General features: G+C 70.9%; 38 protein-coding genes and 1 tRNA gene. 22 read left to right on the top strand and 17 right to left on the bottom strand.

Features of this window, described 5'->3' with window-relative positions:
• Nucleotides 1-297 precede the first annotated feature (297 nt).
• Nucleotides 298-370 (top strand) — tRNA-Thr (locus ABZZ04_RS34670).
• A gap of 92 nt (nt 371-462) precedes the next feature.
• Here ABZZ04_RS34670 and ABZZ04_RS34675 read toward each other — a convergent pair.
• A complete protein-coding gene (locus tag ABZZ04_RS34675) occupies nt 463-3,108 on the bottom strand; it encodes a SpoIIE family protein phosphatase (protein WP_356936203.1) in 2,646 nt (881 codons plus the stop codon).
• 401 nt (nt 3,109-3,509) lie between these two features.
• On the opposite strand from ABZZ04_RS34675, the gene ABZZ04_RS34680 reads away from it, so the two are divergent.
• The 9 genes from ABZZ04_RS34680 to ABZZ04_RS34720 all read left to right on the top strand — a co-directional run bounded on the left by ABZZ04_RS34680 (nt 3,510) and on the right by ABZZ04_RS34720 (nt 17,891).
• Nucleotides 3,510-8,930, top strand: coding sequence for a HAMP domain-containing protein (locus ABZZ04_RS34680; protein ID WP_356936204.1), 5,421 nt, complete (start codon nt 3,510-3,512; stop codon nt 8,928-8,930).
• A 244-nt stretch (nt 8,931-9,174) separates the two neighbouring features.
• Nucleotides 9,175-9,846: a response regulator gene (locus ABZZ04_RS34685; RefSeq protein ID WP_356936205.1), complete on the top strand. Its 672-nt coding sequence runs from the start codon at nt 9,175-9,177 to the stop codon at nt 9,844-9,846.
• Between the two features lie 359 nt (nt 9,847-10,205).
• Entirely contained in the window at nt 10,206-12,992 is a 2,787-nt protein-coding gene (locus ABZZ04_RS34690; RefSeq protein ID WP_356936206.1) for a DNA translocase FtsK, read from the top strand.
• Between the two features lie 207 nt (nt 12,993-13,199).
• Nucleotides 13,200-14,000 carry a RodZ domain-containing protein gene (locus tag ABZZ04_RS34695; RefSeq protein ID WP_356936207.1) on the top strand — a complete coding sequence of 267 codons (801 nt, stop codon included), beginning with the start codon at nt 13,200-13,202 and terminating at the stop codon, nt 13,998-14,000.
• Between the two features lie 143 nt (nt 14,001-14,143).
• Nucleotides 14,144-15,613, top strand: coding sequence for a 30S ribosomal protein S12 methylthiotransferase RimO (gene rimO, locus ABZZ04_RS34700; RefSeq protein WP_356936208.1), 1,470 nt, complete (start codon nt 14,144-14,146; stop codon nt 15,611-15,613).
• Nucleotides 15,610-16,317: a CDP-diacylglycerol--glycerol-3-phosphate 3-phosphatidyltransferase gene (gene pgsA / locus ABZZ04_RS34705; RefSeq protein WP_356936209.1), complete on the top strand. Its 708-nt coding sequence runs from the start codon at nt 15,610-15,612 to the stop codon at nt 16,315-16,317. The genes rimO and pgsA overlap by 4 nt, the downstream gene beginning before the upstream one ends.
• Entirely contained in the window at nt 16,314-16,823 is a 510-nt protein-coding gene (locus ABZZ04_RS34710; protein ID WP_356936210.1) for a CinA family protein, read from the top strand. Before pgsA ends, ABZZ04_RS34710 begins: the two co-directional genes overlap by 4 nt.
• Before the next feature lie 109 nt (nt 16,824-16,932).
• On the top strand, nt 16,933-17,316 hold the full coding sequence (locus ABZZ04_RS34715; protein WP_335933337.1) for a helix-turn-helix transcriptional regulator: 384 nt from the start codon (nt 16,933-16,935) through the stop codon (nt 17,314-17,316).
• Nucleotides 17,317-17,699: 383 nt separating this feature from the next.
• Nucleotides 17,700-17,891: a CsbD family protein gene (locus tag ABZZ04_RS34720; protein WP_356936211.1), complete on the top strand. Its 192-nt coding sequence runs from the start codon at nt 17,700-17,702 to the stop codon at nt 17,889-17,891.
• A gap of 773 nt (nt 17,892-18,664) precedes the next feature.
• On the opposite strand, the gene ABZZ04_RS34725 is transcribed toward ABZZ04_RS34720, so the two are convergent.
• The 3 genes from ABZZ04_RS34725 to ABZZ04_RS34735 form a co-directional block, all read right to left on the bottom strand.
• Nucleotides 18,665-19,429, bottom strand: a complete 765-nt coding sequence (locus ABZZ04_RS34725; protein ID WP_356936212.1) for an SDR family NAD(P)-dependent oxidoreductase — start codon at nt 19,427-19,429, stop codon at nt 18,665-18,667.
• A gap of 64 nt (nt 19,430-19,493) precedes the next feature.
• Nucleotides 19,494-20,300, bottom strand: coding sequence for a DNA-formamidopyrimidine glycosylase family protein (locus ABZZ04_RS34730; RefSeq protein WP_356936213.1), 807 nt, complete (start codon nt 20,298-20,300; stop codon nt 19,494-19,496).
• Nucleotides 20,301-20,384: 84 nt separating this feature from the next.
• The gene (locus ABZZ04_RS34735; RefSeq protein ID WP_356936214.1) at nt 20,385-25,040 is read right to left on the bottom strand and encodes a DEAD/DEAH box helicase; all 4,656 of its coding nucleotides are present in this window, start codon (nt 25,038-25,040) and stop codon (nt 20,385-20,387) included.
• 91 nt (nt 25,041-25,131) lie between these two features.
• On the opposite strand from ABZZ04_RS34735, the gene ABZZ04_RS34740 reads away from it, so the two are divergent.
• From ABZZ04_RS34740 to ABZZ04_RS34750, 3 genes are read left to right on the top strand one after another with little or no spacing between them, the layout of a single operon-like run.
• Entirely contained in the window at nt 25,132-26,001 is an 870-nt protein-coding gene (locus ABZZ04_RS34740; RefSeq protein ID WP_356936215.1) for an AraC family transcriptional regulator, read from the top strand.
• Between the two features lie 10 nt (nt 26,002-26,011).
• Nucleotides 26,012-26,875 (top strand): AzlC family ABC transporter permease, encoded by an 864-nt coding sequence (locus ABZZ04_RS34745; RefSeq protein WP_356936216.1) that lies wholly within the window; start codon nt 26,012-26,014, stop codon nt 26,873-26,875.
• Nucleotides 26,872-27,183 (top strand): AzlD domain-containing protein, encoded by a 312-nt coding sequence (locus tag ABZZ04_RS34750; RefSeq protein ID WP_356936217.1) that lies wholly within the window; start codon nt 26,872-26,874, stop codon nt 27,181-27,183. The genes ABZZ04_RS34745 and ABZZ04_RS34750 overlap by 4 nt, the downstream gene beginning before the upstream one ends.
• A 135-nt stretch (nt 27,184-27,318) precedes the next feature.
• Here the strand turns inward: ABZZ04_RS34750 and ABZZ04_RS34755 are convergent, their stop codons facing one another.
• On the bottom strand, nt 27,319-28,233 hold the full coding sequence (locus ABZZ04_RS34755) for a hypothetical protein (RefSeq protein ID WP_356936218.1): 915 nt from the start codon (nt 28,231-28,233) through the stop codon (nt 27,319-27,321).
• Nucleotides 28,234-28,312: 79 nt separating this feature from the next.
• On the opposite strand from ABZZ04_RS34755, the gene ABZZ04_RS34760 reads away from it, so the two are divergent.
• Together ABZZ04_RS34760 and ABZZ04_RS34765 are read left to right on the top strand one after the other, a co-directional pair.
• Nucleotides 28,313-28,507: a DUF3046 domain-containing protein gene (locus ABZZ04_RS34760; protein WP_356936219.1), complete on the top strand. Its 195-nt coding sequence runs from the start codon at nt 28,313-28,315 to the stop codon at nt 28,505-28,507.
• Nucleotides 28,508-28,763: 256 nt separating this feature from the next.
• The gene (locus ABZZ04_RS34765; RefSeq protein WP_356936220.1) at nt 28,764-29,939 is read left to right on the top strand and encodes an AI-2E family transporter; all 1,176 of its coding nucleotides are present in this window, start codon (nt 28,764-28,766) and stop codon (nt 29,937-29,939) included.
• Nucleotides 29,940-29,980: 41 nt separating this feature from the next.
• Here the strand turns inward: ABZZ04_RS34765 and ABZZ04_RS34770 are convergent, their stop codons facing one another.
• Nucleotides 29,981-30,937, bottom strand: a complete 957-nt coding sequence (locus ABZZ04_RS34770) for an ankyrin repeat domain-containing protein (RefSeq protein ID WP_356936221.1) — start codon at nt 30,935-30,937, stop codon at nt 29,981-29,983.
• Between the two features lie 355 nt (nt 30,938-31,292).
• Here ABZZ04_RS34770 and recA point away from each other — a divergent pair, with 355 nt between their 5' ends.
• Nucleotides 31,293-32,414 (top strand): recombinase RecA, encoded by a 1,122-nt coding sequence (gene recA, locus ABZZ04_RS34775; protein ID WP_356936222.1) that lies wholly within the window; start codon nt 31,293-31,295, stop codon nt 32,412-32,414.
• A 3-nt stretch (nt 32,415-32,417) separates the two neighbouring features.
• The gene (gene recX, locus ABZZ04_RS34780; protein WP_356936223.1) at nt 32,418-33,149 is read left to right on the top strand and encodes a recombination regulator RecX; all 732 of its coding nucleotides are present in this window, start codon (nt 32,418-32,420) and stop codon (nt 33,147-33,149) included.
• A gap of 128 nt (nt 33,150-33,277) precedes the next feature.
• Here recX and ABZZ04_RS34785 read toward each other — a convergent pair whose 3' ends face one another.
• The 9 genes from ABZZ04_RS34785 to ABZZ04_RS34825 all read right to left on the bottom strand — a co-directional run bounded on the left by ABZZ04_RS34785 (nt 33,278) and on the right by ABZZ04_RS34825 (nt 40,754).
• Nucleotides 33,278-33,922, bottom strand: coding sequence for a hypothetical protein (locus ABZZ04_RS34785; RefSeq protein WP_356936224.1), 645 nt, complete (start codon nt 33,920-33,922; stop codon nt 33,278-33,280).
• A gap of 427 nt (nt 33,923-34,349) precedes the next feature.
• Nucleotides 34,350-34,757 (bottom strand): rhodanese-like domain-containing protein, encoded by a 408-nt coding sequence (locus ABZZ04_RS34790; RefSeq protein ID WP_356936225.1) that lies wholly within the window; start codon nt 34,755-34,757, stop codon nt 34,350-34,352.
• On the bottom strand, nt 34,754-35,329 hold the full coding sequence (locus ABZZ04_RS34795; RefSeq protein ID WP_356936226.1) for a cysteine dioxygenase: 576 nt from the start codon (nt 35,327-35,329) through the stop codon (nt 34,754-34,756). The genes ABZZ04_RS34790 and ABZZ04_RS34795 overlap by 4 nt, the downstream gene beginning before the upstream one ends.
• Nucleotides 35,330-35,405: 76 nt before the next feature.
• On the bottom strand, nt 35,406-35,492 hold the full coding sequence (locus ABZZ04_RS34800; RefSeq protein WP_356936238.1) for a putative leader peptide: 87 nt from the start codon (nt 35,490-35,492) through the stop codon (nt 35,406-35,408).
• Between the two features lie 32 nt (nt 35,493-35,524).
• Nucleotides 35,525-37,144: an FAD-dependent monooxygenase gene (locus ABZZ04_RS34805; protein WP_356936227.1), complete on the bottom strand. Its 1,620-nt coding sequence runs from the start codon at nt 37,142-37,144 to the stop codon at nt 35,525-35,527.
• A gap of 253 nt (nt 37,145-37,397) precedes the next feature.
• On the bottom strand, nt 37,398-38,297 hold the full coding sequence (locus tag ABZZ04_RS34810; RefSeq protein WP_356936228.1) for an amino acid ABC transporter permease: 900 nt from the start codon (nt 38,295-38,297) through the stop codon (nt 37,398-37,400).
• On the bottom strand, nt 38,294-38,959 hold the full coding sequence (locus ABZZ04_RS34815; RefSeq protein WP_356936229.1) for an amino acid ABC transporter permease: 666 nt from the start codon (nt 38,957-38,959) through the stop codon (nt 38,294-38,296). The genes ABZZ04_RS34810 and ABZZ04_RS34815 overlap by 4 nt, the downstream gene beginning before the upstream one ends.
• A 75-nt stretch (nt 38,960-39,034) precedes the next feature.
• The gene (locus ABZZ04_RS34820; protein ID WP_356936230.1) at nt 39,035-39,871 is read right to left on the bottom strand and encodes a glutamate ABC transporter substrate-binding protein; all 837 of its coding nucleotides are present in this window, start codon (nt 39,869-39,871) and stop codon (nt 39,035-39,037) included.
• A 97-nt stretch (nt 39,872-39,968) separates the two neighbouring features.
• Entirely contained in the window at nt 39,969-40,754 is a 786-nt protein-coding gene (locus tag ABZZ04_RS34825; protein WP_148839770.1) for an amino acid ABC transporter ATP-binding protein, read from the bottom strand.
• 378 nt (nt 40,755-41,132) lie between these two features.
• On the opposite strand from ABZZ04_RS34825, the gene ABZZ04_RS34830 reads away from it, so the two are divergent.
• Both ABZZ04_RS34830 and ABZZ04_RS34835 read left to right on the top strand, forming a co-directional pair.
• A complete protein-coding gene (locus tag ABZZ04_RS34830; RefSeq protein ID WP_356936231.1) occupies nt 41,133-41,825 on the top strand; it encodes a response regulator transcription factor in 693 nt (230 codons plus the stop codon).
• A gap of 15 nt (nt 41,826-41,840) precedes the next feature.
• Nucleotides 41,841-43,235: a HAMP domain-containing sensor histidine kinase gene (locus ABZZ04_RS34835; protein ID WP_356936232.1), complete on the top strand. Its 1,395-nt coding sequence runs from the start codon at nt 41,841-41,843 to the stop codon at nt 43,233-43,235.
• 116 nt (nt 43,236-43,351) lie between these two features.
• On the opposite strand, the gene ABZZ04_RS34840 is transcribed toward ABZZ04_RS34835, so the two are convergent.
• A complete protein-coding gene (locus ABZZ04_RS34840) occupies nt 43,352-44,350 on the bottom strand; it encodes a TAXI family TRAP transporter solute-binding subunit (RefSeq protein WP_356936233.1) in 999 nt (332 codons plus the stop codon).
• Between the two features lie 101 nt (nt 44,351-44,451).
• Nucleotides 44,452-45,060 (bottom strand): TetR/AcrR family transcriptional regulator, encoded by a 609-nt coding sequence (locus ABZZ04_RS34845; RefSeq protein ID WP_356936234.1) that lies wholly within the window; start codon nt 45,058-45,060, stop codon nt 44,452-44,454.
• Between the two features lie 106 nt (nt 45,061-45,166).
• Between ABZZ04_RS34845 and ABZZ04_RS34850 the strand changes: the two genes are divergently transcribed.
• The 3 genes from ABZZ04_RS34850 to miaB all read left to right on the top strand — a co-directional run.
• The gene (locus ABZZ04_RS34850) at nt 45,167-45,601 is read left to right on the top strand and encodes a DUF4345 domain-containing protein (protein WP_356936235.1); all 435 of its coding nucleotides are present in this window, start codon (nt 45,167-45,169) and stop codon (nt 45,599-45,601) included.
• A gap of 153 nt (nt 45,602-45,754) precedes the next feature.
• A complete protein-coding gene (locus ABZZ04_RS34855; protein ID WP_356936236.1) occupies nt 45,755-46,108 on the top strand; it encodes a hypothetical protein in 354 nt (117 codons plus the stop codon).
• Nucleotides 46,109-46,229: 121 nt separating this feature from the next.
• Nucleotides 46,230-47,810: tRNA (N6-isopentenyl adenosine(37)-C2)-methylthiotransferase MiaB (miaB, locus tag ABZZ04_RS34860; RefSeq protein ID WP_356936237.1), on the top strand; the 1,581-nt coding region annotated here is incomplete at its 3' end.

A 47,810-nucleotide genomic window follows, 5' to 3' on the forward strand; every position in this document is an offset into this window, starting at 1 on the left:
CCTGTGGGAGAGTAGGACGCCGCCGAACAATTTTTCCGGGAAAGCCCCGTACCGCAAGGTACGGGGCTTTCCTGCGTTCACCACCCACCTCGTGAGTTCACCTTGTGCCATTTCCCGTTCGGCTGGGGCCGGTTCGGGGCCGGCCGCTGTGCTGCCCGGCCTGCGGATCGTGTCGTACGGGGGGTGGTGCGGGGGTGTGCCGACGCCCGGTGAGAGCCCGTCAGAGGCGACTGCGATCAGTGGTTTTGAGCATCCCCGAGTTCAGGGTATGCTTTATCTCGTTGCACAGCGCAGCAGGCCCCAATAGCTCAGTCGGTAGAGCGTCTCCATGGTAAGGAGAAGGTCTGCGGTTCGATTCCGCATTGGGGCTCTGGAAAACGAAAGGCCCCCGCCTGATGGCGGGGGCCTTTCGCATTGAACGGCTCATTGCCGGAGGCCACGGGGGCCTTCCGATGAGCGGGGTCAGGCGGTGGGCGGCTCGGGGACGCGCATGGCGAGGATGGCCATGTCGTCCGAGGCCGGCTCGGCGGCGAAGCGCTCGACGGCCCGCAGGATGCGTGCCGCCACCGCACCCGCCGTCAGACCGGTGCACGTGGCCAGGACGTCCGCCAGGCCGTCGTCGCCCAGCATGCGGGAGCCCTCGCGGCGTTCCGTGACGCCGTCCGTCACACACAGCAGGACATCGCCAGGGGCGAGGGTGACCGTCTGCTCGTACAGTTCGAGATCCTCGATGACACCCAGCAGGGGCTGCGGCTCGGCGGCCGACTCGACCGAGCCGTCCTGGCGCAGGCGCAGCGGCAACGGGTGCCCCGCGCAGACCACCTTCAGAAGGGCGCTGCCGTCCTCCTGGGGCCACAACTCGCCGTACAGAAGGGTGAGGAAGCGGCTGCGGGAACCCTCGTCCAGGATGGCGGCGTTCAGCCGTTCCAGGACGGCGGGGCCGCCGAAGCCCTCACGGGCGAGGAGGCGCAGGGCATGGCGGGCGAGACCCGTAACGGCCGCGGCCTCCGGACCCGTGCCGCAGACGTCGCCGATGGCGAAGCCGTAGGCGCCGTCACGGATCGGGAAGACGTCGTAGAAGTCGCCGCCGACCTCGTTGCCCTCGCCCGCCGCGCGGTAGATGACCTCGATCTCGACATTGGGGACCTCGGGCAGCCCCGGCGGCAGCAGGCTGCGTTGCAGGGACTGGCTGATCGCCATGCGCTCCGAGTACAGGCGGGCGTTGTCGAGGGCGAGGGCGGCCCGCCGGGACAGGTCCTCGGCCAGCTCCAGGATCTCCTGGCGGAAATGGTCGTCGGAGGGCTTCCCGAGCGTGAGCATGCCGATGACGCGGTTGCGGGCGACGAGCGGCAGGACCACCGTCTCGCCGCCCACCGCGGCCGCGGTGGCGAGCGTCATGCGGATGCCGGAGCCGAGGCTGCCCGGCTCGCCCAGCCTGCCGGTCTCGCCGAGCCCCAGCGTGCGCATCGAAGTACGCATGGCGGCCTGGTGGGCGGCCTCGGAGGGGGCCGTCCAGACGCGGGCGCCGGGAGTCGGCACGGGGTCCGGGGGAGCGATCCTGGAGAGCAGGGCCTTGAGACCGTCGATGCGTTCCTCGTCCTCGTGCAGCACATAGGAGAGGTAGGGCTCCGAGGCCTGGTCGGCGATCGTGTAGACGGCACACCAGGTGGCCAGAGTGGGGACCGTCATCTGGGCCATCAGCGCCAGGGTCTGGTCCCGGTCGAGGGTGCCGGCGAGCAGGTCGGACGCCTCGACCAGGAAGGACAGGGAACCGCGGCGGAGGCGTTCCAACTCGCCCAGGCGGGCCGACTCGACGGCCAGCGCGATGCGGTCGGCGGCGAACTGGAGGCGCAGCGCCTCCTCGTTCGAGTAGCGTCCGGCGGCCTCGGCGGCGACTCCCAGGGAGCCCGTGAGCCGGCCCTCGACCTTCAGCGGCACGGTGACGACGGAACGCATTCCGGTGCCGTTGAGCAGGGGGACCGCGCCCGGGACGTTGTCGAGGTCCTCGTGGACGGCGGGCATCCGGGCGGAGCCGTACCGGCCCGTTCCGGCCTCCACCGGCACCCGGGCGAAACGCTGGCGGGCCGAGGGCAGACCCGTGGTGGCCCGTACCTCCAGCTCCGTCTCGTCGTCCGTGGCCAGCAGCAGGAAGGCCGAATCGGCGTCCAGCATGTCGCGAGCCCGCTCGACCGTGCGCTGGAGCAGGCCGTCGAGGTCGTCCGGGGCGGGGGAGCCGATGAAGATCTCGAACGGGTCGGTCTTGCCGCTCTCGACGTTCACGTCGGACACCGGCGTGCGGGCCGGGGACTGGAGCACGGCGCGCTCGTAGTCGCGGACGAGCAGACAGACGGTGGAGGGCTCGCCGTGGGTGTCCCGGACCCGCAGGTGCGAGGCGTATACGGGGACGACGCGTCCGTCGGCGCCCCGGATCCCGTAACTGCCCTCCCAGCGCGAGAGCTGGAGGGCGTCGACGATGCCCGTGTTGGTGCCGGGCGTCTGGGGCCAGGCCGTGAAGTCGGTGAGCTGCTTCCCGGTGACCTGGTCCGGGGCGTGGCCGAAGAGGAACGTGGCGTCCTCGTTCCACGCCGCGATGGAGCCGGAGCGGTCGATCTGGACGACGGCGACCCGGACGCGCTCGTCGGCGACCGGGAGCAGGCCCACGGGGAGCAGGGGACCGGCGGAGCGGATGCCCACCGGGCGTTCGGGAAGGTCGAGCTGGAACCAGACGTGCTTGCGGGCGGGCGAGTACTCCACGCCCCACCGGGTGGCGAGCGCCGCGCAGAGCAGCAGACCGCGGCCGTTCTCCCGGTCCGGGCCGGCGTAGTCGGGCCCCGTGCTCTGGAGCGGGATCTCGCGTTCCGGATAGTGGTCGGAGACCTCGATCCGGACGCCGTCCTCGGTACGCAGGCACAGCACGTCCGCGGCGGTGCCCGCGTGGATCACGGCGTTGGTCACCAGCTCGCTGGTGAGGACGACCGCGTCGTCGACGACATCCGCGTAGCCCCACCCCTGGAGGGTGTCCCGGACGAAGGCACGGGCGGTCGCGACGGAGCGCCCGACCGGGTCGAAGGTGGCGGCCGCACGCGCGGTGATCACAGCACTCCCCATATGGTGTCTCGTCGCTTCCCCGAGTCCTGTGCCCGTTTCTCGCCGCTTCGATTCGCCTGCCAGGCTAGACGCTCGGCCTCGGTGCCGGGTACACGAGGGCCGACTTCGGGCAGGACCGGGCAGGAACGGACAGATGACCGAACAAGTGTGGGCTTTTGGCCAGAGGGACGGGGGACAGCCTCCGGAGGTTGCCCCCCACCCGTATCGCGCCTGGTACGTTTCAACGATTTGACGTCCGCATGGTCACCCGTCGACGGTGGGCAGTGGCGATGAGCCGAAGAAGAACTGGGCAAGTTCCCAGACAGGACCCGAGCTATACGGTCAACCCCTGCGGGAGGGACACGGTGGAGTCTGGCGTGGCGGCGCGGGGAACGAGTACGCGCACAAAAGGCGGACAGTCCGTGAAGAAGCAGCGCAATGGAACCATCGACGTCGACGCGGCGGCGCTCAACAGGCTGCTGGCGGGCCTGGTGGCGATGCGCGACGGCAATTTCCGCAGGCGTCTGACCGTCTCGGGCGACGGCCCGATGGCGGAGATCGCGGCGGTCTTCAACGAGGTCGCCGACCGCAATCTCCACCTCACCAACGAGCTGGCCCGGGTGCGGCGGGTGGTGGGGCGTGAGGGGAAGCTCACCGAACGGCTGGAGACCGGTGCCTGCGAGGGCTCCTGGGCCGCCGCGATCGACGCCTCCAACGCACTGGTCGACGATCTGGCCCGCCCGGTCTCGGAGGTCGGGCGGGTGCTGTCGGCGGTGGCCGACGGTGATCTCGAACAGCGGATGGAACTGCGGTCGCACACGGCCGACGAGACGGTGCGGCCGCTGCGGGGCGAGTTCCTCAAGGTCGCCCGTACGGTCAACAGCCTGGTCGACCAGCTGTCGGCGTTCACCGAGCAGGTGACGCGGGTCGCGGTCGAGGTCGGCACCGAGGGCAAGCTGGGCGGGCAGGCCCAGGTGCGCGGGATGTCCGGGTCGTGGAAGGACCTCACGGACTCCGTGAACACCATGGCGTACCGGCTGACCGCGCAGGTGCGGGACATCGCTCTCGTGACGACGGCGGTCGCCAAGGGCGATCTGTCGCGGAAGGTCACCGTCCATGTGGCCGGCGAGATGCTTCAGCTGAAGAACACCGTCAACACGATGGTCGACCAGCTGTCCTCGTTCTCCTCCGAGGTGACGCGGGTCGCCCGTGAGGTGGGCACGGAGGGCGAACTGGGCGGCCAGGCGACCGTGCCCGGGGTGGCCGGGGTGTGGAAGGACCTCACCGACTCCGTCAACACGATGGCCGGGAACCTCACCTCCCAGGTGCGCGGGATCGCCGAGGTCACCACGGCCGTGGCCAACGGCGACCTGACCCAGAAGGTCACGGTGAGCGCCCGCGGCGAGGTCGCGCAGCTGGCCGAGACCATCAACCAGATGACCGACACGCTGCGGATCTTCGCCGACGAGGTGACCCGGGTGGCCAGCGAGGTCGGCGGCGAGGGCCTGCTCGGGGGCCAGGCCAAGGTGCCGGGCGCGGCGGGCACCTGGAAGGACCTCACCGACTCGGTGAACACGGTCTTCCGGAACCTGACGACCCAGGTCCGCGACATCGCGCAGGTGACCACGGCGGTGGCCAACGGTGACCTGTCGCGGAAGGTCACCGTCGACGTGGCCGGCGAGATGCTCCGGCTGAAGAACACCGTCAACACGATGGTCGACCAGCTCCAGGCCTTCGGTTCGGAAGTGACCCGGGTGGCCCGTGAGGTCGGCATCGAGGGGCGGCTCGGCGGCCAGGCGGAGGTGCCGGGCGCGGCGGGCACCTGGAAGGACCTCACCGACTCGGTGAACGCGGCGTTCCGCAACCTCACCGGGCAGGTCCGCGACATCGCGCAGGTGACGACCGCGGTGGCCAACGGTGACCTGTCGCGGAAGGTCACCGTCGACGTCGCGGGCGAGATGCTGGAGCTGAAGAACACCGTCAACACGATGGTGGCGCAGCTCTCCTCGTTCGCCGACCAGGTGACGCGGATGGCGCGCGACGTGGGCACGGAGGGGCGGCTCGGCGGCCAGGCCGAGGTGGACGGCGTGTCCGGCACGTGGAAGGACCTCACCGACTCCGTCAACTTCATGGCGGGGAACCTGACCTCCCAGGTGCGCCAGATCGCCCAGGTGACCACGGCGGTGGCGCAGGGCGACCTGTCGCAGAAGATCGACGTGGACGCGCGCGGTGAGATCCTGGAACTGAAGAACACCATCAACACGATGGTCGACCAGCTGTCCGCCTTCGCCGAGCAGGTGACTCGGGTGGCCCGTGACGTGGGCACGGAGGGACGGCTCGGCGGCCAGGCGCAGGTGCCCGGCGTGGCCGGGGTGTGGCGCGATCTGACCGACTCCGTGAACGGCATGGCCGGCAATCTCACCGCCCAGGTCCGCAACATCGCGCAGGTCGCCACGGCGGTGGCGCGGGGCGACCTGTCGCAGAAGATCGACGTGGACGCCCGGGGCGAGATCCTGGAGCTGAAGAACGTCCTCAACACGATGGTGGACCAGCTCTCGAACTTCGCCGAGCAGGTGACCCGGGTGGCCCGCGAGGTGGGCACGGAGGGCATCCTCGGCGGCCAGGCCGAGGTGCAGGGCGTGTCCGGTACGTGGAAGGACCTCACCCAGTCCGTCAACGGCATGGCGAACAACCTGACCCTTCAGGTCCGCAACATCGCCGAGGTCACCACCGCGGTCGCCAACGGGGACCTCTCCAAGAAGATCACCGTCGACGCCAAGGGCGAGATCCTCGAACTGGTCACGACCGTCAACACGATGGTCGACCAGCTGCTCAACTTCGCCGACGAGGTGACCAGGGTGGCCCGCGAGGTGGGTACCGAGGGCATCCTCGGAGGGCAGGCCCGGGTGCGCGGCGCGACCGGCATCTGGAAGGACCTCAGCGACAACGTCAACCTGATGGCCAACAATCTGACCAGCCAGGTGCGCAACATCTCCCGGGTCTCGTCCGCCGTCGCCAACGGAGACCTGACGAAGAAGGTCACCGTCGAGGCGCGCGGCGAGGTCGCCGAACTGGCCGAGACCGTCAACACGATGGTGAAGACGCTGTCCTCGTTCGCCGACGAGGTGACGCGGGTCGCCCGCGAGGTGGGCACGGAGGGCGAACTGGGTGGCCAGGCGCAGGTGTCGGGCGTCTTCGGCACGTGGAAGGACCTCACCGAGTCGGTGAACTCGATGGCGTCCAACCTGACCGGTCAGGTGCGCCAGATCGCCGCGGTCACCACGGCGATCGCCAAGGGCGACCTCACCAAGAAGATCGACATCGACGCGCGCGGCGAGATCCTGGAGCTGAAGAACACCATCAACACGATGGTGGACCAGCTGTCCTCGTTCGCCGAGCAGGTGACCCGGGTGGCCCGTGAGGTGGGCACGGAGGGGCAGTTGGGCGGCCAGGCCCGGGTCCGGGACGTCGACGGCACCTGGCGCGACCTGACCGAGTCGGTGAACGAGATGGCCGGCAACCTCACCCGTCAGGTGCGGGCCATCGCGGCCGTCGCCACGGCGGTGACCCGGGGCGATCTCAACCTGAAGATCGACGTGGACTCGGCGGGCGAGATCCAGGCCCTGCAGGACAACATCAACACGATGATCGCCAACCTGCGTGACACCACGGCGACCAACAAGGAACAGGACTGGCTCAAGGGCAACCTGGCCCGGATCTCCGGCCTGATGCAGGGGCGCCGCGACCTCGACGACGTGGCCTCGCTGATCATGAGCGAGCTGACCCCGGTCGTCTCCGCGCAGCACGGCGCGTTCTTCCTGGCGATGCCCACCGGCGACACCGAAGCGGTGGGCGTCGACAGCGACGAGGACAACGCGTACGAGCTCCGGATGAGGGGCAGTTACGGGTATTCGGCGGGCTCGATGCCGACGTCGTTCCGGCCCGGCGAGACGCTCATCGGCACGGCCGCGGAGGAGAAGCGGACCATCCAGGTGGACAACGTCCCGCCGGGGTACCTGAAGATCTCCTCCGGCCTCGGCGAGGCGCCGCCCGCGCACGTGATCGTGCTTCCGGTGCTCTTCGAGGGGAAGGTCCTCGGCGTGATCGAGCTGGCGTCGTTCCAGCCGTTCACCCACATCCAGCGGGACTTCCTCAATCAGCTCGCCGAGATGATCGCGACGAGCGTCAACACCATCAGCGTCAACACGAAGACCGAGAAGCTTCTCGAACAGTCGCAGAAGCTGGCCGAGCAGCTCCGGGACCGGTCGAAGGAGCTGGAGAACCGGCAGAAGGCGCTCCAGGAGTCCAACGCCGAGCTGGAGGAGAAGGCCGAGCTGCTGGCCCGGCAGAACCGCGACATCGAGGTCAAGAACACCGAGATCGAAGAGGCCCGGCAGGTCCTGGAGGAGCGCGCCGAGCAGCTCGCCGTCTCGATGCGCTACAAGTCCGAGTTCCTGGCGAACATGTCGCACGAACTGCGCACGCCGCTCAACTCGCTGCTCATCCTGGCCAAGCTGCTCGCGGACAACGCGGAGGGGAACCTCTCCCCGAAGCAGGTGGAGTTCGCCGAGACGATCCACGGGGCCGGTTCCGACCTGCTCCAGCTGATCAACGACATCCTCGACCTGACGAAGGTCGAGGCGGGCAAGATGGACGTCAGCCCGACCCGGATCGCACTGGTCCAGCTGGTCGACTACGTGGAGGCGACCTTCCGGCCGCTCACCGCGGAGAAGGGGCTCGACTTCTCCGTACGGGTCTCGCCGGAGCTCCCCGCGACTCTGAACACGGACGAGCAGCGGCTGTTGCAGGTGCTGCGCAACCTGCTGTCCAACGCGGTGAAGTTCACCGACAGCGGGGCGGTCGAGCTGGTGATCCGGCGCGCCGACAAGGACGTTCCGAACGCGATCCGGGAACAGCTCCTGGAAGCCGGCTCGCTGACCGAGGCAGACGCCGGGCTGATCGCCTTCTCGGTCACCGACACGGGCATCGGGATCGCCTCCAGCAAGATGCTGGTGATCTTCGAGGCGTTCAAGCAGGCGGACGGCACGACCAGCCGCAAGTACGGCGGTACGGGGCTCGGGCTGTCCATCAGCCGGGAGATCGCCCGGCTGCTGGGCGGTGAGATCCACGCGGCGAGCGAGCCGGGCCGCGGTTCGACGTTCACGCTCTACCTGCCGCTGCACCCGGGCGAGCTGCCGCCGCAGGGGTACCCGCAGATCGGCCCCGGAGACGCCGGCGCCGAGGCCGTGGAGGGCGGGCTCCCGGAGATCGGTTCCGGACCGGACCGGACGACCGCGGCGCCGGAGCCGTCCGGCGCGGCCGGGGTGGCGCCGTACCGCCGCAGGAGCGCGGGCGCCGTGGAGCGCCGCCCCGCACTGCCGCCGAGGACCGCCGCGCCGACGGCCGAGCCGGAGCCGTGGGCGCTCGCCGGGCAGGAGGAGCCGGAGGTCCGCAGGACGTTCCGGTTCCGCGGCGAGAAGGTGCTGATCGTCGACGACGACATCCGCAACGTCTTCGCGCTCACCAGCGTGCTGGAGCAGCACGGCCTCACGGTGCTCTACGCGGAGAACGGCCGGGTGGGCATCGAAGTCCTGGAGCAGCACGACGATGTGACGGTCGTACTGATGGACATCATGATGCCGGAGATGGACGGGTACGCCACGACGACGGCGATCCGCCGGATGCCGCAGTTCGCCGGGCTGCCGATCGTCGCGCTGACCGCGAAGGCGATGAAGGGGGACCGGGAGAAGGCGATCGAATCCGGTGCTTCCGACTACGTCACCAAGCCCGTCGATCCCGATCACCTTCTCTCCGTCATGGAGCAGTGGATGCGGGGAGAGTGATCGTTAGTGGAGAGAAATGTGATGAGTTGCTGATCGGTTGTGCTCGTAGAGGTGTGAGGACGCGGCGTGCGGGGAACCTTCTGGTCTCCCGCCGCGTTTCTTCTGCGTGCACAGTGACATCGCGGTGACAGGGTGTGGCGACGGTCGGGGTGCGGCTACCATGACCGGCACAAGGACGGACGGCGCAAGGGAGTCGTCCCCTGGGGCGGCGCCCGGTGCGATTCCGGGGCGAGGAGGACGGGCCATGGTGCAGAAGGCCAAGATCCTCCTGGTCGATGACCGGCCGGAGAATCTGCTGGCGCTGGAGGCCATCCTCTCTGCGCTCGATCAGACACTGGTACGGGCATCGTCAGGGGAGGAAGCGCTCAAAGCGCTGCTCACGGACGACTTCGCGGTCATTCTGCTGGACGTCCAGATGCCGGGCATGGACGGTTTCGAGACCGCCGCGCACATCAAGCGGCGGGAGCGGACCCGGGACATCCCGATCATCTTTCTCACTGCGATCAACCACGGTCCGCACCACACCTTCCGGGGTTACGCGGCGGGCGCGGTGGACTACATCTCGAAGCCGTTCGACCCGTGGGTGCTGCGGGCCAAGGTCTCGGTCTTCGTCGAGCTGTACACGAAGAACTGCAAGCTGCGCGAACAGGCGGCGCTGCTGCGGCTCCAGCTGGAGGGCGACACCGGCACGGACGACCAGGGCCGGGAGCCCGCCGGGCTGCTGGCCGAACTCTCGGCGCGGCTCGCGGCCGTCGAGGAGCAGGCCGAGGCGCTCTCCAAGCAGCTGGACGACGAGTCCGCGGACGCCGCGGCGGTGGCCACCGCCGCTCATCTGGAGCGCAAGCTGACCGGGCTGCGCCGGGCGCTCGACGCCCTAGAGCCCGGTACGGGAAGCGGCAGTCCCCTTCCCTCCTGACGCCGTACGCGCGCGGCCGCGGCCGTGATCGTCGGTGAGCGGGCCGAGCGCGTCGTGCGACGCCGTACGGCCGGGGCGTGGGCGGTCACCGGTCGTCGGCGGTTCGGTCGCCGACGGTTCGAGAACGTGACGCCGCGGCCGTGCGACACGACTTCCGGCCGGGGAAGGGCGGTTGCCGGGACTCCGGCCCAACTCTCCTTCCCACTCGGCCGTTCCCGTCGGTCCCTCGTGCGGAAAGTGCGGAATCCTGGCCTCCGGCAGTGAGGCCGCGTCAGTTCGCGTCCTCCGTACAGCGACACGGACGGGTGAAGCGGCAGGCACACGTGTTCACGGCTGTCGACACAGGTAACCTCGGCACCATGGCCTCACGTACGTCCGGCAAGGGTTCCCAGGGCACGGCGGGCACCGCGAAGCGCGCCGGCCGTACCCCGGGGCCGGCCAAGAAAGCCGCTCCGGTGAAGAAAGCCGCGCCCGCGAAGAAACCCGCCGCGAAGAAGACCGCGCCCGCGAAGAAGGCACCCGCCAAGAAGGCGGTGGCCAAGAAAGCCGCCGCGCCCAAACCCGCGCCGTCGCCCACCGCCGGTGTGTACCGGGTGGCGCGCGCCGTCTGGCTCGGTGCGGCCCATGCCGTCGGAGCGATGCTCCGCGGCATAGGCCGCGGCGCCAAGGGGCTCGACCCCGCACACCGCAAGGACGGCGTCGCGCTGCTGCTGCTCGGCCTCGCCCTCGTCGTCGCCGCGGGCACCTGGTCGAACCTGCGCGGTCCCGTCGGCGACCTCGTGGAGATGCTCGTCACCGGCGCCTTCGGCAGGCTCGACCTGCTCGTGCCGATACTGCTCGGCGCCATCGCCGTACGGCTGATCCTCTACCCGCAGAAGCCCGAGGCCAACGGCCGCATCGTCATCGGACTGTCCGCCCTGGTCGTCGGGGTGCTCGGACAGGTGCACATCGCGTGCGGTGCGCCCGGCCGGGACGACGGCACCACCGCGATGCAGGACGCCGGCGGGCTCATCGGCTGGGCGGCCTCCAAACCGCTGATCCACACGATGGGCGAGGTCCTCGCCGTCCCCCTGCTGCTCCTGCTCACCGTCTTCGGGCTGCTGGTCGTCACCGCCACCCCGGTGAACGCCATCCCGCAGCGCCTCCGGCTGCTCGGCACCAGGCTGGGTCTCATCCAGCCCGCGCACGACCCCGAGGAGGACGAGGAGAACGACGACGAGCGCTACGACGAGCAGTGGCGCGAGGCACTGCCCGCACGCTCCCGCCGTTCCACGGCCCGCCGCTCCGAGGCACCCGCCGAGTACGACCCCGACCAGGCCGAGGCCGAGGCGCTCTCCAGGCGCCGCAAGCCGCGCAAGGCCGTCGCGCAGCCCGCGACGAACCGCACCATGGACGCGGTGGACGTGGCCGCCGCCGCGGCCGCCGCGCTCGACGGGGCCGTGCTCAACGGAATGCCGCCCTCGCCGCTCGTCGCCGATCTCACGCAGGGCGTCTCCGTCGAGCGCGAGCGTCCGGGCACACCGGTGCCCGGCGCCAGGGAGGGCGAACCCTCCTTCGGAGGGGGGAAGCAGGCGACGCCTCCGGGCGGCGTGCCCGACCTGACGAAGTCCGTCCCCGACTCGCAGTCCCAGCCGCTGCCGGCCCGCGCCGAGCAGCTCCAGCTCTCCGGCGACATCACCTACTCGCTGCCCTCGCTCGACCTGCTGGAGCGCGGCGGACCCGGCAAGACCCGCAGCGCCGCCAACGACGCGATCGTCGCCGCGCTGACGAACGTCTTCACCGAGTTCAAGGTCGACGCCGCCGTCACCGGCTTCACCCGCGGCCCGACGGTCACGCGGTACGAGGTGGAGCTCGGCCCCGCGGTGAAGGTCGAGCGGATCACCGCGCTCGCCAAGAACATCGCGTACGCCGTCGCCAGCCCCGACGTCCGGATCATCTCCCCGATCCCGGGCAAGTCCGCGGTCGGCATCGAGATCCCCAACACCGACCGGGAGATGGTCAACCTCGGTGACGTGCTGCGCCTGGCGGACGCCGCCGAGGACGACCACCCGATGCTCGTCGCGCTCGGCAAGGACGTCGAGGGCGGCTACGTGATGGCCAACCTGGCGAAGATGCCGCACGTGCTGGTGGCCGGTGCGACCGGTTCCGGCAAGTCGTCCTGCATCAACTGCCTGATCACCTCGATCATGGTGCGGGCGACCCCGGACGACGTCCGCATGGTCCTGGTCGACCCCAAGCGCGTCGAGCTGACCGCGTACGAGGGCATCCCGCACCTGATCACGCCGATCATCACCAACCCGAAGCGCGCCGCCGAGGCCCTCCAATGGGTCGTGCGGGAGATGGACCTGCGGTACGACGACCTCGCCGCGTTCGGGTACCGGCACATCGACGACTTCAACCAGGCCGTCCGCAACGGCAAGGTCAAGCCGCCGGAGGGCAGCGAGCGCGAGCTCTCGCCCTACCCGTACCTGCTGGTGATCGTCGACGAGCTCGCGGATCTGATGATGGTCGCCCCGCGCGACGTGGAGGACGCCATCGTCCGCATCACCCAGCTGGCCCGCGCCGCCGGCATCCACCTGGTGCTGGCGACCCAGCGGCCGTCGGTCGACGTCGTCACCGGTCTGATCAAGGCGAACGTGCCCTCCCGGCTCGCCTTCGCCACCTCCTCGCTGGCCGACAGCCGGGTCATCCTGGACCAGCCCGGCGCGGAGAAGCTCATCGGCAAGGGCGACGGCCTGTTCCTGCCCATGGGGGCCAACAAGCCCACCCGTATGCAGGGCGCCTTCGTCACCGAGGACGAGGTCGCGGCCATCGTCCAGCACTGCAAGGACCAGATGGCCCCGGTCTTCCGCGACGACGTCGTGGTGGGCACGAAGCAGAAGAAGGAGATCGACGAGGACATCGGCGACGACCTCGACCTGCTCTGCCAGGCCGCCGAACTGGTCGTCTCCACCCAGTTCGGCTCCACCTCGATGCTCCAGCGCAAGCTGCGGGTCGGCTTCGCCAAGGCCGGCCGGCTGATGGACCTGATGGAGTCGCGGAACATCGTCGGACCGAGCGAGGGTTCCAAGGCGCGCGACGTCATGGTGAAACCGGACGAGCTGGACGGGGTGTTGGCACTGATCCGCGGGGAATCCGCCCAGTAGTGGAAGTACGGGCAACCGTTTCGTCGGGTCGTACGTCAACTTGAGGGGAAGGACGGCAGAATTGTCCTTCCCCAGGGTGGTCCGGCAGATTCGGGGCGATGTTCGATTCCGATGGAGGACAAAGTCCTTCCTCCCGGTTGCCCCACCCTTTCGTACCCCCCCTAGACTGAACACCCAGCAGGTGGCTCACGCTCGAAAGGCGCCCCCGTGTCCATCGGCAACTCCCCCGAAGACGACCGGCCTTCGATCGGTCGAGTGCTTCAGCAGGCTCGCATCGCCGCAGGTCTCACGGTCGAAGAGATCAGTTCGTCCACCCGGGTGCGCATCCCCATCGTGCACGCGATCGAAGCGGACGACTTCTCCCGCTGCGGCGGCGACGTGTACGCCCGCGGCCATATCCGTACGTTGGCGCGTGCCGTCCGACTCGATCCGGAACCGCTGGTTTCGCAGTACGACGCCGAGCACGGCGGCCGTCCCGCGCCCACGCCCGCGGCACCGCTGTTCGAAGCCGAACGCATCCGTTCCGAACCCCGTCGGCCCAATTGGACGGCGGCCATGGTCGCGGCGATCGTCGCCGTCGTCGGTTTCGTCGGCTTCACCGCCTTCAAGGGCGGCGACGACGACACCGCGGCCACCCAGGTCGCCGAGGGCTCGACGCCCGACAAGAAGACCCCCGCCCCGAAGACCGGCAAGCCCGTCGATCCCAAGCCGGAACCGTCCGACAGCGCTATCGCCGCGGCCCCCAGGGACAAGGTGACCGTGCGGCTCAGCGCCAACCAGGGCAAGAGCTGGATCTCGGCCAAGGACCACAACGGCCGGCTCCTCTTCGACGGTCTGCTGCTCCAGGGCCAGTCCAAGACCTTCCAGGACCAGGAGCGGGTCGACCTCGTTCTCGGGAACGCCGGCTCGATCGAGCTCTTCGTGAACGGCAAGAAGGTCGAGGACGAGTTCCAGCCCGGCCAGGTCGAACGGCTTTCGTACACGAAGGGTGACCCCGCGGTCGGCTGACGCGTACACGACCGTATTTCGGGCGCCGTCCGTACCAGGCGGGCACCCGGCCGATGGCCGGGTGCCCGCCGCTTTCGTCACCCGGAGCGACGGCGCAACCCTGCGCGGCAGGGCCAGTGCCGGGACAAAGTAGTCTTGAGTCCATGCCCGAACGCCGTACCGTCGCCCTTGTCACCCTTGGCTGCGCCCGTAACGAGGTGGACTCGGAGGAGCTTGCAGGCCGCTTGGCAGCGGACGGCTGGGAGCTCGTCCAGGATGCCTCCGACGCCGATGTCGCCGTCGTCAACACGTGTGGATTCGTCGAAGCCGCCAAGAAGGACTCCGTCGACGCCCTGCTCGAAGCGAACGATCTGAAGGACCACGGCAGAACCCAGGCCGTGGTCGCCGTCGGCTGCATGGCCGAGCGCTACGGCAAGGACCTCGCCGAGGCCCTGCCCGAAGCGGACGGAGTGCTCGGCTTCGACGACTACGCCGACATCTCGGACCGCCTCCAGACCATCCTCAACGGCGGCATCCACGCCTCGCACACCCCGCGCGACCGCCGCAAGCTGCTGCCGATCAGCCCGGCCGAGCGGCAGGACGCCGCCGTGGCGCTGCCGGGGCACGCCCAGGAGGCGGCCCCGGCCCCCGAGGACCTCCCCGAGGGCGTGGCCCCGGTCTCCGGCCCCCGGGCGCCCCTGCGCCGACGGCTGGGCACCAGCCCCGTCGCCTCCGTGAAGCTCGCGTCCGGCTGCGACCGCCGCTGCTCCTTCTGCGCGATTCCGTCCTTCCGCGGGTCCTTCATCTCGCGGCGCCCCTCGGACGTGCTCCAGGAGACCCGCTGGCTGGCCGAGCAGGGCGTCAAGGAGGTGATGCTGGTCTCCGAGAACAACACCTCCTACGGCAAGGACCTCGGCGACATCCGGCTGCTGGAGACGCTGCTGCCGGAGCTCGCCGACGTCGAGGGCATCGAGCGGATCCGGGTCAGCTACCTGCAGCCGGCCGAGATGCGGCCCGGCCTCATCGACGTACTGACCTCGACGCCCAAGGTCGCGCCCTACTTCGACCTGTCGTTCCAGCACTCGGCGCCCGGCGTGCTGCGGGCGATGCGGCGCTTCGGGGACACCGACCGGTTCCTGGAGCTCCTGGACACCATCCGGAGCAAGGCCCCGCAGGCCGGTGCCCGCTCCAACTTCATCGTGGGCTTCCCCGGCGAGACCGAGGCCGACCTCGCGGAGCTGGAACGCTTCCTCACCGGCGCCAGGCTCGACGCCATCGGCGTCTTCGGCTACTCCGACGAGGAGGGCACCGAGGCGGTCGGCTACGACAACAAGCTGGACGCCGACGTCATCGCGGAGCGGCTCGCGCACATCTCGCAGCTGGCCGAGGAGCTGACCTCGCAGCGCGCCGAGGAGCGCCTCGGGGAGTCCCTCCAGGTGCTGGTCGAGTCCGTGGACGACGAGGACGGGGCGGTGGGGCGCGCGGCGCACCAGGCTCCCGAGACGGACGGGCAGGTGCTCTTCACCACACGCGAGGGCCTCGTTCCCGGCCTTATGGTCGAGGCAAAGGTTGTGGGCACCGAAGGAGTGGACCTGGTGGCCGAGTGTTCCGAACTCGTGGAGGCGGCCAGATGACGGGAGCCCCGGCATCCGCGGCAGGTGGATCCGGCACGAAGCCGGTCCGCGGCGGCAAGCTGGGCGCGGCGGCCGTGAATCAGGCCAGCCTGTGGAACATCGCCAATCTGCTCACCATGCTGCGGCTGGTCCTGGTGCCCGGCTTCGTCATGTTGCTGCTGCACAACGGCGGGTACGACCCGGTATGGCGGTCCTTCGCCTGGGCGGCCTTCGCCATCGCGATGATCACCGACCTGTTCGACGGCCACCTGGCACGCACGTACAACCTGGTCACCGACTTCGGGAAGATCGCCGACCCGATCGCGGACAAGGCGATCATGGGCGCGGCGCTGATCTGCCTGTCGTACCTCGGGGACCTGCCCTGGTGGGTCACGGGCGTCATCCTCTTCCGCGAGCTCGGCATCACGCTGATGCGTTTCTGGGTGATACGGCATGCGGTGATTCCGGCCAGTCGCGGCGGGAAGATGAAAACCCTGGCGCAGGGAACGGCCGTCGGGATGTATGTTCTGGCGCTGACCGGTCCGCTCGCCACCCTGCGCTTCTGGGTGATGGCGGTGGCCGTCGTGCTGACGGTCGTCACCGGACTCGACTACGTGCGTCAGGCCGTCGTGCTGCGCCGTCGGGGACTCGCTGCCGAGCGGGCGGAAGCCGCGCGGGCCGCCGGGGCCCGGGACGACCGTGACTCGGCGGAGGCCGAGCGGTGACTGCCGCGGCCAGGGTGCTGGAGCTGCTCACGGGGCGGGGCGAGACACTCGCCGTCGCCGAGTCGCTGACCGGCGGTCTGGTGGCGGCGGAGCTGACGTCCGTGCCCGGTGCCTCGCGTTCCTTCCGAGGGTCCGTGACGGCGTACGCGACGCCCCTGAAGCGGGACGTGCTGGGCGTCGACGGCACCCTGCTGGCGGAGCGCGGGGCGGTCGACCCGGAGGTGGCACGGCAGATGGCGATCGGTGTACGCCGTGTGCTGGGGGCGGACTGGGGGATGGCGACCACCGGGGTCGCGGGTCCCGATCCGCAGGACGGCAAGCCCGTCGGCACGGTCTATGTTGCGGTGGCCGGGCCGGGCGGCGCGGAGAAAATGGCCGCGCTGCGATTGAACGGCGGGCGGGCGGACATCCGTAAAGAGAGCGTGCGCAGCGTGCTCGCATTGCTGTCCGCCGAACTCGGCAAGAACGCAAGGGCACAGGATACGGAACAGAACGGGGGGAATTGATGTTTGCAGCCCTGAGTGAACACGACATCGCTCCCCGCACGGCCGCGGCGCAAGGCGGTACGGTGGGGCGTGAAGGATGCGGCTACGCGGTCCGAGGAGGGAGCCACCGATGATTCTGCTCCGTCGCCTGCTTGGTGACGTGCTGCGTCGGCAGCGCCAGCGCCAAGGCCGTACTCTGCGCGAAGTCTCCTCGTCCGCCCGAGTCTCGCTCGGCTATCTCTCCGAGGTGGAGCGGGGGCAGAAGGAGGCATCCTCCGAACTGCTCTCCGCCATTTGCGACGCGCTTGATGTACGGATGTCCGAGCTCATGCGTGAAGTGAGCGATGAGCTGTCGCTGGCCGAACTGGCCGAGTCGGCAGCAGCCAGTGATCCGGTCCCCGTACCGGTGCGGCCAATGCTCAATTCCGTCTCCGTGACGTCGGTGGCAGGTGTGCCGACGGGCCGGGTGACCATCAAGGCGCCCACGGAAGCGGTGGATGTCGTCGCCGCCTGATCCACCCGGTCGGGCCTGGCGTCGAAGCCCCGGTCGTCCCCTGGAGGGACGGCCGGGGCTTCTGCATGTTCCCTGCGCCTGCCCGGCCTTTCCCGTGTGCCCGCCGGGGTGTGGGCGGTGGGACGGGTTCTTTCCGGCGGGTTCTTCCCGGGGCGTGGCGGGGTGATTCCCCGGTGACCGATTTGTGGCACTCGTTCCCCCGTGGGTGAATGTTCGGGACGAGAGAGCCCGCTGAGCCCGGGACGGCTCGCGCCGTCCGCTCGCGTGCAGGAATCTGCACCGGCTCCACCCCGTCCGGGTGCAGGATCCTGCACCTGTCCAGCCGCGCCCCGCTCCGTCAGGAACGGCGCGGAGCGCTGCCGCTACCTCCCGAAGGAGTCGCAATGGTCGACGAAGGCGCCAAGGACAAGATCAAGGGCAAGGCCAAGGAAGCCATGGGCAAGATGACCGGCGACCAGCGCAAGCAGGCCGAGGGCAAGATGGACCAGGCCAAGGGTCAGGCCAAGAGCGCCATGAGCGACGCCGAGAAGCGGGCGAAGGACATGAAGGGCTCACTTCGCGACGACGAGCGCTGACCTCGCTCGCGCCGAGCCCCCACCCGATGCGGTGGGGGCTCGGTGATGTCGGGGCGGGGGCTCCCGCACGGTCCCGGTGCGGGCGGCCGGGCTGTTCCGCGCGGGGTCCGGGGCTGTTCCGCGCGGGGTCCGGGAGGGAGTGGTGCGGTTCGTTCCGCTCCGGAGCGGATGCGGTGCGGGCGGTGTCGGGTGAGACTGCGGAGAACGGGACGGTGGCAGGTCGTACGGGCCCGGCCGGACCCGGGCCGCGAGGGTGGGCGGCGTGTTTCGGGATTCTCGGGCTCTGCGGGGCTCCAAGGAGCTCTGCGGGGCTTTCAGGGGCTTCACGAGGGCTTCGGGGGCTTCGGGGCGAGAGCGCGCAACGGTCCGCAGCTGCGAACGGGGCGCCGGTGGCGCACCCCGATGCGCCCTCCCGCCGATGAACGCGCCGCACTAGGTTCGGCCGGAGGAGGCAGCCATGGTACGGCGATGGGTGCCGGCGCTCGTTCTCGGCGGGGTGTGGTGGTGGGCCGTGCTGCGGCTCGTGCTGGAACCGGCCCATACGGGGCTCGTCGAGGGTGCGGTGGCGGCGGGCGGATGGGGACTGAGCCTGCTGCCCGTGCATGTGGCCGCCCGGTCGGCGGGGATGCGCAGGGCCGGCAGGCGCATGGTCCCGAACGTCCCCGGTGTCGAGGGCACGGGCGGGGGCATGGGGCGGTGGCCGGTCGCTGCGGTGGGGTGGGCGCGGCACTGGCATTCCGTGGGCGTGCGGTACGCGGTGCGCGGTCGGCGCATCACCAGGGCATGGCTACGCCGCCGTTCGGGCGGAGGATCTGGCCGGTCATGAAGGCCGACGCGTCGGAGGCGAGATGAAGCACGGTGTGGGCGACGTCCTCGGGTTCGCCGACCCTTCCGAGCGGTGAGATCCGCGCCATCGCGGCCTCCGTCCGGTGCTGCTGCTCCGCGTCGTGGCGGGCTGTCATGGGCGTACGGATCCAGCCCGGGGCGACGGCGTTGACCCGGATGCCGTGCGGCCCCAGCTCGGTCGCGAGGGTCCTGGTCAGCTGGACGACCGCCGCCTTGGCCGCGCTGTAGCAGAGCAGTCCCGGAGCGGCGGCGTCGACCGCCCCCGAGGCCATGGTGACCAGGGAACCCGGTGCGCCGCGCGCGATCATGCCGCGCGCCACTTCCCGGCAGACGTACAGAACGCCCTTGAAGTTGACCGCGAGCACACGATCGAGGTCCTCGTCCGCGGTGTCGAGGACGCTGCTCGTGTGCATGACCCCGGCGACGGCGACCAGGACGTCCAGGTCGCCCGCGGCGGCCACCGCCGCGCGGACCCGGTCGCTGTCGGTGACGTCGAGGACGTGGGTGCGGGACGTGCCGCCCGCCGCGGTGATCAGGTCCCGGGTCTCCACCAGGCCCTTCTCGTCACGGTCGGCGCAGTGCACGGTGGCGCCCGCGGCCGCGATCAGAAGGGCGCAGGCGCGGCCGATGCCGCTCGCCGCGCCGGTGACGAACGCGGTGCGGTCCGTGAGGTCGTACGCGATGCGGGGCATGCCCGGACGGTACGACTGAATCTGACGGCCCGTCAACTGGTGGTGCGGGGCTTTCGGGCGGGCCTCAGCCCGTGGGGCCCGACTGGCAGCGCGGACACCAGTAGGTGGGGCGGGTGCCCTGATCCGCGACGCGGACGGGGGTGCCGCAACGCAGACAGGGACGGTCGGCCCTGCCGTGGACCCAGAGCCGATCCCTCGGGCCCTGTCCGCGTGGCGCGGTCCGTGCGGTCGTGGTGGTGCGCACGGGGCGGTCGCGGTTGGCTTCGAGGAGCTGTTTGGCCGTTGTGACCAGGCGGGTGGCGACGGGGGCGGGCAGTTCTCCGACCGGGAGCCAAGGGGTGACGCGGGCCATGAAACAGAGCTCGGCCTTGTAGATGTTGCCGATTCCGGCCAGGTTGCGCTGGTCCAGCAGGGCTTCCCCGAGGGGACGGTCGGGGTCGGCGAGCAGATTGCGCAGGGCCCTCCCGGAGTCCCAGTCGGGCCCCAGCAGATCGGGACCGAGATGGCCGACGGCCTTCTCCTCGTCCCGGGTGCGGAGCAGTTCGAGCACGGGCAGCCGGTAACCGACCGCGGTGTGCCGCGCGTTGGCGAGGACGGCGCGGATCTGATGGGCGGGGCCGCCGCGCCAACGCTCACCCGCGGCGTGGACGTGCCAGGCCCCGTCCATCCGGAGGTGGCTGTGCAGGGTGAGGTCGCCCTCGAACCGGACGAGGATGTGCTTGCCGCGCGGAACGGCGCCCAGCACCGTCCGGCCGGTGAGGTCGGCGGTGGCGAACCGGGGCACTCGCAGGTCGAAACGGGTCAGGGTTCGGCCGGCCAGCGCGGCGCGCAGACGCTCGGCGGTCTGCAGGACGGTGTCTCCTTCGGGCATGCCTCCATGATGCGGGGCGTGCCTCCGCGGCCGACCGGGCGCGTCCCCGCAGTCGGCCGGGCATGGGGCTCGGCCGTCGGGGGTTCAGGCGCGCAGACGGAGTCCTCTGGGGGTCGCGAGGAAGCCGGCCGCCTCCAGCGTGCGGCCCAGGGGAGAGGTCAGGGCCGAGGCGCCGTTGGTGCGCTCCACCATGACCGTGCCGAGGGCCCCCGCACGGGCCGCCGCCGCCAGCGCCCCGGCCGCCGCGAGGAGGGCGGGGTCGTCCGGATCGGTGGGCCAGGCCAGCAGCGTCTTGCCGCCGCGCTCCATGTACAGCGTCAGCTCGCCGCCGACCAGGACCACCAGGGCACCGGCCTTACGGCCTGGTTTGTGCCCGGCACCGTCCGGCGGCTCGGGCCAGGGCAGTGCCGCACCGTAGGCATTGGCCGGATCCGCCGCCGCGAGGACCAGGGCGCGCGGCACGGCACCGGGCTCCGCACGGTCGAGGGCGGTGGACGTGGCGCGCAGCCGGTCGACCGCGCCGTCCATCGCGAACTGGGCCGCCCCCAGTCCCTCGACGACGTAGCCGCGCCGGGCCTGCCCGTTGTCCTCGAAGGCGGAGAGGACGCGGTACGCCGCGGAGAAGCCGCCCTCGACCCCTTCGGCCTGGACCGCGCCGCGGGTGACCACCCCGTGGCGGTCCAGGAGCGTACGGGCCAGGGCGTGCGCGCGGTGCGTGGGGTCGGGCTCGGCGGTGGGCAGCAGGGACCAGCGGCCCGAGACGGTCGGCGGGCCCGTCCGCGAGGCGGGCCGGGGGGCGGTGGTGAGCGATCCGTAGCGTCCGCGCGGGACGTTCCGTCTGGCGCGGTGGGCCGTCGACCCGGCGGTGCGGCCGGAACCCAGGAGCGAACGCAGCGGCGCCAGTGTGTCGTTGGTGAGCCGGCCCGACCAGGCCAGGTCCCAGATGGCGTCGGCCAGTTGCGGATCGGTGCAGTCCGGGTGCGTGGTGGCGCGGACCTGGTCGGCGATCTGCCGGAAGAACAGTCCGTATCCGCCGGTCAGGGCGGTCAGGACGGATTCGTGCAACGCGCCGAGTTCGAGCGGGTGCGGGGGCGGGAGCAGCAACGGCGCGCTGTCGGCGGGGTAGAGGGACAGCCAGCCGTCCTTGCCCGGCAGGGCGCCGGCACCGGCCCAGACGATCTCGCCGGTGGTGGTCAGCTCGTCGAGCAGCGCCGGGGTGTAGCCCGTCACCCGGCCCGGCAGGATCAGCTTCTCCAGCGCCGACGCCGGGACGGGCGCCCCCTGCAACTGCTCGACGGCGCGGGCCAGCCCGTCGATTCCGCGCAGGCTGTTGCTGCCCAGGTGCTGCCACTGCGGAAGGAAGCCTGCGAGGGCGGCGGACGGGACCGGTTCCAGCTCGTGCCGGAGGGCGGCGAGCGAACGGCGGCGCAGTCGGCGCAGCACGGTGGCGTCGCACCACTCCTGGCCGATGCCGGCCGGATGGAACTCGCCCTGGACGATCCTGCCGGACGCCGAGAGCCGTTGCAGCGCCCCGTCCGTGACGGCCGTGCCCAGACCGAACCGGGCGGCGGCCCCGGCGGAGGTGAACGGGCCGTGCGTACGGGCGTACCGGGAGAGGAGGTCGCCCAGGGGGTCCTTCACCGGTTCGGTGAACGCCTCGGGGACGCCGACCGGGAGGGCGGTGCCCAGCGCGTCCCGCAGGCGTCCCGCGTCCTCGATCGCGGCCCAGTGGTCCACTCCGGCGATCCGGACCCGGACGGCCCGGCGGGCGGCGGCCAGCTCCGGCGCCCAGTCCGGATGGGCGCCGCGCCCGGCCAGCTCCGCGTCGGTGAGCGGGCCGAGGACCCGGAGAACATCGGCGACGCCCTCGGCGTCCTTGACCCTGCGGTCCTCCGTCAGCCACTGGAGCTCCCGCTCCAGCTCGGTCAGGACGTCCGCGTCGAGCAGTTCGCGCAGCTCCGCCCGGCCGAGGAGCTCCGCCAGCAGATGGGAGTCGAGGGAGAGGGCGGCGGCCCGCCGCTCGGCCAGGGGCGAGTCGCCCTCGTACAGGAACTGGGCGACGTAGCCGAACAGGAGGGAGCGGGCGAAGGGCGAGGGCTCCGGGGTGGTCACCTCGACCAGCCGGACACGGCGTGCCTCGATGTCGCCCATGAGTTCCGTGAGCCCGGGGACGTCGAAGACGTCCTGGAGGCATTCGCGGACCGCTTCCAGGACGATCGGGAAGGAGCCGAACTCGGAGGCGACCTGGAGGAGTTGCGCGGCGCGCTGACGCTGCTGCCAGAGCGGGGTCCGTTTGCCGGGGCTGCGGCGCGGCAGCAGCAGGGCGCGGGCCGCGCACTCGCGGAACCGGGAGGCGAACAACGCCGAACCGCCGACCTGGTCGGTGACGATCTGTCCGATCTCGCCCCGGTCGAACGTCACGTCCGCCGCACCGACGGGCGGCTGCTCGCTGTCGTACGAGAGGCCGGGGGGCGGTACCGGGTCCTGGGCGGGGTCCTGCGCGGGATCGAAGTCCAGCAGGTCCAGGCCCATCAGATCGGCGTCGGGCAGCCGCAGCACGATGCCGTCGTCGGCGTGCATCACCTGGGCGTCCATGCCGTACCGCTCGGCGAGACGGGCGCTGAGCGCCAGCGCCCACGGGGCGTGCACCTGCGCGCCGAACGGGGAGTGGACGACCACCCGCCAGTCGCCCAGCTCGTCACGGAACCGCTCCACGAGGACGGTCCGGTCGTCCGGGACGTGGCCGCAGGAGCGGCGCTGCTCGTCGAGGTACGACAGGGTGTTGTCGGCGGCCCAGGCGTCGAGACCGGCCGCCAGCAGCCGTGCGCGGGCGTCCTCCGGTGAGAGCCCGCCGATCTCGCGGAGGAACGCCCCCAGCGCGCGCCCCAGCTCCAGCGGACGGCCCAGTTGGTCGCCCTTCCAGAACGGCAGCCGGCCGGGAACGCCCGGGGCGGGCGACACCAGGACCCGGTCACGGGTGATGTCCTCGATCCGCCAGGACGTGGTGCCCAGCGTGAAGACGTCGCCGACCCGCGACTCGTACACCATCTCCTCGTCGAGCTCACCGACCCGGCCGCCGCCCTTCTTGGGGTCGGCGCCCGCGAGGAAGACCCCGAAGAGCCCGCGGTCGGGAATGGTCCCGCCGGAGGTGACGGCGAGCCGCTGGGCACCGGGGCGGCCCGTGACCGTCCCCGCCACCCGGTCCCAGACCACGCGCGGACGCAGCTCGGCGAAGGCGTCGGACGGGTAGCGGCCGGCGAGCATGTCCAGCACGGCGGTGAACGCCGACTCGGGCAGGGCGGCGAAGGGGGCGGCGCGGCGGAACACGGCCAGCAGGTCGTCCACCTGCCAGCTGTCCAGGGCGACCATGGCGACCAGCTGCTGGGCCAGCACGTCCAGCGGGTTGGCCGGGATCCGGAGCGCCTCGATGGCGCCCTCGCGCATCCGCTCGGTGACCACGGCAGCCTGCACCAGATCGCCCCGGTACTTCGGGAAGACCACACCGGTGGAGACCGCACCCACCTGGTGCCCGGCCCGGCCGACCCGCTGCAGGCCGGAGGCGACCGAGGGCGGCGACTCCACCTGGATCACGAGGTCGACCGCCCCCATGTCGATGCCCAGCTCGAGGCTGGAGGTGGCGACCACGGCGGGCAGCCGGCCCGCCTTGAGGTCCTCCTCGACCTGGGCCCGCTGCTCCTTGGACACCGAGCCGTGGTGGGCGCGGGCGAGCAGCGCGGGGGCGCCCTTCGCCGCACCGGACTCGGCCATGATCTCGGCGGGGGAGTGGGACTCGGAGATCGTCTCGCCGGTGAGCCGCTCGTACGCGATCTCGTTGAGCCGGTTGCACAGCCGCTCCGCGAGGCGCCGGGAATTGGCGAAGACGATGGTGGAGCGGTGCTGCTGGACGAGGTCGACGATCCGTTCCTCGACGTGGGGCCAGATCGACGGCCTGTCCGCCCGGTCGGGCCCGTCGGCGTCGGCGGCGGGGGAACCGCCGAGCTCCCCGAGGTCCTCGACCGGCACGACCACCGACAGGTCGAACCGCTTGGTGGACGGCGGCTGGACGATCTCCACCTTGCGCCGGGGCGACAGGTAGCGCGCCACCTCGTCGACGGGACGGACCGTCGCCGACAGGCCGATCCGCCGCGCGGGCCGCGCCAGCAGCTCGTCCAGCCGCTCCAGCGACACCGCGAGATGGGCGCCCCGCTTCGTACCCGCCACGGCGTGCACCTCGTCGAGGATCACCGTCTCGACGCCGGACAGCGCCTCCCGGGCGGACGAGGTCAGCATCAGGAAAAGCGATTCGGGCGTGGTGATCAGGATGTCCGGCGGCCGGGTCGCCATCGAACGGCGCTCGGCGGCCGGGGTGTCGCCGGAGCGGATGCCCACCCGCACCTCGGGCTCCGGCAGCCCGAGCCGCACAGACTCCTGGCGGATCCCGGTCAGCGGCGAGCGGAGATTGCGCTCGACGTCGACCGCGAGCGCCTTGAGCGGCGACACGTACAGCACCCGGCAGCGCTTCTTCGTCTCCGCGGGCGGCGGGACGGACGCCAGCCCGTCCAGCGCGGCGAGGAACGCGGCGAGGGTCTTGCCGGAGCCGGTCGGGGCGACGACCAGCACGTCCGAACCCTCGCCGATCGCGCGCCAGGCACCTTCCTGCGCCGCCGTGGGCGCGCTGAAGGCGCCCGAGAACCAGCCGCGGGTCGCGGGGGAGAACGAGTCGAGCACGGAGCCGGCCATGCCCCCCATCGTGCACCCCGGCACTGACAACGGCCGGGGCGTCCTGCCCGCCGATCCGGGGCCCAGGCCCGGGACCTGCGAGAATTTCCCCATGGCGATCGCACCGGAGCCCGGATCGGGGGAGTGGGCGAGGTACTGGCAGTACGCGGAACTGCCCGACCTCGACCTGTTGCGTGCCCGGTACGTGCGCCACACCTTCCCGCGCCACAGCCACGAGGGCTACGTCTTCGGCACCATCACCCACGGCGTCGAGGACGTCGGGCTGCCGGACGGCACCGTCCACGCCGGCCCCGGCACCGTGGTCATGATCAACCCGGAGGTTCCGCACACCGCCCGCGCGGGCATCCCCGAGGGCTGGGTGTACGCCACGCTCTACCCGTCGGCGCAGGTGGTCAACGACATCGCCGCCGACACGACGAACCTGCGCGGCACGGTCGGCTTCACCGAGACCAGTGTCGTGGACCCGTACGCGGCCCGGCTGATCGGCGCGGTCCACCGGGCTGCCGAGGAGGGCAACGCGCTGGCCGCCGACACCGTGCTGCGGGTCATGGTCACCAGGCTGCTCGGCCGGCACGGCAGCACGCTGCCGGTCCGCACACCCCGCTCGGCGGGCGCGCGCGACGCCGCCCGGGCCCGCGCGGTGCTGGAGGGCCGGATGGCGGAGCCGCCCGGCCTCGACGCGCTGGCCGCGGAGCTGGGGACCAGCCCCTTCGCACTGCTGAGGGCCTTCAAGAAGGAATACGGGATGCCGCCGCACGCCTGGCTCACCGACGCCCGGGTGCGCGCCGCGCGCCGGATGCTCGACGCGGGCACGGCACCCGCGGAGGCGGCCGTCCTGGTCGGTTTCACCGACCAGCCGCATCTCAACCGTCATTTCACCCGGATCGTGGGTGTGCCACCCGGCGCGTACCAGCGCGAACGCGCAAGAACGTACAAGACCGGTCCCGAACGACCCACGTAGCGTTCCGGTCGTGGCAGAACAGACAACACTTCCCGAGGGCGTCGGCGACCCGACGGACACGCCCGACGGCGGCACGACCGGCCCCGGCCCGCAGCCGGAGACGCCCGGCAAGCGGTCGGAGACGCCCGGCGCGAAGCCGGACTCGGCCGTCGTGCGCGACGCGCTCGGCGTCGGCATAGCCGTCGGCCTCTCCGGCTTCGCCTTCGGCGTGACCTCGGCCGGATCGGGGCTGAGCCTCCTGCAGACCTGCGTGCTCAGCCTCGCCGTCTTCACCGGCGCCTCGCAGTTCGCCCTCGTCGGCGCCCTCGCCGCGGGCGGCAACCCGTACACCGCGGCCGCCGGGGCCTTCTTCCTCGGCGTGCGCAACTCGTTCTACGGACTGCGGCTGTCGCAGCTGCTGGCGCTTCCGCGGCTGCTCCGCCCCTTCGCCGCCCAGTGGGTCATCGACGAGACGACCGCGGTGACCCTGCCGCAGCCGACCCGGCGGGCGGCCCGCATCGGCTTCGCCGTCACCGGGCTCACCCTCTACGTGCTGTGGAACCTGACCACGCTGCTGGGCGCACTCGGGGCGGAGGCGCTCGGCGACACCGAGGCCTGGGGGCTGGACGCGGCATCGCCCGCGGTCTTCCTCGCCCTGCTGGCACCGATGCTGAGGACCACCACCGAACGCGTCACCGCCGCCGTCGCGGTCCTGCTCGCGCTCGGCCTGCTGCCGGTACTGCCCGCGGGCGTCCCCGTCCTGCTCTCCGCGCTCGCCGCACCCGCCGTCCTCTTCCTGAACGGGCGCCGCAACGGCACGGCGCGCGCGGCGGCCACGGCGGAGAAGCACCGGGAGCCGGGCCGGTCCGCGGCCGGCACGGAGGAGAACCGATGAACGTCTGGATCGCCATCGCGCTGACCGCGGTCGGCTGCTACCTCGCCAAACTGCTGGGGCTGCTGGTGCCCGCGGGAGTGCTGGAACGCCCGCTCACCCAGCGCCTGGCGGCGCTGCTGCCCGTGGCGCTGCTGGCGGCACTCACCGCGCAGCAGACGTTCGGCGACGGCCGGAACCTGACCCTGGACGCCAGGGGCGTGGGTCTCGCCGCGGCGGCGCTCGCCCTGGCCCTGCGCGCGCCCTTCCTCGTGGTCGTGGGCTCCGCCGTGGCCGTCACGGCAGGGGTGCGCGCCCTCGGCTGGGCCTGATCCGGGCCCGCAGCCGGGGCCGACCGGGCGGAGGGCCGCGATCACCGGCGATCACCCGGCAGCGATCGGGCGGAGGACCCCGATCGGGTGGCAGCGGCCGGGCGTGCCGCCCGGCGCCCTCCCCGGCCACCGGCCTCAGCCGAGGCTGCGCCCATGGGCACGCAGCGTCAGAAGCGCCTTGAGGGTCACGATGGGCCGCCCCTCCAGGGCGGTGCCCGGGGCCCACTGCCGCCAGTTGACCGGCCAGCCGCCGTCCGCCTGCTGCTCGGCCGCGAGATGGTCCAGCGAGCGGGACAGCTCCTCGTCGGTGAACCAGCGACGGGCGAGCGACCCGGGCGTACGGGCGTAGTCGTACGGGAAGTGCTGCTCACCCGGTGCGTACCCGGCCGCCACGGGGTACTCGTCGCGCCGCTCCGGGTCGAGCACGGCGAGCCGCTGGTCGCGCACCAGCCGTCCCAGCCGGTCGGCGGCCGCCTCCGCCCTGGCCCGGTCCGGGGCGCCGTCCAGAAAGGCGAGCGCCGCCTCGATCTCGTACGGATGCGACCGGTCCAGCGCCTCGACCGCCGCCCAGCAGAAGTCGGTCGCCCGGAAGAGCCAGGCGTGCCACACCGCGTTGCGGTGCAGGAGACCGACGACGGGGCCGGTCGTCAGCAGTTCCGGGGGCGGGTCGTCGATGATCGGGATGAACGGCGCGACGGGATAGCCGCGCTGAGTCGGCAGGAGGGCGGGCAGCGCGCCCTCCCTGGTCGACACCTCGGTGAGGAAACGGCAGATCCGCTCCACCCGGGGGCCGTCGCAGCGGTCGATGGAATCGAGCACGTTGAGCGCGTGCGCGGTGTGCAGCGGCTGACTCACGGGGCCGCGCAGATCGGGTTCGAGCGCGTGCCCGTAGCCGCCGTCCTCGTTCAGATAGGCGGCGAGCGCGGTCTCCACGGCGTCCGCACTTCCTTTCAGGAAGTGATGGGCGAACCGCCGCTGTTCCAGGACGCGGGCCGTGAGCCAGATGAACTGCTCGGCACGCTTGAGGGGACTTGTTCCGGTTCCAGCCATGGACCGACCGTAGGGCGGTAAGCGCTCTCGGCAAGACGTAGCGGCCGGGCTGCACTCTCAGGAGCGGGATACTGGGTTCATGCGGTTGACGATTTTCTGGGAACGGATGGCGGACCACTTCGGCGCGGTGTACGCCGACTCCTTCGCACGCGATCATGTGATGGCCGAGCTCGGCGGGCAGACGGTGCACCAGGCGCTGGCCTCGGGCTGGGAGACGAAGGACGTCTGGCGCGGCGTCTGCGCGGCGGTCGGCATCCCCGACGACAAGCGCTGACCCCCGGTCCGCCGCACACCGGCCGGTTCCCGATCAGCCTCCGGCGGGCAGCGGCTTCCGGCCATGATCGACAAGAGGTCTTTCCCGGCCCGTCGGCAGCCGGACCAGCCCTGGTGCCCGGGGCGGACGGCGTCTCGTCACCGTCGTAGGCGAAACTGGAGCCGTGGCACCGACAGACGAGACAGCACAGAACCAGCCGCTTTCCACCCCGCCCGTCCCTCCACGGACACCGCCCTCCGGCACCGGATCGGCCCGCATGCCCTCGTGGCTGCCGCGTGCCATGGTGCTCGCCCTGGCGCTCTACGCCTGTTTCCGGCTCGGCAGTTGGGCGTTCGACCAGCTCATCGGGCTGCTGATCAATGTGCTGATCGCGTTCTTCCTGGCGCTCGCCATCGAACCGGCGGTGAGCAGGATGTCGGCGCGCGGCATACGCCGGGGCTTCGCCACCTTCCTGGTCTTCCTCGCCGTGCTGATCGCCGGAGTGGGCTTCGTCGTCCTGCTCGGCTCCATGCTCGCGGGCCAGATCGCCGACATGGTCGAGGAGTTCCCGAAGTACCTGGACTCGGTGATCAACTGGGTCAACCAGACCTTCCACACCGACCTCTCCAGGGTCGAGATCCAGGACAGCGTGCTCCATTCCGACTGGCTGCAGAAGTACGTGCAGAACAGCGCGACCGGAGTGCTCGACATATCCACCACCGTCCTCGGCGGGCTGTTCCGGCTCCTGACGATCTTCCTGTTCTCGTTCTACTTCGCGGCCGACGGGCCCAGGCTGCGGCGCGCACTGTGCTCCGTGCTGCCGCCCGCCAGGCAGGCCGAGGTCCTGCGGGCCTGGGAGATCGCGGTGGACAAGACCGGCGGCTACCTCTACTCGCGCGGTCTGATGGCACTCATCTCCGGGATCGCGCACTACGTCCTGCTGGTGATCCTCGGGGTTCCGTACGCGCCCGCGCTCGCCGTCTGGGTCGGGCTGGTCTCCCAGTTCATCCCCACGATCGGCACGTACCTGGCGGGCGCGCTGCCGATGCTGATCGCGTTCACCGTCGACCCGTGGTACGCGGTGTGGGTACTCGGCTTCGTCGTGATCTACCAGCAGTTCGAGAACTACGCGCTCCAGCCCAAGCTCACCTCCAAGACCGTCGACATCCACCCGGCGGTCGCCTTCGGGTCGGTCATCGCGGGCACGGCGCTGATGGGCGCCGTGGGCGCGCTGATCGCGATCCCGGCCGTGGCCACGCTCCAGGCGTTCCTCGGCGCGTACGTGAAGCGGTACGACGTGACGGACGACCCGCGGGTGCACGGGCAGAGCCGACGACGGGGCGAGCCGTTGCTCGCCCGGCTGCGCCGGGCCTGGCGCGCGCCCGAGGGGGACGGGGCCGGGAACGGCCGGGGCGCCGACGCCGGGGACCGGGAGGACCCGGAGCAGGCCTGACCGCCCCGCGGTGAGGACACGGTGCGGTCGTTCTGCCCGGGTCAGTCACTCCAGTGGTCGCGGTCCGGCAGTTCGACCCACAGATCGGGAGGCCCGACCACGGCACGGGGGCCGGTCGGACGCAGTCCCGCGAAGGCGCAGCAGTAGGCCACGGCGCTGTGCTGGTAGAGATAGGCGCTCAGGACTTCCCCGGAGGTGCCGTCCTCGTACGGGCCGCCACCCGGGTGCAGGTCCCAGCCCTCGACGACACCGCGGCGGGCGATGCTGCCCTGGTTGCCGCTCTTGGGGTTGGCGTACAGGCCGTAACAGAAGGTTCCGGCGGACAACCGGGTCAGCACGCCCGGCATCTGCGGTGCGTATCCCCACGGCTGTGTCACGACGCAGCCGCCCGGTACGGACGTCACGCCGATGATCCGCAGGTTCTCGTCCATGTCGTACTCGTACGGGTCGTCGGGCATCTCGTCGGTGACCTCGTCCCGCACCGGCGTCGCCTCCAGCCGGCGGACCGCTTCGGCCGCGTCGATCCCGGCCACGCAGGCGAGTCCGAAACCGTCGTGGTGGAACTCGCCCAGTGCCGCGAGGAGCCGACGGGCCTCCCGCGCCGCCGCGCGCTCCGTGCCGGTCAGCCGTACTCCGGCCGGTGCCGGGAACAGGTCCGGCGTCGGCCCCGCGAGGCTCAGCCGCCCCGGTGACCAGCCGCCGAGCGACGGCCGCCAGGGATCGGCCCCGGCGGCGGCGAGGGCCCGCGCGTTCTCCGGCTTCCCGGACACGACGGCCTCCCACAGCGCCGTCACCCCGTTCTCCCGCGCGTCCACGTCCGTGACCCGTCCGGCCAGCTCGGCGACGACCTCCGGGGAGCCGAGCATCGCCGCACGATGCAGCGGCCGGCCCCCGTTCCACTCCTCCGGATCGGCGCCTTCGTCGAGACACCGACGAACGCGGTCGTGGTCCGTCCAGTCCCAGTCCATGCCGGCCCAGCCACTGCTCCCTGCCGTCATCGATCCCCCTCCGACGCCGATCCGTACGGCTTCTCCACTCCCAAAAGTTCGCACACGGGTCTGACATCCGGCCGCCGTTCGATCCTCCGTGGCGCGGGCGCGGGCGCGGGCGTGGGTGCGGGCGTCGGGCGGGCGTCGGGCGGGCGTCGGGAGGCCGGTCCGGGCGCGGACGGGTGCGGCGTGGTGCGCTTGACACTAAAATCGAACATCCATTCTCATGGAGTTCCGGCCGGGTTTTCCCGGGCCCGACCGTGGAGTTGTCCACAGGCCGGGAGGACGTCGAGGCCCATTGTCAGTGGCAGGGGTTAGCGTCTTTGACGTGAAGCGATCGACTCAAGCAAATCGGGTGGAACCCATGGCAGGAACCGACCGCGAGAAGGCGCTGGACGCCGCACTCGCACAGATTGAACGGCAATTCGGCAAGGGCGCGGTGATGCGCCTCGGTGAGCGGCCGAACGAGCCCGTGGAAGTGATCCCCACCGGGTCGACCGCCCTCGACGTGGCCCTCGGGGTCGGCGGTCTGCCGCGCGGTCGTGTGGTGGAGGTGTACGGACCGGAGTCCTCCGGCAAGACGACGCTGACGCTGCACGCGGTGGCGAACGCACAGAAGCTCGGCGGCTCGGTCGCCTTCATCGACGCGGAGCACGCCCTCGACCCCGAGTACGCGAAGAAGCTCGGCGTCGACATCGACAGCCTCATCCTGTCCCAGCCGGACAACGGCGAGCAGGCCCTCGAGATCGTGGACATGCTGGTCCGCTCCGGCGCGCTCGACCTGATCGTCATCGACTCCGTCGCGGCGCTCGTGCCGAAGGCCGAGATCGAGGGCGAGATGGGCGACTCGCACGTGGGTCTGCAGGCCCGTCTGATGAGCCAGGCGCTCCGCAAGATCACCAGTGCGCTCAACCAGTCCAAGACCACCGCGATCTTCATCAACCAGCTCCGCGAGAAGATCGGCGTGATGTTCGGTTCGCCGGAGACCACGACGGGTGGCCGGGCGCTCAAGTTCTACGCCTCGGTGCGCCTCGACATCCGCCGGATCGAGACGCTGAAGGACGGCACCGACGCGGTCGGCAACCGCACCCGCGTCAAGGTCGTCAAGAACAAGGTCGCGCCGCCCTTCAAGCAGGCCGAGTTCGACATCCTCTACGGCCAGGGCATCAGCCGTGAGGGCGGCCTGATCGACATGGGCGTGGAGCACGGCTTCGTCCGCAAGGCGGGAGCCTGGTACACCTACGAGGGCGACCAGCTCGGCCAGGGCAAGGAGAACGCCCGCAACTTCCTCAAGGACAACCCCGATCTCGCCAACGAGATCGAGAAGAAGATCCTCACGAAGCTGGGTGTCGGGGTCAAGCCGGAGGACAACGCGGCCGGTGCGGACGCGGCGGGCGGCGCCGCGGCTCCGGCCGAGAGCGCGAAGGCGGTGCCGGCTCCGGCGAGCAAGGCCAAGTCGGCCAAGACCGCGGCGGCCAAGAGCTAGACCGTGACGCGTCGTACGGAGTGGCCGGTCAGCGCCACTGACCATGGCGTCGACCCCGGCCACGAATTCGCCGCGGGGCACACGGCCGGATCCGGGGGCACGTACGGGCCGGAGACCGATCACGGTCACGGTACCGATCCGGGCCCCGGATCCGGTGAGGGGGCGGGTCGCCGTACCCGCTCCCGCACCAGGAGCAGCGGCTCCCCCTCCTCGTCGAGGGCCGAGAAGGGGGAGTCGCGAGACCCGGTCGAGCAGGCGCGCAACATCTGTCTGCGACTGCTCACCGGGACCCCGCGCACGCGGAAGCAGCTCGCCGACGCCCTGCGCAAACGGGAGATCCCGGATGAGGCGGCCGAGGAAGTGCTCTCGCGCTTCGAGGACGTCGGGCTGATCGACGATGCCGCGTTCGCGGATGCCTGGGTGGAGTCCCGGCATCACGGACGGGGGCTGGCCCGGCGCGCTCTCGTCCGGGAGCTGCGGACCAAGGGTGTTTCCTCCGACGTGATCGACGAGGCCATCGGGCAGCTCGACTCCGAGCAGGAGGAGGCCACCGCCCGGGAGCTGGTCGCGCGCAAACTGCGCTCGACCCGTGGCCTCGACCGGGACAAGAGGCTGCGCCGCCTTGCGGGCATGCTCGCCCGCAAGGGCTACGGGGAGGGCATGGCGCTGCGCGTGGTGCGGCAGGCGCTGGAGGCAGAGGGAGAGGACACCGAGGGGCTGGACGAGCCGTTCTGACCGGACCGGGCCGGACACCAGATCGGACCGGGCCAGGCCGGACAGGCACCGTGCAGTGGCATGCGGGGGAACCTGCGAGGCGTCGGGGGGCGACTCGTGGTGGTGACATGCCGGTGCACGGGGAGGCATCACTGTCCGGCGCGGGCGGCTCGGGCGATGGTGGCGTCGATCAGGGCGAGCGCGTCCGCGGCGGTGCGGCCGGGACAACGGTTCCAGGGACCGATCAGACCGGTCCAGCCCTGGGAGCGGAGCTCGGTGACGAGCCAGGCACCGGCACGGTCCACGGTGTCGAGGGAGCCGTAGCCCAGACGGTGCGCGGTGAGGAGGGCGCCGCAGATGCACCGTGCGCCACGGACGTTGCGAAGCCGGTAAGGGGTGTTCTGCCAGCCCCATTCGGTCAGGATCAGTCTCGCGTGGGCGAGATGGACGGAGGGCCGTACATCGGCCCGGCCGATGCGCCGCCAGGCGTGCAGCCGGTCGGGGAGGATCGCGCCCAGCCGACCGGGCAGGGGACGTTCGTGGGGAGGGGGCGTCGGCAGGGAACGTACGGAGTCGGCGATGAGCTGGTCGACCGGTACGGACAGCAGATCACGCCAATCGGCCGGTTCTCGGTCCGCCGGTTGTTCTGCGAGGCCAGCGCCGGAAGGCCGTACGGGGTCGGTGGCGGTGAGGTCCCAGCCGGCGACGATCCGCCGCCATGCCTCGGTGTCGTGGAGGCGGGCGGCCTGGGCATCGAACTGGTCCGGGGTGAGGGCGGGGGCGGGGGTCGGCATGTGCGCGAAGTCTCCGTCACGTCGGTCCTTGAGGTTGAGGTGAATGTCGGCCGTGTACGGGGATCGCTCCACCGGAGCGTGGCGTTCGGGTGTGTCGGCGCGGATTCGGGGGAACCGCCGGGCAGATCGCGAGGGCCGGGGTCCGCGTGGCAGGAGTGCCGCAGGGGGAGAGGCCGCAAAGGCAGGGAGGGGAGGACGAGGAGAGGCAGAGAGGGCCGGCGCGGTGTCGTGGCCGTGATGGTGAGCCGCTGCGGAGGGGGTACGGCTGCCGGAGGTTGGCGCGACGCCCTTTTCGCGCCGTGCCCCGCCTCGATGCCTTGCCTCTCCGCCTTTCCCGGCTCCCGTCTCCCTCCGCCTCTCGTCTCTTCCGCCTCCCGGCTCCTGCCCGTCGACCTGTTCGTCCGTCGTGTCTTTCCTGCCGAACCCGTTACCGTTCGACCGGGAGACCTGCGGCGCGCCATGCCTGGAAGCCGCCGATCAGGTCCGTCGCCCGGTGCAGTCCCAACTGCCGCAGGGACGCGACGGCGAGGCTCGACGCGTAGCCCTCGTTGCAGACGATCACGAGCCGCAGGTCATGACTCACGGCCTGCGGGGCCCGGTGGCTTCCCAGCGGGTCGAGCCGCCACTCCAGTTCGTTGCGCTCGACGACCAGCGCTCCCGGGATCAGCCCGTCCCGTTCCCGCAGCTCCGCGTAGCGGATGTCCACGAGCAGCGCGCCGTCCGAGGCGGCGGCTGCCGCCTCCTGCGGACCGACCCTGACGAACCCTGCCCTGACCCGTTCCAGCAGCTCGTCGATACCGACCGGTTCCGCACCGTTCCGATGGCCGTCGCTCACTGCCAGTCCTCCGGTCGCTCGACCTGTTCCAGCCGGAGCAGGTCCCCGGTGCGGCTGTAACGCCGGATCCTCGGCAGCGGCGGATAGTACGCGTGGACGGAGACGGCGTGCTCCGTCGCGGAATCGTTCAGCACCTCGTGGACGTGATGGCGGCCGAAGGCCCTGCCCTGACCGGTGGCCAACTCCCTGGAACGGTCGATCCCCTCGGTGAGTTCGAGGGTCTTCCAGCCGTCGGTGGGCAGCCGGGCGGCGAGCGACAGCTCCTTGAGGGTGCCGGCGGCGGTGGTGAAGGCGCCGATCGAGTCGGCGTGGTCGTGCCAGCCGGTACCGGTGCCCGGCGGCCAGCCGATCAGCCACGCCTCGCTGCCGCCGGGGCCGTCGAGCCGGCTCCAGGTGCGGCCCTCGGGATCGAGGGGGAGCGAGGCCACGACCTCGGCATCGGCGGCCGTGCGACGGACGAAGTCGAGCAGTTCCGCAGCCGTCGGGCCGGAGCCGGTGGGCGCGGGAGCGGTGGGTACGGACGCAGGAGTGGGTGCGGACGTGCGTACAGAGGGTGAGGAGGAGGCAGACACGGGGACCGTCCTGATGAGGGTTCGCGCGAGAGCCCGTCCGTACGACGGGGCGCACGGCGGGGCAGGGAAGGGCGAGTCAGCAGGACGGTCGACACACGCAGCCCGCGTAGCGGACGAGGTCCATATGGACCCTCCGCCACAGGCACACATCGGTGTCGGTCATGTTCCGGAGTACACCATGGACGTCCGCAGTGGTCAATTGACGTCCGCGGTCCGGTCGGAGCGTGCGGCGTCATGCGCCGCGCCGCCCCGTACCGCGTCCGCCGCCGCGAAGAGTTCCCCGGGCCGGACCCCGCCGAACGACGCCACGAGATGACCGTCCGGCCTGATCAGCAGCACGGTGTGGGCCGACGCCCCCGGGTAACTCTCGGTCACCAGCAGTTCGCCCTTCATCGGCAGGGCGGCGACGGCCGCGGCGAGGCGCGGCATGACGCCCGCGGTCATCCAGTGGCGCCGGTCCCACACACCGGTGCCGGGCGCCACCAGGACCACCAGCAGATGCCCCTGCCCCAGTCGTTCGCGCAGCCGCACGGTCGTGCCGTCGGGCGCGGTCACCCGCACATCGGCCACCGGCGCACCGGGGGGCGTACCCACGGAGGTGTGCGCCTCGGCATGCGCGGGCGCAAGGGGCGAATGCGAGTACGAGGGAGGTGCGCCGAGTGGGCCGCATCCCAGATGCCCGTCGGTGAGCAGTGAGTCGTGCCCCCGCACGCTCCCCGGCACCAGGGCCCGCAGTCCTCCGCCGCCGCGCAGTATCGGCAGCGACTGGTCCGCGGCGCGCAGCCGCGAGGCGACCGCGGCCCGGCGCTCGGCCTGGTAGCTGTCGAGCAGCACGTCGGAGGCGCCGTGATGCCAGGCCTGGGCCAGCTTCCAGGCCAGGTTCTCGACGTCCCGCAGCCCCTCGTCGAGCCCCTGGGTGCCCAGCGCGCCCAGCAGATGCGCGGCGTCCCCCGCCAGGAAGGCCCGGTCGACCCGCCAGCGCAGGGCGAGCCGGTGATGCAGCGTGTACACGCCGGTGTCCAGCAGTTCGTACGGCGGTGTCTCGCCGCACCAGCCCGCCAGGGTGTCCCGGACCCGGGTGATCAGCGCGTCCGGAGTGACGAGTTCGCCCCGCGGCGGCAGCAGCCAGTCCAGCCGCCAGGCACCGTCCGGCAGCGGGCGCGCGGTCACCTCGGCGCCACCCGTGCGCCACGGCGGCAGCCGGTGCAGCACGGCCTGCCCCGGCCAGGGCAGTTCGGTGCGCAGCGCGGCGACGGCGTGCCGCTCCACCGCCGTACGCCCCGGGAACCGGATGTCGAGGAGCTTGCGCACGGTGGACCGGGCGCCGTCGCAGCCCACCACGTAACTCCCGCGCCACCAGGTCGCGTTGGGCTCCCTGGTGTGTACCGTGACGCCCTTCGGATCCTGCTCCAGGGTGTCGATCCGGCTGTGCGCGGCGACCTGAACCAGCTCCTGCCCGGCCACCGCCTCGCGCAGTGCACGCGTCAGTGCGTGCTGCGGCAGATGGATGGGCGAGGCCGGAGGGCCGTCCTCGTGGGAGCCCTCGCCGAGCCCGAGCGGCAGTTCGCGCACCAGCTGCTTGCGCCGCACGGACCGCCAGCCGGACCATCGGACGCCCTCGTGCCGCAGCGCCTTGCAGCCGAGGCGTTCGACCAGGGCCAGGGTGTCCTCGCGCAGCACCACGGTACGGGCGGGGCGCGTCTCGTCCTTGTCCGGATCCTCGTCGAGCAGGACGGTGGGCACGTCCTGCGCCGCGAGGGCGAGCGACAGCGCCAGGCCGACGGGCCCGGCACCGACGACGATCACCGGGTCCACGGGACAGCTCCTCGGATCCGTGCGGACGACACCGGCACCACGGCCGGGAAAGACGCCGGTGACATGGGCGAAGGTGCCCCACGGCCCGGCAGACAGGCGGACGACGGAAGGGGTGTGGCGGCGGCGGGTGCTGGGGGCGCGATCACAGAACGTATGCAACCTACTGCCCGTGCTTGCGTCAAGCGACACCGGACGGCGCTGAGGGGCGGTGGCAGGTCTGCCACCGCCCCTCAGGACGTATTTCGACGAGCCGTCAGACGGCGCGTCCGTCATCGACGATGAGCGACGGCTCACCGATCGTCTTCTGTACGCCCCCCGAAGTAGTGCCCTTGCTCTTCTTCGTGCGCCGGAGCCATCGCTCCAGCCAGCTCGCGAAGGAGGTGAGCGCGAAGTTCAGCAGCACGAAGATCACAGCGATGATCGTGAAACACGCGATGGTGTTGGCACCGTAGTTCGCGCTCATCGGGCGGACCGAGGCCAGTAGCTCGGTGAAGGTCATCATGGCACCGCCGAGCGCGGTGTCCTTCATGATGACGACGAGCTGGCTGACGATTGCCGGCAGCATGGCTGTCACCGCCTGCGGCAGCAGCACGAACACCATGACCTGGCTCTTGCGCATGCCGAGCGCCTTGGCAGCCTCCGCCTGGCCCTTCGGCAGGGTCTCGATGCCCGCCCGCACGATCTCGGCGAGGACCGAGAAGTTGTACAGCACCAAACCGGTCACCACGGCGTACAACGGACGCACATCGGTGTCGATGGTGGTGTACTCCGCGTACACCGCGTTCGCGACGATCATCAGGATGAGTACCGGGATGGCGCGGAAGAGCTCCACGACAATTCCGGCCGGAACCCGCACCCAGCGGTGGTCCGAGAGTCTGCCGATTCCGAACAGGGCGCCCAGCGGCAACGCGATGATCAGGGCGAAGAACGCCGCCTTGAGGGTGTTCTGGAGGCCCGGCCAGATGTAGGTCTCCCACGGCTGGATGCTGGTGAAGAAGGGCTTCCACTTGACCCAGTCGAGCTGGTGCTTCTCGTCCAGGCTGGTGTAGACCCACCACAGCACGCCTGCGGCGGCCAACACGAACAACACCGTGTAGAGAATGTTGCGCTGTTTGGCGCGCGGTCCCTGGGCGTCGTAGAGGACGGAACTCATCGCTTCACCGCCACCTTCTTGCTCACCCAGCCGAGGATCAGGCCGGTCGGGAGGGTCAGGACGACGAAGCCGAACGCGAAGACCAGCGCGATCAGGACCAGCTGGGCCTCGTTCTCGATCATGCCCTTCATCAGGTACGAGGCCTCGGCGACACCGATCGCGGAGGCGACCGTGGTGTTCTTCGTCAGCGCGATCAGTACGTTGGACAGGGGATTGACCACCGCACGGAACGCCTGGGGAAGAATGATCAGCCGCAGTACCTGGATGAAGCTCAACCCGAGCGCGCGGGCCGCCTCGGCCTGGCCGACCGGCACCGTGTTGATGCCGGAGCGCAGTGCCTCGCAGACGAAGGCGGCCGTGTAGGCGACCAGGGCGAGCACGGCCAGCCGGAAGTTGATGGTGTCGGTGTCGTCACCGCCGAGCGCGACGCCCAGCGTCTGGTACAGACCGAGCGACGAGAACACGATGATCACGGTCAGCGGAATGTTCCGGACCACATTCACGTACGCGGTGGCGAAGCCGCGCATCAGGGGGACCGGGCTGACCTTCATTCCGGCCAGTAGCGTTCCCCATATCAGGGAGCCGAGGGCGGAGAGGACGGTGAGCTGCACCGTCACCCAGAAGGCCCCCAGCAGGTCATAACCTTCAAGAAAGTCGAACACGATCTCCCGCGCTTCCGCGTGTCGGAGGGCACGGCGCGCCGTCACTCAAGGACGGCGCGCCAGGTCAGCCCTGCATCACTTGACGATGTTGCCGATCTTCGGGGCGGGCTCGTTCTTGTAGTTCGCCGGGCCGAAGTTGTCCTTCACGGCCTTGTCCCAGGAACCGTCCGAGACCATCTTGGTGAGAGCGTCGTTGATCTTCTTCTTGAGGTCGGCGTCGCCCTTCTTCAGGCCGATGCCGTAGTTCTCGTTGGTCATCTTGAAGCCGGCCAGCTTGAACTTGCCCTGGAAGTCCTTCTGCGAGGCGTAGCCAGCCAGGATGCTGTCATCGGTCGTCAGCGCGTCGATGACCTCGTTCTCCAGGCCGGTCAGGCACTCCGAGTAGCCGCCGTACGTCTGGAGGTCGGCCTTCGGGGCCAGCTTCTCCTTGACGTTCTGGGCCGAGGTCGAGCCGGCGACCGAACACAGCTTCTTGTTGTTCAGGTCCTCCGGCGACTTGATCGTTTTGTCGTCGGCGCGGATCAGGATGTCCTGGTGGGCCAGCAGGTACGGGCCCGCGAAGTCGACCTTCTGCAGACGCTCGTCGTTGATCGAGTAGGAGGCGGCGATGAACTTCACGTCGCCCCGGTCGATCGCGGTCTCGCGGTCGGCGCTCTTGGTCTCCTTGAAGACGATGTCCTCGGCCTTGTAGCCGAGCTCCTTGGCGACGTACGTGGCGACGTCGACGTCGAAGCCGACGTACTTGCCGTCGGGGGTCTTCAGGCCGATGCCGGGCTGGTCGATCTTGATGCCGATCGTGATCTTCTTGCCGTCGCCCGAGCCACCGTCCTCCTTGTCGGAGCCGCAGGCGGTGGCGGTGAGGGCGAGGGCGAGCACGGCGGCCGAGGCGGCGGTGACCTTACGAAGCTGCATGGTGATTTTCCCTAGAGTTGACGCGATACGAGCGATCGGCCGGCCCGGGAACCGGCGGTGCGGATCGATCAGGGGCGAAGCCGGTGGTGCGGATCGATCAGTGGTGAAGGATCTTCGAGAGGAAGTCCTTGGCCCGGTCACTGCGCGGGTTGCTGAAGAACTGGTCGGGCGTGGCCTCTTCGACGATCTTTCCGTCCGCCATGAAGACGACCCGGTTCGCGGCCGAGCGCGCGAAGCCCATCTCGTGCGTGACGACGACCATCGTCATGCCGTCCCGGGCGAGCTGCTGCATGACCTCCAGCACCTCGTTGATCATCTCCGGGTCGAGCGCGGAGGTCGGCTCGTCGAAGAGGATCACCTTGGGGTCCATCGCCAACGCCCGCGCGATGGCCACGCGCTGCTGCTGACCCCCGGAGAGCTGGGCGGGGTACTTGTCGGCCTGCGTCGCCACGCCCACCCGGTCCAGCAGCGAACGGGCCTTGTCCTCGGCGGCCTTCTTGTCCGTCTTGCGGACCTTGATCTGGCCCAGCATCACGTTCTCGAGCACCGTCTTGTGCGCGAAGAGATTGAACGACTGGAAGACCATGCCGACATCGGCGCGCAGCCTGGCCAGCTCCTTGCCCTCCTGGGGCAACGGCTTGCCGTCGATCGAGATGGCGCCCGAGTCGATCGTCTCCAAGCGGTTGATCGTGCGGCACAGCGTGGACTTCCCGGACCCGGAGGGCCCGATGACGACCACGACCTCGCCACGGGCGATGGTCAGGTCGATGTCCTGGAGCACATGCAGCGCGCCGAAGTGCTTGTTGACGTTGCTCAGTACGACAAGGTCGCTCGCCCCGGGCGTGGCGTCCTCGGCGCCCTTGGTCACTGAAACTCCGCTCATCGGCTTCTTGCTCCGTCCTCCTCGGTTGGAAGGACCATAGGGACGCGGTGCTACCACCGTCATTACATCTGAGCGGAAATTGAGGATAACGATCCGGTGGCGGCCGGACACACCGCGTGAACGGGGAGGGGACCGTCCGACCCGGGGCGTACCGGGTGCATAACGGATGGCCGGATGCGATGGGCGGGCTCTTGACTGACACACCGCTCATCGGAGTGGATGCCTTGGTACGCCATGACGTGAAACGCCTCGGTACGGGGAAGTGACGGGGAGCGTACGGGAGAACGCACCGACATGTACCGACACCACGCATCCACCCGCCCGCGGCACGTGGGCACGCATCGACCCCGAACCCTCGCGACCCCGGAAAGGGAGGCCATGAGACTGCTGCTCGTCGAGGACGACAACCATGTCGCGGCCGCCCTCTCCGCGATCCTCGCCCGGCACGGCTTCCGGGTTGTGCACGCGCGCAGCGGCGAGGAGGCCCTCCAGGCGCTGCTGCCCGCGGACACGGAGCCGTTCGGCGTCGTGCTCCTCGACCTCGGCCTGCCCGACCAGGACGGTTACGAGGTGTGCGGGAAGATCCGCAAGCGCACCTCCACCCCGGTGATCATGGTGACCGCACGCTCCGACGTCCGGTCGCGGATCCACGGTCTCAACCTCGGCGCCGACGACTACGTGGTCAAGCCGTACGACACCGGCGAGCTCCTCGCCCGCATCCACGCGGTCAGTCGGCGCAACACGGCGGGCGAGGACACCGTGCCCACGCCCGTCGCCGCGCTGCGCCTCGGACACGTCCACATCGAGCTCCCGACCCGCCGGGTCAGCGTCGACGGGGCGGAGGTCCAGCTCACCCGCAAGGAGTTCGACCTGCTCGCGCTGCTCGCCCAGCGACCCGGGGTGGTGTTCCGCCGGGAGCAGATCATCAGCGAGGTGTGGCGCACCAGCTGGGAGGGCACGGGGCGCACGCTCGAAGTGCACGTCGCGTCCCTGCGTTCCAAACTGCGGCTGCCCGCACTGATCGAGACGGTGCGCGGGGTCGGCTACCGCCTCGTCGCCCCGACCGCGTAAGGGCGTACGTCCCAGGTGCGCACCCGGCTCCTTCCCCTGCTCATCATCCTCATGGCGGGCGTGCTGCTCGCCCTCGGTTTCCCGCTGGCCGTCAGCGTGGCCGCCGCCCAGCAGCAGCGCGTCGTCATCGACCGCATCGACGACACGGCGCGCTTCGCGGCGCTCGCGCAGTTCATCACCGAGCCGACGGCCGGGCACGACGAGCGCCGGCGCACCCTGCGCAACGAGCTCGACACCTACGCATCGGTGTACGGCATTCGAGCCGGTGTCCTCTACCGGGACGACCGGGCCATGGCGAAGGCCCCGGCGACCTGGCAGCTCCCCATCGACGGCGCGGGCCGCGAGGCGTTCAAGGAAGCCCTCCTGGGGCGGCGCAGCCACGATCCGCCGCAGGTCTGGCCGTGGCAGGACGGCAGGATCGTCGTCGCGTCGCCCGTCGTGCGGGACGGCGACGTCGTCGCCGTCGTGGTCCTCGACTCGCCCACCGACGGGATGCGTTCGCGCACGCTCCGCGGCTGGCTGTTGATCGCGGCCGGTGAAGCGGTCGCGATGCTGGTGGCCGTCGGCGCCGCGATCCGCCTCACCGGCTGGGTCCTGTTGCCGGTACGGACCCTGGACGCGGCCACCCACGACATCGCCAGCGGACGCATGCGGTCCAGGGTCGTGTCCTCCGGTGGCCCACCGGAACTCAGACGCCTGGCCCGCTCGTTCAACGAGATGGCCGACAACGTCGAGACCGTGCTGGAGCAGCAGCGCGCCTTCGTCGCCGACGCCTCGCACCAGCTGCGCAACCCCCTCGCCGCGCTGCTGCTGCGGATCGAGCTCCTCGCGCTCGAACTCCCCGAGGGCAACGAGGAGATCGCCTCCGTGCGCACGGAGGGCAAACGCCTCGGGCAGGTCCTCGACGACCTGCTCGATCTCGCGCTGGCCGAACACGCCGCGGCCGATCTGCAGCTCACGGACATCGGCGCGCTCACCGCGGAACGCGTCGCGTCCTGGCGGCCGGTCGCCGAGGAGAAGGGGGTACGGCTCAGGGCGGACGGTTCGTCCGCGGTGACCGCCTGGGCGGATCCGATCGCGCTGTCGAGCGCCCTCGACGCCATCATCGACAACGCGCTGAAGTTCACCCCGGCGGGAGAGGAGGTCCTCGTCACGGTCGCCTCCGGCCGCGACGACGTGACGGTCGTCGTCGCCGACCGCGGACCCGGCCTCACCGCGCAGGAGATGGAGCGCGTCGGGGACCGGTTCTGGCGCAGCACCCAGCACCAGAACATCCAGGGATCAGGTCTGGGACTGTCCATCTCGCAGGCGCTGCTGGCCGCGGGCGGCGGTTCGATCGGTTACACGGCCCACGAACCGCACGGGCTGCGCGTGACGGTCTCGGTGCCGCGCAACGGTCCCCAGGGCTGAACCGGGCCCGGTGCGTGGAGACGGGCGATGCGCGGGGCCGGGCAATGCGGGGGAGCGGGTGATGTGCGGGGCCGGTCGCGGTGCTGCGGGGGACGGGCGACGTAGGGGGAGCGGGGTCAGGGCTTGACCGAGCGGTAGTAGCGGCTGGCCCCTTCGTGCAGCGGCAGCGGATCGGTGTAGATCGCCGTGCGCAGATCCACCAGTTGCGCCGCGTGCACCTCGCTCCCGATCCGGTCCCGGCTGTCGATCACGGTCCGGGTGAACGCCTCCGTCAGCGCCGGGTCCGAGTGCTTCGTGGTCACCAGCACATTGGAGACCGCGACCGTCGGCACCGCCTGCCCCTGCTGTGCGTTGCGGTAGGCGTCGGCGGGCATCACGGCCGAGCGGTAGTAACGGGCGGATCCGCCCGTGGCCTGGAGCCTCTCGACCAGCCGGGCCTCCAGCGGCACCAGCCGGATCGGGAACCGGCCCGCCAGTTCCTGCACGGCGGTGGTGGGCAGCCCGCCGGACCAGAAGAAGGCGTCGAGCCGTTCGTCCTCCAGCTGCTCGGGCATGGTGTCGATGCCGGAGGGAACCGGTGTCACGTCGTCCTCGGGATCGAGACCGGCCGCCGCCAGCACCCGGTCGGCGACCAGGCGCACCCCCGAACCCCGCTGCCCCACACCGACGCGCTTGCCGCGCAGGTCCGAGACCTTCCGTATCCCCGAGTCCCGGGGCACGACCAGCTGGATGTAGTCGTCGTACAGCCGCACGCAGCCCCGCAGCAGGTCGGCACCGGGCTTGCCGCTGCTCAGATAGGTGGCGAGGGCGTCGGTGGTGGCGATGGTGAAGTCGGCCTTCCCGGAGGCCACCCGTGCGATGTTCTGCTGCGACCCCTCACTGGTCTGCAGCCGTATCGACACCTGGGGCAGATCCTTGGCCAGGTCCCCCCTGAGCCGTTCGCCGTAGCGCTGGTAGACCCCGCTGCGCACGCCGGTGCTGAAGGTCAGGGTTCCCGTCGGCTCCGACGGCCCGAGCGGGAGCAGCCACCACAGCAGCAGCCCGAGCACGACGACGAGGGCGGCGCACGCCTGGAAGGCGCGGCGCCTGCCGATGCGGGAAAGAGCCTGGAGCATGGCGGCGATCCTGCCAGTCCGTCCCGGTGATGACCAGGGCCGATCTCACTGTTTCCGCCTGGGCCCGCCGTCGGCTCCCGCTGTTTCCGCCGGGCCGGTCGTCAGTGGGGCCAGCCGGGGGCGGGGTCCTCGTCGAGAAGCGGCCGGATGGCGCCCAGTACGGCACCGATGCACACGTCACGCAGTTCGGTGCGGGTGCAGGTCTCCTCGGTGAGCCAGTCCACGCACAGCACCTGGACGAATACCAGCCAGCTTTTCAGGACGCCCGACACGGCCTTGCGGGTGTCGTCGTCGGCGAGCGGGAGGACGCCGAGCAGCCGCTCGCGCAGGGCGTCGAGCTCGTCGTTCATGATCGTCTGGACCAGACGGTCGCCCGCCAGCACCCGGTTCGCCGCCAGGACGGTGTTGCGGTTCTCCGCGAAGTACTCGATGTGGGCGTCCAGGCCCTCGGTGAGCTGCTCGACGAGGGTGTCGGCGGGGTCGAACCGGCTCCTGGCGAGAAGCTCCGTGGCCACCTGCTGGTAGAGGACGGCGAAGAGATCGCGCTTGCTGGGGAAGTGCTGGTAGAGCAGCGCGCGGGAGACGCCGGCCCGCTCGGCGACCCCTTCCATCAGGACGTCGTCGTACGGATGCGCGGCGAAGAGTTGCGCGGCGACGGCGAGGAGCTGGGCGCGTCGTTCGGCTGGACTGAGTCGCTGACGGGGAGGCACCCGCCCATGCTACTTGACACATGTCTACTGGGTGGCCGTAGCTTGGTAGACGCGTGTCCAGTAAGGCGTTCGTCGAGCAGGATCGAACAGAGGGGGATGGTGGATCGTGTCCAGAGGCAAGGTGCTCCGGGGGCTCGTGCTGGCAATGGGGTACGCCTGCGTGGCGATCGGGCTCTTCCACGTACTGCTCGGGAACGCCGCGATTCCGGGCGAGGGCTCGGCCGGTCCGACGATCGACAGCCTCGGGCGGTTCTTCGGCGCGGTCTTCGCCGGGTACGGCCTCGGCTGGCTCTGGGCGGCCCGGCGGTCGCCGATTCCCGCGACGGCGGTCCGGTGGCTGGCCGGGATATTCCTGCTCGGGGCGATCGGGCGGGTGCTGTCGCTGGCCGTGCACGGGTGGCCGCACTGGTTCCAGGTGGCGCTGGCGGTCGTCGAGCTGGTGCTGGCGCCGTTGCTCCTCCTGCTCGCGGACGCCGAGGAACGCGCGGACGCCGAGAAGAAGGAGGTGGGGGCGGCTGGGGCACGGGACGCGGGCGCCTGACGGCCGCACACCGGGTGGGGGCGGCCCCGCGCGGACGGCGGGCGGTCCGTGCCGGGGCGGGGAAACCTCGTGGCCGTCGTGTTCGCGGGGCCGGTATCGTCCGGTTCCCGGACCGCCGTACCAGCGGTTTCCCGCGTTCCGAAAGTGATGACCATGACCAGCGGACGAGCGACGACGACCCTGTGGCGCCCCACCGGCCCCGAGGAGCTGGAGCTGGTCCGGGAGCTGGACTGGCGGGCGTGGCCGCCCCGGCTTCCCGAGCAGCCGATCTTCTACCCGGTCCTCGACGAGGAGTACGCGATCATGATCGCGCGGGACTGGAACGTGAAGCACGACGGCGCCGGCTTCGTCACCCGGTTCGAGGTCGAGTCGGATTTCCTGAGCCGTTATCCCGTCCGGCAGGCGGGCGGGCGGACGATCCTCGAATTCTGGGTACCGGCCGAGGAGCTCGACGAGTTCAACGCCCACATCGTCGGCGAGATCCAGGTGGTCCACGAGTTCCGCTGACGCCGGGCCGGGGGAGGGGGCACCGCTCCCCTCCCTTCCCCCGCGCCCCCGCCGTACGGGCCCGGCGGCGTCCCGGCCCGAGGCGGCGGGGGCCCTCTCCGGACCACCTACCCTTGTGGGCATGACCAGCAGCAGCGACCGGAGCCCCGCAGTGAGCGTCGAGGGACCCAAGACCTACGAAGTCCGCACCTACGGGTGCCAGATGAACGTCCACGACTCCGAGCGGCTGTCGGGGCTGCTGGAGGGCGCGGGTTACGTCCGTGCGGACGAGGGTTCCGACGGCGACGCCGACGTCGTGGTCTTCAACACCTGCGCGGTGCGGGAGAACGCCGACAACAAGCTCTACGGCAACCTCGGCCGGCTCGCCCCGATGAAGACGAAGCGGCCCGGCATGCAGATCGCCGTCGGCGGCTGCCTGGCGCAGAAGGACCGCGACACCATCGTCGAGCGGGCCCCGTGGGTCGACGTCGTCTTCGGCACGCACAACATCGGCAAGCTGCCGGTGCTGCTGGAGCGCGCCCGGGTCCAGGAGGAGGCGCAGATCGAGATCGCCGAGTCCCTGGAGGCGTTTCCCTCCACCCTCCCCACCCGCCGTGAGTCCGCCTACGCGGCGTGGGTCTCCATCTCCGTCGGCTGCAACAACACCTGCACCTTCTGCATCGTCCCGGCGCTCCGAGGCAAGGAGAAGGACCGCCGCACCGGCGACATCCTCGCCGAGATCGAGGCCCTGGTCGCCGAGGGCGTCTCGGAGATCACCCTGCTCGGCCAGAACGTGAACGCGTACGGCTCCGACATCGGCGACCGCGAGGCGTTCTCCAAGCTGCTGCGCGCCTGCGGGAGGATCGAGGGACTGGAGCGGGTCCGCTTCACCTCCCCGCACCCCCGCGACTTCACGGACGACGTGATCGCGGCCATGGCCGAGACGCCCAACGTGATGCCCCAGCTCCACATGCCGATGCAGTCGGGCTCGGACGCGATTCTCAAGTCGATGCGGCGCTCGTACCGGCAGGAGCGTTTCCTCGGCATCATCGAGAAGGTGCGCGCCGCGATGCCGGACGCCGCGATCTCCACCGACATCATCGTGGGCTTCCCCGGCGAGACCGAGGAGGACTTCGAGCAGACCATGCACGCGGTCCGCGAGGCGCGCTTCGCCAACGCCTTCACCTTCCAGTACTCCAAGCGCCCCGGGACACCGGCCGCCGAGATGGCGGACCAGATCCCCAAGGAGGTCGTCCAGGAGCGGTACATGCGCCTGTCCGCCCTCCAGGAGGAGATCTCCTGGGAGGAGAACAAGAAGCAGGTCGGCCGGACGCTGGAGATCATGGTCGCGGAGGGCGAGGGCCGCAAGGACGGAGCGACCCACCGTCTCTCCGGCCGCGCCCCCGACAACCGCCTGGTCCACTTCACCAAGCCGGACGAGGACGTGCGGCCGGGCGACGTGGTGACCGTCGAGATCACCTACGCGGCCCCGCACCACCTCCTCGCCGAGGGCGCTCCGGTGGCCGTGCGGCGGACCCGGGCCGGGGACGCCTGGGAGAAGCGCAACGCGGCCGAGGCCGCCAAGCCGGCCGGGGTGATGCTGGGCCTGCCCGGCATCGGGGCCCCGGCGCCGCGGGCCCCCGCGGCGGGGCGCGGGGGGGGGGGGGGCGGGGCCCCGGCCGGTAGGAAGAGCGGGGGGGGGGGGGAGAGTGGTTGTGAACCC

The organism is Streptomyces sp. NPDC006435 (assembly GCF_040612315.1).
Taxonomy (GTDB): Bacteria; Actinomycetota; Actinomycetes; order Streptomycetales; family Streptomycetaceae; genus Streptomyces.

Excerpts from the sequence above, each read along its gene's own strand:
- ABZZ04_RS34810 (WP_356936228.1), bottom strand. The coding sequence starts at position 38,297 with ATGAGTTCCGTCCTCTACGACGCCCAGGGACCGCGCGCCAAACAGCGC.
- ABZZ04_RS34730 (WP_356936213.1), bottom strand. The coding sequence starts at position 20,300 with ATGCCCGAAGGAGACACCGTCCTGCAGACCGCCGAGCGTCTGCGCGCC.
- rimO (WP_356936208.1), top strand. The coding sequence starts at position 14,144 with ATGCCCGAACGCCGTACCGTCGCCCTTGTCACCCTTGGCTGCGCCCGT.
- ABZZ04_RS34715 (WP_335933337.1), top strand. The coding sequence starts at position 16,933 with ATGATTCTGCTCCGTCGCCTGCTTGGTGACGTGCTGCGTCGGCAGCGC.
- pgsA (WP_356936209.1), top strand. The coding sequence starts at position 15,610 with ATGACGGGAGCCCCGGCATCCGCGGCAGGTGGATCCGGCACGAAGCCG.
- ABZZ04_RS34740 (WP_356936215.1), top strand. The coding sequence starts at position 25,132 with ATGGCGATCGCACCGGAGCCCGGATCGGGGGAGTGGGCGAGGTACTGG.
- ABZZ04_RS34765 (WP_356936220.1), top strand. The coding sequence starts at position 28,764 with ATGCCCTCGTGGCTGCCGCGTGCCATGGTGCTCGCCCTGGCGCTCTAC.
- ABZZ04_RS34800 (WP_356936238.1), bottom strand. The coding sequence starts at position 35,492 with ATGACCGACACCGATGTGTGCCTGTGGCGGAGGGTCCATATGGACCTC.
- ABZZ04_RS34840 (WP_356936233.1), bottom strand. The coding sequence starts at position 44,350 with ATGCTCCAGGCTCTTTCCCGCATCGGCAGGCGCCGCGCCTTCCAGGCG.
- ABZZ04_RS34750 (WP_356936217.1), top strand. The coding sequence starts at position 26,872 with ATGAACGTCTGGATCGCCATCGCGCTGACCGCGGTCGGCTGCTACCTC.
- ABZZ04_RS34690 (WP_356936206.1), top strand. The coding sequence starts at position 10,206 with ATGGCCTCACGTACGTCCGGCAAGGGTTCCCAGGGCACGGCGGGCACC.
- ABZZ04_RS34855 (WP_356936236.1), top strand. The coding sequence starts at position 45,755 with ATGACCAGCGGACGAGCGACGACGACCCTGTGGCGCCCCACCGGCCCC.
- ABZZ04_RS34720 (WP_356936211.1), top strand. The coding sequence starts at position 17,700 with ATGGTCGACGAAGGCGCCAAGGACAAGATCAAGGGCAAGGCCAAGGAA.
- ABZZ04_RS34675 (WP_356936203.1), bottom strand. The coding sequence starts at position 3,108 with ATGGGGAGTGCTGTGATCACCGCGCGTGCGGCCGCCACCTTCGACCCG.
- ABZZ04_RS34725 (WP_356936212.1), bottom strand. The coding sequence starts at position 19,429 with ATGCCCCGCATCGCGTACGACCTCACGGACCGCACCGCGTTCGTCACC.
- ABZZ04_RS34820 (WP_356936230.1), bottom strand. The coding sequence starts at position 39,871 with ATGCAGCTTCGTAAGGTCACCGCCGCCTCGGCCGCCGTGCTCGCCCTC.
- recA (WP_356936222.1), top strand. The coding sequence starts at position 31,293 with ATGGCAGGAACCGACCGCGAGAAGGCGCTGGACGCCGCACTCGCACAG.
- ABZZ04_RS34770 (WP_356936221.1), bottom strand. The coding sequence starts at position 30,937 with ATGACGGCAGGGAGCAGTGGCTGGGCCGGCATGGACTGGGACTGGACG.
- ABZZ04_RS34735 (WP_356936214.1), bottom strand. The coding sequence starts at position 25,040 with ATGGCCGGCTCCGTGCTCGACTCGTTCTCCCCCGCGACCCGCGGCTGG.
- ABZZ04_RS34685 (WP_356936205.1), top strand. The coding sequence starts at position 9,175 with ATGGTGCAGAAGGCCAAGATCCTCCTGGTCGATGACCGGCCGGAGAAT.
- ABZZ04_RS34785 (WP_356936224.1), bottom strand. The coding sequence starts at position 33,922 with ATGCCGACCCCCGCCCCCGCCCTCACCCCGGACCAGTTCGATGCCCAG.
- ABZZ04_RS34755 (WP_356936218.1), bottom strand. The coding sequence starts at position 28,233 with ATGGCTGGAACCGGAACAAGTCCCCTCAAGCGTGCCGAGCAGTTCATC.
- ABZZ04_RS34760 (WP_356936219.1), top strand. The coding sequence starts at position 28,313 with ATGCGGTTGACGATTTTCTGGGAACGGATGGCGGACCACTTCGGCGCG.
- ABZZ04_RS34825 (WP_148839770.1), bottom strand. The coding sequence starts at position 40,754 with ATGAGCGGAGTTTCAGTGACCAAGGGCGCCGAGGACGCCACGCCCGGG.
- ABZZ04_RS34830 (WP_356936231.1), top strand. The coding sequence starts at position 41,133 with ATGAGACTGCTGCTCGTCGAGGACGACAACCATGTCGCGGCCGCCCTC.